This window comes from Azohydromonas lata NBRC 102462 (genome assembly GCF_001571085.1).
GTDB lineage: Bacteria > Pseudomonadota > Gammaproteobacteria > Burkholderiales > Burkholderiaceae_C > Azohydromonas > Azohydromonas lata.
The window spans coordinates 1-55,825 of sequence record NZ_BCTC01000034.1 but is presented as its reverse complement, the minus strand read 5'-3'; the positions used below and the strand labels follow the sequence as shown (position 1 = coordinate 55,825).

Annotated in this window: 50 protein-coding genes (1 of these 50 cut by a window edge); 19 read left to right on the top strand and 31 right to left on the bottom strand. The window is 68.8% G+C overall.

Annotation, left to right across the window (positions count from 1 at the left end):
* Positions 1–839, bottom strand: partial view of a class III extradiol dioxygenase family protein gene (locus ALA01S_RS13880; RefSeq protein WP_066337365.1) — the 5' portion only. The gene continues 1 nt to the left of window position 1, outside the view; 839 of the gene's 840 nt are visible here — the first part of the coding sequence; its start codon is at positions 837–839; only part of the stop codon is in view: it crosses the left edge, with 2 bases visible at positions 1–2.
* A 27-nt stretch (positions 840–866) separates the two neighbouring features.
* Positions 867–1,217 (bottom strand): protocatechuate 4,5-dioxygenase subunit alpha, encoded by a 351-nt coding sequence (locus ALA01S_RS13875; RefSeq protein ID WP_066337361.1) that lies wholly within the window; start codon positions 1,215–1,217, stop codon positions 867–869.
* 120 nt (positions 1,218–1,337) lie between these two features.
* Between ALA01S_RS13875 and ALA01S_RS13870 the strand changes: the two genes are divergently transcribed.
* On the top strand, positions 1,338–2,309 hold the full coding sequence (locus ALA01S_RS13870) for a LysR family transcriptional regulator (RefSeq protein WP_066337360.1): 972 nt from the start codon (positions 1,338–1,340) through the stop codon (positions 2,307–2,309).
* Here the strand turns inward: ALA01S_RS13870 and ALA01S_RS13865 are convergent.
* Genes ALA01S_RS13865 through ALA01S_RS13855 form a run of 3 tightly spaced genes read right to left on the bottom strand, consistent with a single transcriptional unit; the run spans position 2,257 to position 5,183 of the window.
* A complete protein-coding gene (locus ALA01S_RS13865) occupies positions 2,257–2,901 on the bottom strand; it encodes a M23 family metallopeptidase (protein ID WP_066337359.1) in 645 nt (214 codons plus the stop codon). The two genes, ALA01S_RS13870 and ALA01S_RS13865, sit on opposite strands and share 53 nt — an antisense overlap.
* Positions 2,902–2,905: 4 nt before the next feature.
* Positions 2,906–3,955, bottom strand: a complete 1,050-nt coding sequence (locus tag ALA01S_RS13860; RefSeq protein WP_066337357.1) for a L,D-transpeptidase family protein — start codon at positions 3,953–3,955, stop codon at positions 2,906–2,908.
* 49 nt (positions 3,956–4,004) lie between these two features.
* Positions 4,005–5,183: an MFS transporter gene (locus ALA01S_RS13855; protein ID WP_066337356.1), complete on the bottom strand. Its 1,179-nt coding sequence runs from the start codon at positions 5,181–5,183 to the stop codon at positions 4,005–4,007.
* A 218-nt stretch (positions 5,184–5,401) separates the two neighbouring features.
* Here ALA01S_RS13855 and ALA01S_RS13850 point away from each other — a divergent pair, with 218 nt between their 5' ends.
* Positions 5,402–5,962 (top strand): hypothetical protein, encoded by a 561-nt coding sequence (locus tag ALA01S_RS13850; protein ID WP_066337355.1) that lies wholly within the window; start codon positions 5,402–5,404, stop codon positions 5,960–5,962.
* 22 nt (positions 5,963–5,984) lie between these two features.
* On the opposite strand, the gene ALA01S_RS13845 is transcribed toward ALA01S_RS13850, so the two are convergent.
* Positions 5,985–9,209, bottom strand: a complete 3,225-nt coding sequence (locus ALA01S_RS13845; RefSeq protein WP_066337354.1) for a PAS domain S-box protein — start codon at positions 9,207–9,209, stop codon at positions 5,985–5,987.
* 19 nt (positions 9,210–9,228) lie between these two features.
* A complete protein-coding gene (locus ALA01S_RS13840) occupies positions 9,229–11,400 on the bottom strand; it encodes a PAS domain-containing hybrid sensor histidine kinase/response regulator (protein ID WP_169805920.1) in 2,172 nt (723 codons plus the stop codon).
* A 767-nt stretch (positions 11,401–12,167) separates the two neighbouring features.
* Between ALA01S_RS13840 and ALA01S_RS13835 the strand changes: the two genes are divergently transcribed.
* Entirely contained in the window at positions 12,168–13,376 is a 1,209-nt protein-coding gene (locus ALA01S_RS13835) for a hypothetical protein (protein WP_157118997.1), read from the top strand.
* 92 nt (positions 13,377–13,468) lie between these two features.
* On the opposite strand, the gene ALA01S_RS13830 is transcribed toward ALA01S_RS13835, so the two are convergent.
* A complete protein-coding gene (locus ALA01S_RS13830; protein ID WP_066337347.1) occupies positions 13,469–14,290 on the bottom strand; it encodes a DUF2189 domain-containing protein in 822 nt (273 codons plus the stop codon).
* 209 nt (positions 14,291–14,499) lie between these two features.
* On the opposite strand from ALA01S_RS13830, the gene ALA01S_RS13825 reads away from it, so the two are divergent.
* A complete protein-coding gene (locus ALA01S_RS13825; RefSeq protein WP_066337346.1) occupies positions 14,500–15,885 on the top strand; it encodes a formimidoylglutamate deiminase in 1,386 nt (461 codons plus the stop codon).
* 48 nt (positions 15,886–15,933) lie between these two features.
* Here ALA01S_RS13825 and ALA01S_RS13820 read toward each other — a convergent pair whose 3' ends face one another.
* The 10 genes from ALA01S_RS13820 to ALA01S_RS13775 form a co-directional block, all read right to left on the bottom strand.
* Positions 15,934–16,935, bottom strand: a complete 1,002-nt coding sequence (locus ALA01S_RS13820) for an aldo/keto reductase (protein ID WP_066337344.1) — start codon at positions 16,933–16,935, stop codon at positions 15,934–15,936.
* A 25-nt stretch (positions 16,936–16,960) separates the two neighbouring features.
* Positions 16,961–17,926 (bottom strand): Gfo/Idh/MocA family oxidoreductase, encoded by a 966-nt coding sequence (locus ALA01S_RS13815; RefSeq protein ID WP_066337342.1) that lies wholly within the window; start codon positions 17,924–17,926, stop codon positions 16,961–16,963.
* A 1-nt stretch (position 17,927) separates the two neighbouring features.
* Positions 17,928–18,785: a class III extradiol dioxygenase subunit beta gene (locus tag ALA01S_RS13810; RefSeq protein ID WP_066337341.1), complete on the bottom strand. Its 858-nt coding sequence runs from the start codon at positions 18,783–18,785 to the stop codon at positions 17,928–17,930.
* 1 nt (position 18,786) lies between these two features.
* Entirely contained in the window at positions 18,787–19,230 is a 444-nt protein-coding gene (ligA, locus tag ALA01S_RS13805; protein ID WP_066337340.1) for a protocatechuate 4,5-dioxygenase subunit alpha, read from the bottom strand.
* 68 nt (positions 19,231–19,298) lie between these two features.
* Positions 19,299–20,234 carry an amidohydrolase family protein gene (locus ALA01S_RS13800; RefSeq protein ID WP_066337339.1) on the bottom strand — a complete coding sequence of 312 codons (936 nt, stop codon included), beginning with the start codon at positions 20,232–20,234 and terminating at the stop codon, positions 19,299–19,301.
* A gap of 3 nt (positions 20,235–20,237) precedes the next feature.
* Positions 20,238–21,158, bottom strand: a complete 921-nt coding sequence (locus ALA01S_RS13795; RefSeq protein ID WP_066337372.1) for a DUF1932 domain-containing protein — start codon at positions 21,156–21,158, stop codon at positions 20,238–20,240.
* Between the two features lie 14 nt (positions 21,159–21,172).
* The gene (ligK, locus tag ALA01S_RS13790) at positions 21,173–21,856 is read right to left on the bottom strand and encodes a 4-carboxy-4-hydroxy-2-oxoadipate aldolase/oxaloacetate decarboxylase (RefSeq protein WP_066337335.1); all 684 of its coding nucleotides are present in this window, start codon (positions 21,854–21,856) and stop codon (positions 21,173–21,175) included.
* Between the two features lie 55 nt (positions 21,857–21,911).
* Positions 21,912–22,940 carry an amidohydrolase family protein gene (locus tag ALA01S_RS13785; protein ID WP_066337333.1) on the bottom strand — a complete coding sequence of 343 codons (1,029 nt, stop codon included), beginning with the start codon at positions 22,938–22,940 and terminating at the stop codon, positions 21,912–21,914.
* 59 nt (positions 22,941–22,999) lie between these two features.
* Entirely contained in the window at positions 23,000–24,370 is a 1,371-nt protein-coding gene (locus ALA01S_RS13780) for an MFS transporter (RefSeq protein WP_066337330.1), read from the bottom strand.
* A 238-nt stretch (positions 24,371–24,608) separates the two neighbouring features.
* Positions 24,609–25,541, bottom strand: coding sequence for a LysR family transcriptional regulator (locus ALA01S_RS13775; protein ID WP_066337328.1), 933 nt, complete (start codon positions 25,539–25,541; stop codon positions 24,609–24,611).
* Between the two features lie 247 nt (positions 25,542–25,788).
* Here ALA01S_RS13775 and ALA01S_RS33970 point away from each other — a divergent pair, with 247 nt between their 5' ends.
* Together ALA01S_RS33970 and ALA01S_RS13770 are read left to right on the top strand one after the other, a co-directional pair.
* Positions 25,789–25,962: a DUF6726 family protein gene (locus tag ALA01S_RS33970; RefSeq protein ID WP_169805919.1), complete on the top strand. Its 174-nt coding sequence runs from the start codon at positions 25,789–25,791 to the stop codon at positions 25,960–25,962.
* A gap of 36 nt (positions 25,963–25,998) precedes the next feature.
* Entirely contained in the window at positions 25,999–27,303 is a 1,305-nt protein-coding gene (locus tag ALA01S_RS13770) for an FGGY-family carbohydrate kinase (protein WP_066337327.1), read from the top strand.
* A gap of 6 nt (positions 27,304–27,309) precedes the next feature.
* On the opposite strand, the gene ALA01S_RS13765 is transcribed toward ALA01S_RS13770, so the two are convergent.
* Both ALA01S_RS13765 and ALA01S_RS32995 read right to left on the bottom strand, forming a co-directional pair.
* Positions 27,310–28,695 carry a replication initiation protein gene (locus ALA01S_RS13765; RefSeq protein WP_066337325.1) on the bottom strand — a complete coding sequence of 462 codons (1,386 nt, stop codon included), beginning with the start codon at positions 28,693–28,695 and terminating at the stop codon, positions 27,310–27,312.
* 609 nt (positions 28,696–29,304) lie between these two features.
* Positions 29,305–29,526 (bottom strand): hypothetical protein, encoded by a 222-nt coding sequence (locus ALA01S_RS32995; RefSeq protein ID WP_157118996.1) that lies wholly within the window; start codon positions 29,524–29,526, stop codon positions 29,305–29,307.
* Between ALA01S_RS32995 and ALA01S_RS13760 the strand changes: the two genes are divergently transcribed.
* Positions 29,519–30,700: an AAA family ATPase gene (locus ALA01S_RS13760; protein WP_066337323.1), complete on the top strand. Its 1,182-nt coding sequence runs from the start codon at positions 29,519–29,521 to the stop codon at positions 30,698–30,700. The two genes, ALA01S_RS32995 and ALA01S_RS13760, sit on opposite strands and share 8 nt — an antisense overlap.
* A gap of 14 nt (positions 30,701–30,714) precedes the next feature.
* Positions 30,715–31,743: a ParB/RepB/Spo0J family partition protein gene (locus tag ALA01S_RS13755; protein ID WP_066337322.1), complete on the top strand. Its 1,029-nt coding sequence runs from the start codon at positions 30,715–30,717 to the stop codon at positions 31,741–31,743.
* Positions 31,744–31,982: 239 nt separating this feature from the next.
* Here ALA01S_RS13755 and ALA01S_RS13750 read toward each other — a convergent pair whose 3' ends face one another.
* The 3 genes from ALA01S_RS13750 to ALA01S_RS13740 all read right to left on the bottom strand — a co-directional run bounded on the left by ALA01S_RS13750 (position 31,983) and on the right by ALA01S_RS13740 (position 36,280).
* A complete protein-coding gene (locus ALA01S_RS13750) occupies positions 31,983–33,959 on the bottom strand; it encodes a site-specific integrase (RefSeq protein WP_169805918.1) in 1,977 nt (658 codons plus the stop codon).
* A 205-nt stretch (positions 33,960–34,164) separates the two neighbouring features.
* The gene (gene hemN / locus ALA01S_RS13745; RefSeq protein ID WP_218011468.1) at positions 34,165–35,586 is read right to left on the bottom strand and encodes an oxygen-independent coproporphyrinogen III oxidase; all 1,422 of its coding nucleotides are present in this window, start codon (positions 35,584–35,586) and stop codon (positions 34,165–34,167) included.
* 4 nt (positions 35,587–35,590) lie between these two features.
* Entirely contained in the window at positions 35,591–36,280 is a 690-nt protein-coding gene (locus ALA01S_RS13740; RefSeq protein WP_066337318.1) for a Crp/Fnr family transcriptional regulator, read from the bottom strand.
* Between the two features lie 367 nt (positions 36,281–36,647).
* Here ALA01S_RS13740 and ALA01S_RS13735 point away from each other — a divergent pair, with 367 nt between their 5' ends.
* Positions 36,648–37,625, top strand: a complete 978-nt coding sequence (locus ALA01S_RS13735; protein ID WP_066337316.1) for a Bug family tripartite tricarboxylate transporter substrate binding protein — start codon at positions 36,648–36,650, stop codon at positions 37,623–37,625.
* A gap of 564 nt (positions 37,626–38,189) precedes the next feature.
* On the opposite strand, the gene ALA01S_RS13730 is transcribed toward ALA01S_RS13735, so the two are convergent.
* Complete coding sequence (locus ALA01S_RS13730; RefSeq protein ID WP_066337315.1) at positions 38,190–38,672, bottom strand: Lrp/AsnC family transcriptional regulator; 483 nt, start codon at positions 38,670–38,672, stop codon at positions 38,190–38,192.
* 146 nt (positions 38,673–38,818) lie between these two features.
* Here ALA01S_RS13730 and ALA01S_RS13725 point away from each other — a divergent pair, with 146 nt between their 5' ends.
* From ALA01S_RS13725 to ALA01S_RS13710, 4 genes are all read left to right on the top strand, one after another.
* Positions 38,819–39,130, top strand: coding sequence for a 4a-hydroxytetrahydrobiopterin dehydratase (locus tag ALA01S_RS13725; RefSeq protein WP_066337314.1), 312 nt, complete (start codon positions 38,819–38,821; stop codon positions 39,128–39,130).
* Positions 39,131–39,150: 20 nt separating this feature from the next.
* Positions 39,151–40,068: a phenylalanine 4-monooxygenase gene (gene phhA / locus ALA01S_RS13720; protein WP_066337312.1), complete on the top strand. Its 918-nt coding sequence runs from the start codon at positions 39,151–39,153 to the stop codon at positions 40,066–40,068.
* Positions 40,065–40,769, top strand: a complete 705-nt coding sequence (locus ALA01S_RS13715; protein WP_066337309.1) for an SDR family oxidoreductase — start codon at positions 40,065–40,067, stop codon at positions 40,767–40,769. The genes phhA and ALA01S_RS13715 overlap by 4 nt, the downstream gene beginning before the upstream one ends.
* Positions 40,770–40,892: 123 nt before the next feature.
* Entirely contained in the window at positions 40,893–41,489 is a 597-nt protein-coding gene (locus tag ALA01S_RS13710) for a shikimate kinase (protein ID WP_084267538.1), read from the top strand.
* A gap of 115 nt (positions 41,490–41,604) precedes the next feature.
* Here ALA01S_RS13710 and ALA01S_RS33965 read toward each other — a convergent pair whose 3' ends face one another.
* A complete protein-coding gene (locus ALA01S_RS33965) occupies positions 41,605–42,321 on the bottom strand; it encodes a hypothetical protein (RefSeq protein WP_169805917.1) in 717 nt (238 codons plus the stop codon).
* Between the two features lie 10 nt (positions 42,322–42,331).
* Here ALA01S_RS33965 and ALA01S_RS33960 point away from each other — a divergent pair, with 10 nt between their 5' ends.
* Positions 42,332–42,985 carry a PEP-CTERM sorting domain-containing protein gene (locus tag ALA01S_RS33960; RefSeq protein WP_169805916.1) on the top strand — a complete coding sequence of 218 codons (654 nt, stop codon included), beginning with the start codon at positions 42,332–42,334 and terminating at the stop codon, positions 42,983–42,985.
* A 202-nt stretch (positions 42,986–43,187) separates the two neighbouring features.
* Positions 43,188–44,369, top strand: coding sequence for a polyphosphate kinase 2 (gene ppk2, locus ALA01S_RS13695; protein WP_066337304.1), 1,182 nt, complete (start codon positions 43,188–43,190; stop codon positions 44,367–44,369).
* Between the two features lie 19 nt (positions 44,370–44,388).
* Here the strand turns inward: ppk2 and ALA01S_RS34770 are convergent, their stop codons facing one another.
* From ALA01S_RS34770 to ALA01S_RS13675, 4 genes are all read right to left on the bottom strand, one after another.
* Positions 44,389–44,712 (bottom strand): hypothetical protein, encoded by a 324-nt coding sequence (locus tag ALA01S_RS34770; RefSeq protein ID WP_066337302.1) that lies wholly within the window; start codon positions 44,710–44,712, stop codon positions 44,389–44,391.
* Between the two features lie 49 nt (positions 44,713–44,761).
* Complete coding sequence (locus ALA01S_RS13685) at positions 44,762–45,388, bottom strand: class I SAM-dependent methyltransferase (RefSeq protein WP_066337300.1); 627 nt, start codon at positions 45,386–45,388, stop codon at positions 44,762–44,764.
* A gap of 26 nt (positions 45,389–45,414) precedes the next feature.
* Entirely contained in the window at positions 45,415–46,029 is a 615-nt protein-coding gene (locus ALA01S_RS13680; protein WP_238455795.1) for a YitT family protein, read from the bottom strand.
* A 150-nt stretch (positions 46,030–46,179) separates the two neighbouring features.
* Complete coding sequence (locus ALA01S_RS13675; RefSeq protein ID WP_066337296.1) at positions 46,180–46,650, bottom strand: MarR family winged helix-turn-helix transcriptional regulator; 471 nt, start codon at positions 46,648–46,650, stop codon at positions 46,180–46,182.
* A gap of 96 nt (positions 46,651–46,746) precedes the next feature.
* On the opposite strand from ALA01S_RS13675, the gene ALA01S_RS13670 reads away from it, so the two are divergent.
* Positions 46,747–47,412 (top strand): YbhB/YbcL family Raf kinase inhibitor-like protein, encoded by a 666-nt coding sequence (locus ALA01S_RS13670; protein WP_066337294.1) that lies wholly within the window; start codon positions 46,747–46,749, stop codon positions 47,410–47,412.
* Positions 47,413–47,437: 25 nt separating this feature from the next.
* Here the strand turns inward: ALA01S_RS13670 and ALA01S_RS13665 are convergent, their stop codons facing one another.
* The gene (locus ALA01S_RS13665) at positions 47,438–48,583 is read right to left on the bottom strand and encodes a response regulator (protein ID WP_169805915.1); all 1,146 of its coding nucleotides are present in this window, start codon (positions 48,581–48,583) and stop codon (positions 47,438–47,440) included.
* Between the two features lie 175 nt (positions 48,584–48,758).
* On the opposite strand from ALA01S_RS13665, the gene ALA01S_RS32985 reads away from it, so the two are divergent.
* The 3 genes from ALA01S_RS32985 to ALA01S_RS13650 all read left to right on the top strand — a co-directional run bounded on the left by ALA01S_RS32985 (position 48,759) and on the right by ALA01S_RS13650 (position 54,475).
* A complete protein-coding gene (locus tag ALA01S_RS32985) occupies positions 48,759–49,625 on the top strand; it encodes a response regulator (protein ID WP_066337290.1) in 867 nt (288 codons plus the stop codon).
* Between the two features lie 259 nt (positions 49,626–49,884).
* On the top strand, positions 49,885–52,710 hold the full coding sequence (locus ALA01S_RS13655; RefSeq protein ID WP_084267536.1) for an ATP-binding protein: 2,826 nt from the start codon (positions 49,885–49,887) through the stop codon (positions 52,708–52,710).
* 1 nt (position 52,711) lies between these two features.
* Positions 52,712–54,475, top strand: coding sequence for a PAS domain S-box protein (locus tag ALA01S_RS13650; RefSeq protein ID WP_157118994.1), 1,764 nt, complete (start codon positions 52,712–52,714; stop codon positions 54,473–54,475).
* Positions 54,476–54,549: 74 nt separating this feature from the next.
* On the opposite strand, the gene ALA01S_RS34765 is transcribed toward ALA01S_RS13650, so the two are convergent.
* The gene (locus tag ALA01S_RS34765; RefSeq protein ID WP_066337370.1) at positions 54,550–55,005 is read right to left on the bottom strand and encodes a septal ring lytic transglycosylase RlpA family protein; all 456 of its coding nucleotides are present in this window, start codon (positions 55,003–55,005) and stop codon (positions 54,550–54,552) included.
* Positions 55,006–55,825: the final 820 nt, after the last annotated feature.

Sequence of the window (55,825 nt, the reverse complement as noted above, 5' to 3'; positions counted from 1 at the left end):
CAAGCCACCGGCTCCAGCAGCATCAAGCCGGAGGCGGTGTTGGAGATGGGGATGTGGTAGTTGCGGTGCAGCGCCACGGCCTTGTCGCCCAGGGCGGCGCGGGTGGACAGCCACATCAGCAGCTCCACGCCCTGCGTGCCCGCCAGCTCGACCAGCTCGCGCGTCGTGAACTGCGTGGCCCACTGCGGGTCGCTGACCATGCTGTCCATGAAGCGCAGGTCGAATTCCTTGTTGATGAAGCCGGCGCGCTCGCCGTCCAACTGGTGCGACAGCCCGCCCGTGCCCAGGATGAGCACGCGGTCGTCCGTGGACCACTGCGCCACGGCGCGGCCGATGGCCTCGCCCAGCTTCCAGCAGCGCCGCGCGCTGGGCAGCGGGTCCTGCACGGTGTTGATGCACACGGGGATGACGCGCACGGGCCAGTTCTGGTCCGGCCACAGCAGCGCCATGGGCAGCGTGAAGGCGTGGTCCACCTTCATTTCCTGGCAGGTGGTCAGGTCGAACTCCTCGCCCACCAGCGATTCGATGAGCTGCCACGACAGCGCCGGGTCGCCCTTGAAGGGCGGCACGGTGGGGATGCCCCAGCCTTCGTCGGCGTTGCGGTACTCGGAGGCGGCGCCGACGGAGAAGGTCGGCATCTTGTCCAGGAAGAAGTTCAGCCCGTGGTCGTTGTAGAGCAGCACCACGACGTCGGGCCTGGCCTCCTTGAGCCACCGGTGGATGGGCAGGAAGCCGTCGAAGAAGGGCTTCCAGTACGGGTCCTGCTGCAGGCCCTTGGCGATGGCGCGGCCTATGGCCGGGACGTGCGAGGTGGTGATGCCGCCGATGATCTTTGCCATGTGAATCTCTCCAGGGGGTGCGTCGTGTCAGCGGCCGGCGTCCAGCAGCTTCTGCTGGAACTGCGCGCGCGTCATGCCGGTCTGCTGCGCGCCGATGTCCTGCATGTCCAGGCCCAGGATGCCGGCGAACTTCGCCAGGTAGTAGGCGTTGCCGCCGGCGGCGATGAGCGCCAGCACCTGGCGGCTGCGAATGGCTTCGCGCTGCTGCTCATTGAGGCCGTACTTGGCGCAGTAGGCGTCCTCGTCGGCGACGAAGGCGACGCGGTTGGCTTCGTCGTTGAACGAGAAGCACATCTTGTTGAGCGCGTAGCCTTTCATGGCCTGCTCGCCGTCGAAGATGACGGTGCCGGGAATGGGTTTCTTGTCGGGGGCTGGCATGGCCTTGTCTCCTGAAAGCCGGTGGACTTGCTCTGGATCAAGCGAGGCGCTGGTCCGTCGCTGGGCGCGAGTATTGGGCGGGTGATCATTCAGAAAAACCGCTGTTGACTCATTCGACCCATGAGCCGTTTCGATCATTTGGACCTGGATGGCCACCTGCTGGCGCTGCTGCTGGCGGTGTTCGAGGAGGGGTCCGTCACCCGCGCCGCGCAGCGGCTGAACGTGACGCAGTCGGCCGTGAGCCACCTGCTGGACAAGCTGCGCGCCATCGTGGGCGACCCGCTGTTCGTCCGCAGCGGGCGCGGCATCGTCCCGACCGCCCGCGCCGAAGGCCTGGCCGCGCGCGCCCGCGTGCTGCTGGAGGATTTACGGGGCTTCACCACCGCCGGCGGCTTCGACCCCGCGCGGCTGGATGCGACGGTGACCATCGCCGCCAACGACCTGCAGCGCGACTTGCTGCTGCCGCCGCTGCTGCGCCGCCTGCGCGCGCAGGCGCCGAACCTGAAGCTGCGCGTCATCAACTCCGGCGTGCCGACGGCCGAGATGCTGCGCGAGGGGCAGTGCCAGCTGGTGATCTCGCCCCGCCCGCCGGATGCGGCCGACGTGGTGCAGAAGCGGTTGTTCGAGGACCGCTACGCGGTGTTCTACGACCCCGAGGAACGTGAGGCGCCGCGCGACGCCGACGACTACCTGGCGGCCGAGCACGTGACGGTGGTGTACGAGCCGCGGCGCGCGCTGGACTTCGACCGCTGGTTTGCCGAGTTGGCCTGCGCGCCGCGGCGCATCGTGGCCAGCGTGCCCAGCTTCGCGGCGGTGTCGGCCTTCATCCACGGCGGGCCGCTGCTGGCGACGCTGCCGTCCCTCCTGCACGCGCACCAGTTGCGCGGCCTGGCGCGGGCGCCGCTGCCCATGGACTGCCCGCCCATGCCCATGTACCTGATCTGGCACGTCAAGCACCAGGCGGAGCCGGTGCACGCGTGGCTGCGGCAGGAGATCGAGGCGCTGGTGCCGTGGGTGCTGGGCGGCGCGGGCGGGCCGGCTAGGGTTTCCGGGGCACCGGCTGCGCTGGCGACAGCAGCGGGTACGGGTTGACCGCCTCGCCCTTCCACCACTGACGCTCGGCACCCAATCTGAAAATGGCGAAGTGCAGGTGCGGCGCGTCCGCGCTGGCGTTGCCGGTGGTGCCGACGTAGCCGACCACGTCGCCGCGCTGGAGCTGCGCGCCTTCGTGCAGGCCCTGGGCGTAGCGGTCCAGGTGGGCGTAGTAGTAGGCGTAGCGGCTGCCGGGGTCGAACTGGTAGAGGGTCAGCCCACCGGGCACGCTGGTGAAGAGTTTCACCAGGCGCCCGTCGTCCACGGCGAACACGGGCGTGCCGCGCGGGGCGGGAATGTCCAGCGCCTCGTGCGGGCGGGTGCCGGCGTCGCGGCCCTGGTTGAACGTGTCGCGAAGGGCGGCGGGGGCGACGCCCTCCACAGGCAGCAGCAGGCGGCGCTCGGCGAGGTAGGCGAAGTCCTCGCCGGCCTGGGCTGGAGCCTCCTGCCCGGTGGCGGCCTGCGCCAGCCGCGGGGCCGGCGGGTGGCCTGCGGGCAGCAGGCTCACGATCAGGCCCAGCCCGCCGCCCAACACCAGTCCCGACACGGCGGAGCGCAGCGCGCGCCTGAGCCGGGACTCGCCGCGCGGCATGGCGCTACTCCTGCACGTCCACCACGGTGCCGGCCTTGACCACGGAGGCCAGGCGCCGCACGTCCCAGTTGGTCAGGTGCACGCAGCCGTTGGTGGTCTCGCGGCCCAGCTTGGACGGCTCCGGCGTGCCGTGTATGCCCCAGTGCGGCTTGGACAAGCCCAGCCACACCACGCCCACCGGGTTGTTTGGGCCGGCCGGCACCTCGGCCTTGGTGTCGGTGGCCTTGGACTGGCGGATGCGCGCCGGGTCGTACCAGAACGTGGGGTTGTCCACCTCGTTGGCGATCTTCAGCCGCCCGGGCTCCAGCGGGTCGCTGCGGCCGCCCAAGCTGATCGGGAAGGCGGCCACGACCGTGCCGTCCTCGCGTTGGGCGTAGAGCACGCTGTCGGACTTGTCTATGCGCAGCGAGGCGACGGCCGGCGGCGGCGCGGCACCGGCGCCCACGTCCGTCACCACGAGCTGCTCGCCGGCCACGAAGCGGGCCTTGGGGTTGAGCTCGCGCAGCAGCGAGGGGCTCAGGTGGTACTTCTCGGCCAGCGCCTCGCGGGCGGACTGGTAGCCCAGGGCGGGCAACTTGGCCCGCTCCATCATGTCCGCGGGGATGCGGGTGAAGGGGCCGGCGACGTCCTTGTCCGTGAGCGTGATGCTGCCCAGCACGGGCGGCGCGTCGGCGCGCAGGGCGTTCCAGGTGGCGGCGTTGAGTCGGCCATCGGCGGGCTTCAAGCCGCGCGAGCGCTGAAAGGCCGCCACGGCGCGGCGCATGTTGGTGCCGTAGAGGCCGTCGATCTCGCCCACGGGAAACCAGGCGCGGTCCAGCATGACCTGGGCGCGCACCACGGCCACGCCGCGGGCGCCGGGGGCCAGCGACTGCGGGTCGGTGGCGGGGTCGTTGAAGTAGGCCAGCAGCCGCTGCGGCGTGGCGCCGGCGGGCGGGACAACCTTGTTGCCTTGGGCGGCGGCCGCCGGGAGTTGCGGGGCGGCCAGGGCGGCCAGCAGGGCGGCGCAAAGGAAATGGCGTTTGAACATGAAAGCCGGGGCGGAAGCGGGATGCATGCCGCTTCGGCAATTCGCGGGCCGCCTGACCCTCAGCAGGGGATACGCGTCAGATGCGCCGCCCCCGCCCCGCCATCCAACCCGCCCACGCCTGCACGCCCACCAGCACCCACAGCACCACCAGCGGCGCCAGCCAGCCGCCGCTGACGTCGTGCAGCAGGCCGAATCCCACCGGGCCCAGCGCCGCCAGGCTGTAGCCCACGGACTGCGCCATGCCGGAGAGCGAGGCCGTCTGCGACGCGTCGTGCGCGCGCAGGCTGAAGAAGGCCAGCGACAGCGCGAGGCTGGAGCCCGACCCCAGGCCGGCCAGGAGGATCCACGCCATGGAGGGAGAGGTGCCGGCCAGACCCACGAAACCCACCAGCGACAGCAGCGAGGCGGCGAGCGCGTGCCAGCGCTGCTCCTTGGCCCGCGCGGCCAGCAGCGGCGCCAGCAGGCTGCCCGTCAGGCACGCCACCTGGTACAGGAAGGCATAGCTGCCCGCGGCGGCGGCCGAGAGGCCCGCGTCGCGCAGCAGCGTGGGCAGCCAGGCCACGAGCACGTAGAAGGCCAGCGACTGCAGGCCCATGAAAAGCGACACCTGCCACGCCAGCGCCGAGCGCCACAGCGCCCCGGGCCGCGGCGGCGCCTTCACGGCCGCGGGCGGCGCGGGCGTGGGCGACAGGCGCGCCCCAAGCAGCGCCCACCACGCCGCTGCCAGCAGCGCCGGCAGCGCCCACACGGCCAGCGCGGCGCGCCAGCCCAGCAGTGCCTCCAGGGGCACGGCCAGGCCCGCGCCCACCGCCGCCACGCCGGCCAAGGTGGTGACGAAGACCGAGGTCATCACGCCGATGCGCTCGGCGAAGTCGCGCCGAATGAGCGCGGGCACCAGCACGTTGCCCACGGCGATGGCCGCGCCCAACAGCGCCGCGCCGCCGAACAGCGCCGCCGTGCCGGGCAGCGAGCGCAGCGCGATGCCCAGCGCCAGCAGCACCATGGCGCCCAGGAGCACGCGCTCCAGGCCGAAGCGCCGCGCCAGCGGCGCGGCCAGCGGCGAAATGGCGCCAAAGGCGATGACGGGCATGGTGATCAACAGGCCCAGCAGCGACGGCGCCAGGCCCGTGTCGGCCTGCATGTCCTTGAGCACGGGGCCCACGCCCATGAGCGAGGGGCGCAGGTTGGCGGCAATCAGCACCACGCCCACCACGGGCGCGGCCAGGCGGGAGGACAGGGGGACGGCAAGCGACATTGGGAAATTGCGAAAGCGGGCTCAAGCGCGTGGGGACCCCAACGCACCGCCGCGGGCGGAAAAAGGGCGGGATTCTGCCCCTTGGCGACTCCCCATGCCGCACGGCGGCCCAAGCACACGCGCCGCGGGATGCCAAGCCGTGGCACAACGGGCCGCCGCGCACGCCCGCGCCGGCTCGACATGGTCGAACCCCGCCCCGCGCAGGCGCTCCAAGCCCCATGCGCCCTCTTCTGCTGCTGCCCTGCCTGCTCCTGGCCGCCCAGGGCGCCTGTGCGCAGGCGGGCGACGCGCCGTCCGGCGCCGCCTGCGGCCGCGCGCTGCAGGCGCTTCAAGGCGGCGAGGAGGCCGCGGCCCAAGCCCAGCGGGCCGGCGCGTCGGCCCACCGCGCGGCACTGGCACGGCTGCAGCCGCTGCGCGAGCGCGCCGCGCGGGCTTGCCTGCAGGAGCGTGCGGATGCGGTACCGCCCACGCCGGCCATGCCCGCAGCACCCGGCACGCCGGGCGCGGCCCCCGCGCCGCCCCGCCCGGCGCAGCCGCCGCGGGCCGCTCCGCCGGTGAGCGTGCCGCCGCTGGCCTATCCGGTGCCCGGCCTGCCGCCGGTGGCCCCCGCGCTGCCCGCGCCGCCGCCGCGCGTGGCGCCGCCGGCCTCCATCACCGGCTGCGACGCGCTGGGCTGTTGGGCCAGCGACGGCACGCGGCTGCAGCGCGCGGCGCCGGGCGTGCTGCTGGGCCCGCGCGGCTTTTGCAGCGCGCCGGGCGGGCTGCTGCAGTGCCCCTGACGGGTGCGGCGTCGGACTCGGTTCAGGCGTCGGCCACGCCGGCGGCGGACGACGCGTCCAGCCAGCGCAGCAGCACGCCGTAGAGCGACTGCGCCTCCACCGGCTTGGCGATGAAGGCGTTCATGCCGGCGGCCAGGCAGGCCTCGCGGTCCTCGCTGAAGGCGTTGGCGGACAGCGCCAGGATGGGCACGCCGGTCCAGCCCGGCAGCTTGCGCAGCTCGCGCGTGGCCGCCAGGCCGTCCATGCCCGGCATCTGCATGTCCATCAGCACCAGCGCGTAAGTGCCGCGGCGCGCCTTGTCCACGGCCTCCAGGCCGGAGGCCGCGGCGTCCACGGCCAGCCCCGCGCGCTCCAGCAGGCCCACGGCCACCTCGCGGCTGACGAAGTGGTCCTCCGCCAGCAGCACGCGCGCGCCGGCATGGCGCGAGCGCAGCGCGCCCGCGGCGTCCAGCCACGCCAGGGGGGCCTGCGGGCGCTGCGGAGCGCTGCCGCGGCCCACGCGGGCCGTGAACCAGAAGGTGCTGCCCTGGCCGGGCAGGCTGTCCGCGCCCGCGTCGCCACCCATGAGGCGCGCCAGCCGCTGCGTGATGGCCAGGCCCAGCCCGGTGCCGCCATGGGTGCGCGTGGTGGAGGCATCGGCCTGCGTGAAGGCCTGGAACAGCCGCTGCAATTGACCGCGCTCCAGGCCCACGCCGCTGTCCTGCACCTCCAGGCGCAGCAGCAGCCCGGCCTGCGTCTCCTGCTCCACGCGGGCGCGCAGCCGCACGAAGCCCTGCGACGTGAACTTCACGGCGTTGACGGCGTAGTTCAGCAGCGCCTGGCGCAGCCGCGTCGGGTCGCCGCGCAGCCAGGCGGGCACGCCGTCGCTGTCCACTTCCAGCACCAGGCCCTTGTCGGCCGCCGTGGCGGCCACCATGGCGCGCACGTCCTCCAGCACCGGGGACCATTCGAAATCGATGTTTTCCAGTTTCAACTGGCCCGCTTCGATTTTTGACAGATCCAATATGTCATTGAGCGTGGCCAGCAAATGCCGCCCGGCCAGGCCTATTTTTTCCAGGCGCTGCAAATACCGCGGCTCCAGGATTTCCTGGCGCAGCAGCTCCGTCATGCCCAGCATGGCATTGAGCGGCGTGCGAATTTCATGGCTCATGTTGGCCAGGAAGGCGGATTTGGCCTGGCTGGCGACTTCGGCGCGGCGGCGGGCCTCGTCGGCTTCCAGCGTGCGCGCTTCCACCAGGTTTTCAAGGTGGCGCTGGTATTGCGTCAGCTGCCGGGCCATGATGTTTTTCTCGGTCACGTCGCGCACGGTGGCCTGGATGATGAATTGCGGGCCAAAATCCATGCAGGTCATGGAAATGGCCGCCGTAAAACGGCTGCCGTCCAGGCGCCTGTGCTCCCATTCGAATTGGGCACAATTGTCGCGGCAAGCCTGCCGAAAAACTTCCCCGGCCACTGCCAGCGAGGAGCGGCCGTCGGGCTGCACCATGGGCGACACGTCAAAAATGGTGCAGTCCATCAAATTGGGCACGCCAAACAATTCCAGCGCCGCACGGTTGGCGGCGACGAAGGAGCCTTGCATGGGGTCGAGCACGACCTGCGCATCCGTGGAGCGCTCGAACAATTGCCGGTATTTTTCCTCGCTGCTTCGCAAGGCCGACTCCAGGCCTTTGCGCTCGGTGATGTCACGCCAGATGCCGAAGGTGGCCATCAATTGGCCCTTGCCATCGAAAAGCGGGCCGGCCGTGCAGAGAAAATCGCGCAGGCCCAGCGCCGTGGGCAGGGTTTCTTCGGCCGAAACCAGTTCTGCGCGGGCCACGGCGGCGGTGGCCATGTTTTTCAATATGCGCGCCTGCGGCGCGGGCAACAGCTCGGTTTCATCCTTGCCCAAGATGTCCTGGGCCTCACGGCCCAAAATCCGGCAGGCCGTGCGGTTGGCCAGGAGGTAGTGGCCGTCCAGGTCCTGCAGGGTGATGGCTTCGTCGGAGGCGTTGGACAGCGCTTCCAGCAGTTGCAGCTCCTCCAGCCGCTCCTTGAGCGAGCGTGACAGCCCTTCGGCTCGCAGCAGCGCCTGGCGCTGGCGCAACACCACCGACACCACCAGGCAGGCCACGGCCAGCAGCAGGCCCAGCAGCGCCGCGCCGTGGATGCGCGCCGAAGCGTTGTCCCAAATCTCGGATTGGCGCACCACGGCGACCAGCACCCAGTCCGTACCGGGAATTTCACGCGCCACGCCCAGCACGGGCTCGCCCCGGCCATCCAGGCCCGCGGCGAATGCGTCCACGGCAATTTGTCCACTCAAGGCCTTGGCCGCCAGGGAATGCGGGCCGGACAAGGGCTGATCAATGGGCTGCGCACCGGCAAACCGCGGCTTGGCCAGGTATTGGACGGAGGCGCCATCGCGCCTGAGCAGCAGGGCTTCCCCGCTTTCGCTGTGCACGGGCCAGCTTTGCAGCAGGTTTTCCAGCCAACCCGAGACCGGGGTATGGACCACGACGAAGGGGAAATTCTTGCCGGCGCTCAACAACGGCAGCACGAAATCCAGAAATTGCTCGCCGGACGCCGTTGTGTAAGGCGCGGCCTGCTGAATATCCAGGCTGCGGCGGGCGGCCTCCAGCGCGGCCCTCAAACCCTCCGACAACTCATTGGGCGCGGCCTTGCTGACGGCCAGGTATTTCCCATGGTGATCCAGCACGCTCACCAGGGCCTCATTTCGCGGGCCGAACAAATCCTGCAGGCGCTGGATCATCAGTTTTCGGTTTTCTTCGCTGCCCGCCTGCGAGCTCTTGTACAGCGCGGCAAAATACTCGCTGTTTTGAACGAAACGGGCATTGCGGCTGCGCTCCACCAGCCAGTCGGTGAGCAGCCGCGACTTGAAATCCGCAATGGATTGAAGGCGCGACACTTCGGCGTCGCGCTCCATTTTCCATATTTGAAGGCAACTCAGGCCCGTGAATGCCAGCAGCGCCACGGCACCCACTGTCCAGGCCCGCCATCCGCCGTGGGGCAGCGGGTTTTCAGCCGACATTTTCAGCCGCCTGTAGCGCAGCAAGGCGTGAAACAGCAGGGCGCTGAAGGCAATGAATATCCAGAACTTGGGCGCGCCCGTGGCCCAGGGCACGGGCCCGGCCAGCCATTGCAGCAGGGCGTCGATCAGCCAGTGGCCCGCCACGGCGGCGGCGGCATACAGCAGGACGAAGAAAAGGTCGGCGCGCGGCGGCGGAGCCTCGGCTTGGGCGCGGTGGGACATGGCGGCAGCGGTCGCGCGGTCACGTGTTGAGGGAGGCCGGCGGCTGGGCGCCGCCGGTGGCGTCCAGCCAGTGCAGCAACACGCGGTACAGGACGTCCATCTCCACCGGCTTGGAAATGAACCCGTTCATCCCGGCGTCCAGGCAAGCCAGGCGGTCCTCCTGGAAGGCATTGGCCGTCAGCGCCAGGACGGGCACGCTGGCCCAGCCCGGCAGCGCCCGCAAGGCGCGCGTGGCGTCCAGCCCGTCCATCACGGGCATCTGCATGTCCATGAGCACCAGTGCGTAGGCGGCGGCGCGGGCCTTGTCCACGGCCTCGCGGCCGTTGAAGGCGGTGTCCGCCACCAGCCCGACACCCTCCAGCATGGCCAGCGCCACCTGGCAGTTGACGGGATTGTCCTCAGCCACCAGCACGCGCTTGCCGGCATGGCGCTCGCGCAGCGCGCGGGCGGGGTCGGCTTCCTGCAGGGCGTCGGCGCCGTCGTCCAGGGGCGGCGCCACCCGCCCGGGCAGGAAACGCGCCGTCAGCCAGAAGGTGCTGCCCACGCCCGGGGTGCTGACCACGCCCACCTCGCCGCCCATGAGCCGCACCAGGCGCTGCGTGATGGCCAGGCCCAGCCCGGTGCCGCCGAAGGGGCGCGTGGTGGAGCTGTCGGCCTGCTCGAAGGCTTCGAACAGGCGGCTGAGCTGCGGCGCCTCTATGCCTATGCCGCTGTCCTGCACCTCGAAGCGCAGCATCAGCGCGCCCTGCGCCTGGCCCACCAGGCGCGCGCGCAGCACCACGAAACCCTGCTGCGTGAACTTCACCGCGTTGCCCAGGTAGTTCAGCAGGGCCTGGCGCAGGTGGGCCGGGTCGCCGTGCAGCCAGGCGGGCACGCCGGCCGCGTCCAGGCTCAGCGCCAGGCCCTTGGCGCGGGCGGGCTCGTCCATGAGCGAGCACAGCTCCTGCAGCAGCGTGGGCAGGTGGAAGTCCACCCGCTCGCTGCTGACCTTGCCGGACTCGATCTTGGAGAGGTCCAGGATGTCGTTGACGATGCCCAACAGGTGGCGCCCGGCCTGCGTGATGTGCTGCAGGTGAGCCGTCTGCGCGGCCGTGGCGCCGCTGCCGCGCAGCAAGTCGGCCACGCCGATGATGGCGTTGAGCGGCGTGCGTATCTCGTGGCTCATGTTGGCCAGGAAGGCCGTCTTGGCCTCGCTGGCCGCCTGCGCGCGGGCACAGGCCTCGTCGGCCTCGCGGGTGCGCTCGCGCACCAGGCGTTCGAGCTCCTGGCGGTAGCGGCTGAGCTCCAGGCTCATGCGGCGCTCGTCGGTGACGTCCTCCAGCACCAAGACGAAATGCGTGGGCCCGCTGCCGCCCAAGCTGATGGGCGAAATGACGGCGTACTCCACGTACTCGTCGCCGTTCTTGCGAAAGAGCGTGTATTCGCCCTGCCAGGGCAACCCGCTGCGCAGCTTTTCCCAGGCCTGCGCGTGAACGGCGGGATCGGTGGCGCCGGGCGAGAGCACGGCGGCAATTTCGCCCTGCACCTCCTGCGCCGAAAAACCGCTGATGCGGGAAAAGGCGGCGTTGGCATATTCGATGCGCCCGTCCAGGCCGGTGATGACCATGCCGGCGGGCCCCTGCTCCAGCGCCATGGAGAGCTTGTGCAGCCGCGCCTCGTCCAATTTGCTCTCGGTGATGTCGCGCAGGATGGCAAAGCTGCCCAGCAGCGCACCGTCGTCCTCGAACAGCGGGCCGCGCGTGGCATGGAACACCCGCGTGCCCTGGGCGGTCTGCAGCACTTCCTCGCCGCTCATGACGCGGCGTTGGACCAGCACGCGGCGCGTGGCCTGCAGCACGGCCTGCGCCTGCTCAGGCGGAAACAGGGCGGTGTCGTCGCGGCCCAGCACCTGGTCCACCGGCTTGCCCAGCAGCTCGCAGGCGCTGCGGTTGGCCAGCAGCCAGCGGCCCTGCAAGTCCTTGACGGCCACGGCCTCGTCCGAGGCCTCGGTGAGCGCCGCCACCAGGCGCAGCGACTTCACCCGCTCCTGCAGCGACTGCGACTCCACGCGCGCGCGCTCCAGCATGCGGCCCAGGCGCAGCAGCACCAGGACCACGCCGGCGGCCATCAGCACCAGCAGGCCGATGAGCACGAACCACACGGTGTCGGAGACGGCATGGGCCAGCGTCTGCGCCGCCGCGGCCTGTGGCATCAGGGTGCCCGCAAGGCCTGCCGCACCTGCCATGCCCATCCCCCTGCCCTCCAGCCCGCGGCCCGAAATCATCCTGCCTTGTCCTGCTCTCATAGTGGTGCGGATATTTATTTTCCTGCACCATTGAGGCAATATATTTTCGAATTCAAATCCATTTAGTCATTTACCGGTAAATACCATACTTCCGGCAAACATTTTCACGGATTCATACTCAAATGCGCCAAGTGCAGCATCCGAATTAGAATGAAAATAACCTTGTCGACTGTGATCCAATTGTCAACAATGGGCGGGCATTCCCGAACACGCGGGGTAGGACATTTCCCGCCCTGGCGCCGTAGAAATAAAAACTTTTGCCGCACGGCGCAAGTCCGGTGACCGTGAAGCAGCGGGCAGTTGGCTGCGGCCGAATGCAGGGCGACCAACTTGCATCCACTCGTTACTTGATGTGTATGGGACGCAAGGAGTTGCTTTTCAACGATTTTGCGCCGGGACCAAGCACTGTGGAGTCACAAGGTTTCCAGCCCGCGAGAGCTGGATACCGTTCCCGTCCGCCCCTGCGAAGCCTGCTCGAAGCGGCCAGGGACCGTGCAGCAAACCGCCTTGGCCTGACAACGAGCCTGCCCGCCTGGCCTGAGCGCAAGGCTGGTCTCAACATTTCTTACGTCTTGACCCATTCAACACCGTTTCGGTGCGGCAGATATTGATTTGCCTAAAGCGCCGAATATTGCGGCGCCAACGTGGTTTTCAGTATTCGCAAAGAGGCTGCCGTGAAAACCTTGATATCACATTGGACTTTGGTGCTGGGGCTGTTGGCGGCACTGGGCTTGAATGCCTGCGGCGGTGGTGACACCGCAGCGGACACAAGCGCCAGCCTGCCCTTGGAAACATCGACCAGCAAAACAACCAATGAAAAGCCGGCACAAATGCCGACATACTCCACAGGCACTTCAGAGCAGCCGTTTCACACCGGCACACTCCAGCCCGAGGCCGCCGCGGGTACCATGAAATGGAACCCCGGGCATTATGTGACTTTCAGCTCGGACACGACCGACGATGAAATTGATGCCCGGCTGGATGAAATCCGCAAGCTTCCTTTCAAGGGCATCGTGGTGCGGGCCTTCTGGAAACAGCTTGAGCCGCGCAAGGATGCCTACAATTTCAAGCGCATAGACCGCCACCTCAACCTGGCCGCCGCCAACGGCAAGCGCTTTTTCTTGCTGCTGACCACCCGCAACTTTCGCACCGGCGTGGTGGCGCCGGACTACCTGCGCGCGCCGCTTTTCGACGGCGGGGTGTACCAGTACAAGAGCTCCAAGGACACGCTGGGAGAAAATATTGCGCTCTGGGATGACAACGTCCGCAATCGGCTTGCCTTATTGATCAAGGCCCTGGCGCGCCGCTACGACGGCAACCCGTATTTTGAGGGCATCATTCTCAATGAAACCGCATTCGGCCAGCCGGTTTCAGAGGTCAGCGACGAAAATCGGGCCGCCTATTACTCCAACTTGCTGCAAATTGACAGCCTGGCACGCGCCGCATTCACGCGTACCGTGGTGATTCAATTCATCAATTTTCCGCCCCAGCGCACCGGTGCCTTGGTGGACAACATGCTGAACAAGGGAGTCGGGTTTGGATCGCCTGACGTGTTCCTCGCGGATGAGGATCACGAAAAATACGTCTATCCTTACAACGATCTGGTGCAGCGCCGCATTCCCATCGGCATGCAGGTGGAGTCGGACTCTTATATCCACCGCTGCGCTTTCGACCCGCCACCGGTCAAGGCTCTATATACGTTCGCCCGCGACCGGCTGCACAGCAACTACATATTCTGGCAATACGTGCAGGAACCCTGGTACGACGCCTGGACCAAGGTGAAGGCGTTGTTCAGATCCGCGGGTTTTCCAAGCGACCCCGCCGGCGGCCTGGCCACCGCATGCCCCCGCCGCTATGCAGCGTGCGTGTCCAACGGGCATTGAGGCCTGGCGCATTTGCGGCGCAAGCGGCATGGACGTATGGGCAATCGCGGCGGCCCGCGCTTGGCGCCGGCTGCCGCGGGTGCATCAAAGCGTCAGTTGCCCCGCTCCACCATGTCGCGGTAGGCGTGCCAGCTCGCATGCGCCAGCAGCGGGAAGACGAAAATCAGCCCAAGCATGGCCGTGAGGAAGCCCAGCAGCGTCAAACCGGCAATGATCGCGGCCCACGCCAGCATGGGCAGGGCGTTGCGCCGGCAGCAGCGCAGGCTGGTCATGGCGGCCGTGACGACGTCCACCGGGCGGTCCACCAGCAGCGGCGCGCTGACCACGGTGAGCGCGAACACCGCCGCCGCCACCAGTGCGCCGGACGCCAGGAACATCAGCCCAAGCGCCAGGTACTGGCCGGCCATCAGCTCGGACAGCAGTTGCGACAGCTTGATGGCCTGGCCTTGGTAATAGAACGCGAACAGGATGGCCGCCGAGCGCTCCCACAGGATGTAGGCCAGCGCCAGCATCAAGCCCAGCATGGCGATGGAGCCGGCATGGGCCTGCAGGCCCCGCACGCTGGCACGCAGGTCAGGCGGCTGCCCCGCTTCCAGTTGCTGGGCCAGCCCATACAGCGCGATAGCCAGAAAGGGGCCGACGAGCAGGAAGCCGCCCAACAGCGCCGGCGCGAAGTAAGTGGCTTTCCACGCCACCGTGGTCAGCAGCATGCCCACGGCCGCCACGAGAACGCCCAAGCCCAGGCTCGGAGCGGGCGAGCGCATCACGTCGCGCCAGCCCATGCGCAGCCATCGCCAGGGACTGTCCAGGCCTATGGCGCGAACCTCGGGGTCCGCGGCATCGGACACCGCAGCGTCCGTGCGGGGAGTGGGCGCTGCCTGCGCCAGGCTGTGTCTATCGAGCGTGTGGTCCATGGCGAACTCCTACGCGGTGGGAAAGGACAAGCCGGCACGCCGGCCTGGCGTATACGCAAGAGATGCGCGAGAGGCCGGCGGCGTGTTGCCGTGGATGCTAACGACAGCGGACCCGGGAAAACCACTGGCGGCGAAAACATGCGTTGCCGTCGTGGAAAACTGTCGCTCCCGCGCCTTGCGCCGCAGGACGGGCCTTTGGGGAGAAATGGATGCTCGATCAACTGTGGGCGCCGCGCGCCTGGCTGCCCGGCGGCTGGCGCGAGCGGGTGCTGCTGGACATCGGCCGCGACGGGCGCTGGTCCGCCGTCACGCCGGACGTGGACGCGCCGCCCGGCGCTCACGTGGCCGCCGGGCCCTTGCTGCCCTCGCTGGTGGATGCGCACAGCCACGCCTTCCAGCGGGCCTTCGCCGGCCTGGCCGAGGTGCGCGAAGGCACATCGGCGGACGACTTCTGGTCCTGGCGCGAGCGCATGTACGCCGTGGCGCAACGCATCACGCCGGCGCAGTTGCGCGCCGTGGCGGCACAGCTGTGCGTGGAGCTGCTGCGCGGCGGCTACACGCAGGTGTGCGAGTTCCACTACCTGCAGCACGACGCTGACGGCCGGCCCTACGCCGATGACCCCCTGGCCATGGCCTGGACGCTGGCGGACGCGGCATCAGACGCCGGCCTGGGCCTGACGCTGCTGCCGGCGCTCTACGAGCGCGCCGGCTTCAGGCAACCCGCGTTGCGCCCGGAGCAACGCCGCTTCCGGCTGGATGCCGCGGGCGTGTGGGCGGCGGCGCGGCGCATCGAGTCGGCGGGCCGGCCGCTGTTGGGCGCGGGCCTGGCCATCCACTCGCTGCGCGCGGCAGCGCCTGAGTCGCTCGCGGCGCTGCGCGACCTCTCGGAAGGGTTCGAAGGGCCCATCCACATCCACGTTGCCGAGCAGGCGGCGGAAGTGCAGGACTGCAAGGCCGCGTTGGGCGAGCGGCCCATACAGTGGCTGTACGACCAGGGGCTGCTGGATGCGCGCTGGCAGCTCGTCCACGCCACGCACGCCACGCGCAAGGAAATCGCCGCGGTGGAAGCCAGCGAGGCCGGCGTGGTGCTGTGCCCAACGACCGAGGCCAACCTGGGTGACGGCCTGCCGGACTTGGAAGGATGGCTGGCGGCGGGCGTATCGCTGTCGCTGGGGTCGGACAGCCAGGTCTCGCGCGATGCGCTGGAGGAACTGCGCTGGCTGGAATACGGCCAGCGCCTGCACCTGCGCCGGCGCAACGTGGCCGCCGCGCCGGGGCTGCAGCAGCCGTCCACGGCGGCACGGCTGTTCGACGCCATGGTGGCCGGCGGCGCGAGGGCCGCCGGCGAGCCGTCGTGGGGCCTCACGCCGGGCGCGCGGGCGGACGCGCTGGTGGCCGACGGCGATGCCGACGCCTTGGCAGGCGTGCCCCCGGCACGGCTGCTGGACGCACTGGTGTTCGCCAGCCCCGCGCGGCCCTGGCGCGACGTGCTGGTGGCCGGCCGCTGGGCCATCCAGGACGGCCGGCATGCACAGGGCGCCGGCATCGCCGGGCGTTTCCGCAGTGCAATGGAAGCGCTCTGGAACGAGGCCTGAGCCGGGGACGGCGGCGCGGCAGCGTGACCGCGCCGGCCCGCGGCCTCGTCAGAACTCCTCGGTGTCGATTTCCTGCTGCGTGGCGGCGTTGTAGCGGCCGCCCGCGACGGTGCGCGGGTTGATCAGCGCGTCCAGATCGCGCATCACGTCCGCGTCCAGGGAAACGTTCACCGCATCCAGGTCCTCCTCCAGGTGCGCGACGCTGGTGGTGCCGGGGATGGGAACGATGTCCTCGCCCTGCGCCAGCAGCCAGGCCAGCGAAAGCTGCGCCGGCGTGCAGCCGCGGGATTGGGCGATGCGCTGGAGGCCGTCGAAGAGCTGCAGATTGCGCGCGTAGTTCTCCGGCGTGAAGCGCGGCATGGCGCGGCGTATGTCCTTGGCGTCCAGCGTGGACACGTCAGTCAGCCCGCCGGCCAAAAAGCCGCGGCCCACGGGGCTGAAGGCCACAAATGCCACACCCAGCTCGCGGCAGGCCTGCAAAGCGGCGATCTCGGGGTTGCGCGTCCACAGCGAGTACTCGGTCTGCAGCGCGGCAATCGGGTGCACGGCATGCGCGCGGCGCAGCGTGGCGGCCGAGACTTCGGACAGCCCAAGCGTCTTGACCTTGCCCTGGCGCACCAGGTCCGCCATGGCGCCCACGGTCTCCTCTATGGGCACCTGCATGTCCAGCCGGTGCAGGTAGTAGAGGTCTATGACCTCCACGCCCAGGCGCTGCAGGCTGTCCTCGCAATTGCGGCGAATGGTCTCGGGGCGGCCGTCGATGACGCGGCGCGTCACGCCGTCCTGGCCCTTGACGCCGGCCATGCCGCCCTTGCTGGCCAGGGTGAAACGGTCACGGTGCGGTTTCAGGGCACGGCCCACCAGCGTCTCGTTGGCGCCAAAGCCGTAGAGCGCGGCGGTGTCGAACAAGTTGACGCCCAAGTCGAGCGCGCGCAGCAGCAGCCGCTCGCCCTCCTCCACCGGCGGCGGAACGCCATAGGCGTGGCTGAGGTTCATGCATCCCAAACCCAGGGCCGAGACGCTGAAGGGACCGATGCGGCGCTGCTGCATGAGGCTCACTTCCGTTTCACAGGGGTCACAGGTCGGCGTTGAGCTGCTGCTCCAGCGCATGCAGCACTTCGTAGCAGGGCAGGACCTGCGCCACGCTGGAGTTGGGCTCGCGCCCTTCGCGGATGGCGGCGAAGAACTCGCGGTCCTGCAGCTCGATGCCGTTCATGGACACGTCCACCTTGGACACGTCGATCTTCTCTTCCTTGCCGTTGACCAGGTCGTCGTAGCGGGCGATGTAGGTGCCGCTGTCGCCGATGTAGCGGAAGAAGGTGCCCAGAGGGCCGTCGTTGTTGAAGGACAGCGACAGCGTGCAGATGGCGCCGCTCGCGGCCTTGAGCTGGATGCTCATGTCCATGGCGATGCCCAGCGCCGGGTGGATGGGGCCCTGCACCGCATTGGCCTTCACGATGGGGCTGCCGCACTGGTAGGCGAACAGGTCCACGGTGTGCGCGGCGTGGTGCCACAGCAGGTGGTCGGTCCAGCTGCGGGGCTGGCCCAGCGCGTTCATGTTGGTGCGGCGGAAGAAGTAGGTCTGCACATCCATCTGCTGGATGTTGAACTCGCCGGCCTCGACCTTCTTGTGTATCCACTGGTGGCTGGGATTGAAGCGGCGGGTGTGGCCGCACATGGCCACCAGCCCCTTTTCCTTCTGCAGCCGCACGACTTCCTGCGCGTCGGCCAGCTTGTCGGCCAGCGGGATTTCCACTTGCACGTGCTTGCCTGCCTTCAGGCACTCGATGGCCTGCGCGGCGTGCATCTGCGTGGGCGTGCACAGGATGACGGCGTCCACCTCCGGCAGCGCCAGGCTGTCGGCCAGCTCCGTGGTGACGTGCTTGATGCCGTACTTCTCGGCCACCTCGCGGGTCTTTTCCAGGTCGCGGCTGATGAGGGAGACCACCTCCACGCCATCGATGTTGCGAATGCCGTCCAGGTGCTTGATGCCGAAGGCGCCGGCGCCGGCCAGCGCGACCTTGATGGTCTTGTTGCTCATGTCAGTTGTTCTCCAGGATGAGGTGGCCGACGGCCGTGTTCGAAGCGGGTACGTGGTAGAAGCGGTGCTTGACGGTGGGCTTCGCGCTGCCGCCGTTGACGTCGCTCATCGCGCCGCGCGCGATCAGCCACATCACCAGCTCGATGCCCTCACTGCCGGCCTCGCGCACGTAGTCGATGTGCGGGATGCTGGCGGCGGCCTCGGGGTCGCTGATGAGCTTGTCCAGGAAGGCGTTGTCCCATTCCCGGTTGATCAGCCCCGCGCGCGGGCCCTGCAGCTGGTGGCTCATGCCGCCCGTGCCCCAGATCTGCACGTTCAGCGGCTCGTCGTAGCTGGCCACGGCCTTGGCGATGGCCTTGCCCAGGTTGAAGCAGCGCCGGCCGCTGGGCACGGGATACTGCACCACGTTGACGGCAAAGGGAATGACCGGGCAAGGCCACTCGTCCGGCTGGCCGAACATGAGCGACAGCGGCACGGTCAGGCCGTGGTCCACGTCCATCTTGTTGACGATGGTGAGATCGAAGTCGTCCTGGATCACCGACTGCGCAATGTGCGCGGCCAGCTCCGGATGGCCCTTGACCATGGGCACCGGGCGCGGGCCCCAGCCCTCGTCGGCCGGCATGTACTCGGCCGCGGTGCCGATGGCGAAGGTGGGAATGAAATCCAGGCTGAACGCCGTGGCATGGTCGTTGTAGACCAGGAACACGACGTCGGGCTTGTTCTCCTTCTCCCATTGCTTGGAGAAATCGTAGCCCTTGAACACCGGCTGCCAGTAGGGCTCCTGGGTCTTGCCCAGGTCCAGGCTGGCGCCAATGGCCGGAACGTGCGAGGTGTAGACGGATGCGGTGATGCGGGCCATGTCAGTTGCCTTTGCTCTGGCCGGCCGCGCCCTGCGGCTGGCGATGGGTCTGGGCGTCGCCGTCCTCCCCGACGACGCGGTTGCCTTGCGCCGAGCGGCCACCGGCGACCATCATCTGCCGGTACTCGTCTTCCGTCATGCCGGTCATGCTGCCGGCCATCTGCTGGAAGCTGCGGCCGTCGGTGGCGCCAATCTTGGCCAGGAAGTAGATGTTGCCGCCCAGCGCGATGCAGCGGTTGAGGTCGCGCGCCAGCACGGCCTGCTTCTGCTCTTCGCTCATCGCCCACTGGTCGAGGTAGGCGCGCTCGTCGGCCTTGAACTTCTCGCGGTTCTCGGCCTTCATCAGCGACATGCAGAACTGGTTGAGCCAGTACCCTTGGCGCGACATGTCGGCGTCGAAAATGGTCGTGCCGGGCACGTCCTTGTACGGTTTCTGCAGAGCCATGTGCGGTGTCTCCTTGGTTGGGCCGGAGCGCGCCTCACGCGCCGTCCGCCCCGTTGTTGCTCACGCTTTCAGCGGACTTCGTCCGGCCAGTACAGCCGCATGGGGTTGTCCACCAGCAGCTTGTGCTGCAGCTCGGCCGTGGGCGCGATGTGCGGGATGAAGTCCACCAGCAGCCCGTCGTCAGGCATGTGGCCCTTGAGGTTGGGGTGCGGCCAGTCGGTGCCCCACAGCACGCGGTCCGGGAATTCCTCCACCACGCGGCGCGCGAAGGGCACGACGTCGCGGTAGGCGTTGCGCTCGCCGTCCAGCGCCTGCGGCCCGCTCACCGACAGCCGCTCCGGGCAGCTTACCTTGCTCCACACGTTGGCGTGCTCGCGCATGAACTTCAGGAACAGCTCGAACTCCGGGCCGTCAATGGGCTTGGTGACGTCCGGGCGGCCCATGTGGTCCACCACCACCGTCGTGGGCAGCGCGGTGAAGAAGTCCCACAGCTCCGGCAGGTCCACGGCCTCGAAGTAGATGACCACGTGCCAGCCCAGCTTGGCGATGCGGCCGGCAATCTCCATCAGCTCGTCCTTGGGCGTGAAATCGACCAAGCGCTTGACGAAGTTGAAGCGCACGCCGCGCACGCCGGCGTCGTGCAGGGCCTGCAGCTCCTCGTCGCTGACGCTGCGCTTGACGGTGGCCACGCCGCGGGCCTTGCCCTCGCTGTGCAGCAGCGCATCCACCAGGGCACGGTTGTCGGCGCCATGGCAGGTGGCCTGCACGATCACGTTGCGCGAGAAACCCAGGTGGTCGCGCAGCGCAAAGAGCTGGTCCTTGGACGCGTCGCAGGGCGTGTACTTGCGCTCCGGCGCATAGGGGAATTTCTCACCCGGGCCGAACACGTGGCAGTGGGCATCGACGCTGCCGGGCGGCACCTGGAAGGCGGGCTTGGTGGGGCCCTCGTACCAGTCCAGCCAGCCTGCGGTCTTGGTGAAGTCACCGGTGGTGGGTTTGCTCATGGTTCAATCCTTGTTGACTTGGGCCAGGATGCGGTCGGCCTCGGTGCGCCAATCCGGGCTGCGGGCAAATTCCGGCGTGCCCCTGGCGCCGAACACGCCGGCGTCGGCCAGATCGGCCACCCAGGCCTGGCGCTCGGCCGTGCCGCCGGCGCTCCAGGGCGCGAGGCCGGCCTCGCGTACCGTCTCGGCCACTTCGCGCACTTCCTCGCTGCGGCGGCGGCCATGCTCGATGACGCGCTGGAAGAAGTAGGCGGCCTGTTTTTCCCAGTCGATGCCGGGAAAGGTTTCACGCAGCGAGGCGATCACGGCGTCTTCCACGCCGTAGTGGCGTGCAGCGGTGAAGCTTTCGATGACCATGGCTTCCAGGCCCTTGATCATCACGCTGCGGCACATCTTGGTGGCCGAGGCCACGCCCAGCTGGTCGCTGCTGACCTGGGCGTCGAAGCCCAGGGCGTTGACCAGCGGTGCCAGCTCGGCCGCGCTGGGCCCGCCCAACAGCAGCGGCACGCGTATGCGGTAGGGCGGGATGGACGTCATCACCGCGCCCTCGACGTAGCGGCCGCCCGCGGCGTCGATGAGTGCGGCCGCGCGCTGCTTGGCGCCGGGCGAGGCGGAGTTGAAGTCCAGGAAGAAGGCCCCGGCCTTCACGCCCGCCACGCAGGCCTGCGCCACCGGCACGGCCTGGCTGGCGGTCACGGCGCTGACGATGAAGTCGGCACGCGCGGCCAGCTCGGCATGCGAGGCCGCCAGCGCCACGCCATGGGCGCGGGCATGCGCCACCAGCGCCGCGGCCGTTGCCGGCGCATCCAGCTTGAGGTCGTAGGCGGAAACGGTGACGCCTTGCTTGCGCAGGTCCTCGGCCAGGATGCGGCCCACCTCGCCGTAGCCGACGAGGCCGATGTGCCACTGCTTGGGGTCGGCCATGGTCACGCCCCGCTTCAGTCGATGTACTTCAGGCCGGCCTTCTCCAGCGGGCCACGCATGTTGTACATGTCCAGCCCCAGGATGCCGGAGGCCAGCTTGGCGCGCTTCTCGCCTTCGAAGCTCTCGCGCTTGGCGGCGGCTTCGGCCACTTCCACGACCTTGGCCCTGGGCACGCAGCAGATGCCGTCGTCGTCAGCCACGATGGCGTCGCCCGGGTTGACCAGCATGCCGGCGCACACCACGGGGATGTTCACCGAGCCCAGCGTCGCCTTGATGGTGCCCTTGGAGGAGATGGCCTTGCTCCACACCGGGAAGCCCATCTCCTGCAGCACGCGCACGTCGCGCACGCCGGCGTCGATGATCAACGCGCGCGCGCCGCGGGCCTGGAAGCTGGTGGCCAGCAGGTCGCCGAAGTAGCCGTCGGTGCACGGCGCCGTGACGGCCGCCACCACGATGTCGCCGGGCTGAATCTGCTCGGCCGCGACGTGCATCATCCAGTTGTCGCCCGGCTGCAGCAGCACCGTGACGGCCGTGCCGGACACCTGCACGCCGGGATAGATGGGCCGCATGTAGGGCTGCAACAGGCCGACGCGGCCCTGCGCCTCGTGCACGGTGGCCGAGCCCAGCGCGGCCAGGCGGTCCGTGGCTTCGCGGTCGGCACGGGTGATGTTGCGGTAAACGACGCCGAGTTCAAACATGTTGAGGCTTTCCTGATGCGTGGGGGTGCGGGCTGTTGATGCGAAGCTTGGCGGCTTACAGGCCCTTGGCCTTGAGCGCGGCGTCCAGGCGCGGGAAGACGCGGCGGGCGTTGCCTTCGTAGACCATGTGGCGCTCCTCGTCCGTGAGGTTGGCCGTGGCCGCGACGTAGCGCTTGGTGTCGTCGTAGTAGTGGCCGGTCTCGGGGTCGATGCCGCGCACCGCGCCGATCATCTCGGAGGCGAACAGGATGTTCTTCACCGGGATGACCTTGGTGAGCAGGTCGATGCCGGGCTGGTGGTACACGCAGGTGTCAAAGAAGATGTTGTTGAGCAGGTGCTCGCTCAGCAGCGGCTTCTTGAGCTCCTGCGCCAGGCCGCGGAAACGGCCCCAGTGGTAGGGCACCGCGCCGCCGCCATGGGGAATGAGGAACTTCAGCGTCGGGAAGTCCTTGAACAGGTCGCTGGTGAGGCACTGCATGAAGGCGGTGGTGTCCGCGTTCAGGTAGTGCGAGCCCGTGGTGTGGAAGCAGGCGTTGCAGCTGGTGGAGACGTGGATCATCGCCGGGATGTCCAGCTCGACCATCTTCTCGTAGATGGGGTACCAGTGGCGGTCGGACAGCGGCGGGCTGGTCCAGTGGCCGCCGGAGGGGTCCGGGTTCAGGTTGATGCCGACGAAACCGTACTCCTTGACGCACTTCTCCAGCTCGGGGATGCAGGTGGCGGGGTCCACGCCCGGCGACTGCGGCAGCATGGCCGCGCCGATGAAGTGGTCGGAGAAGAGCTCGCTCACGCGGAAGCACAGCTCGTTGCAGATGGCGGCCCAGGTGGAGGAGGTTTCGAAGTCACCGATGTGGTGGGCCATGAAGCTCGCGCGCGGGCTGAAGACGGTGAGGTCGGAGCCGCGCTGCTTCATCAGCTTGAGCTGGTTGGTCTCGATGGACTCGCGCAGCTCGTCGTCGCTGATCTTCAGGCTCTTGGGGTCGGGCTTCTTGCTCGGGTCCTTGAGCGAGGCGATCTGCAGGTCGCGCCAGGCGCCCAGCGCGGCAGGCGCGGTGGTGTAGTGGCCGTGTACGTCGATGATCATCGAGGTCTCCTAGAGGTTTGGCTGATGGTGCAGGCGGCCGTGGCCGGCTCGTCGGGTGATCAGTGGCCCAGCGCTTCGCCGCGGGCGCTGTTGGCACGTCCGGGCTGCTCGGGATGCGCGAGCTGCTTGACCAGCAGCGCGGCGCAGGCGATCAGGCCCGGCACGGCCACCACGGCAAACACCGTGGCGAAGTCCAGTTGGCGGCGCTGCAGCTCGGCCACCAGGAAGGAGCCGGCAATGCCGCCGAAGCGGCCGATGCCCAGCATCCACGACACGCCCGTGGCACGGCCCTGCGTCGGGTAGAACATGGCGGCCAGCGCGGGCATGGACGATTGGGCCGTGTTCATGATGGTGCCGGCAATGAACACCACCGCCATCAGCAGCCCGACGTTGCCCACGGTGGCCTGGCCAATGGCCCAGATGGACACGGCAGTGAGCACGTAACCAACGGCGATGATGCGGTTGGCGTTGTAGCGGTCCATCAGCCAGCCGGCAAAGATGGCGCCCACGCCGCCCAAGGGGAAGAGGGCCGAGATCAGCGTGGCGGTGGCCGGGTCGATGCCGGCGTCGCGGAACAGGATGGGCATCCAGTTGATCAGCGCGTAAAAGATCACCAGGCCCATGAAGTACGCCACCCACAGCGACAGCGAGCCCACGATGAACTGGCGCGACAGCACCACGCCCAGGCCGCTGCGGGCCTGCGTGGCCGGCGCCTTCTCGGCCATGACGAAGCGCGAGGCGCCCTGCGCCATCGCGGCGTTGATGCGCACCAGCACGGCGCGGATGCGCTCGGCGGCGTAGCCCTTGGCCACCATGTAGCGCGCCGACTCCGGCAGCGCCGCCAGCATCACCGCAATCAGCACCAGCGGCGCCACGCCGCCCAGCATCAGCACGCTGCGCCAGCCGAAGTGCGGAATCATCCAGGCCGCCAGGAAGCCGCCAAAGGCCGCACCCAGCGGGAAGCCGCAGAACATGGCGTTGGTCAGCATGGCGCGCTGCCCGTCGGGGCAGTACTCGCTCATCAGCGTGACGGCGTTGGGCATGGCCGCACCCAGGCCCACGCCGGTGACGAAGCGCAGCACCGTCAGTTGCGTGAGGTCGCCGGACCAGGCCGAGGCCAGGCAGCCCAGGCCGAACACCAGGGTGGAGGCGATCAGCACACGCTTGCGGCCCAAGCGGTCGGCCAGCGGACCGGCGCTCAGCGCCCCCGCAGCCAGGCCAAACAGCGCCGCGCTGAGCACCGGCGCCAGCGCCGGCTTGCTCACGCCCCACTCCTTCACCAGCGACGGCGCGATGTAGCCTATGGCCGCCGTGTCAAAGCCGTCCAGCAGGACGACGGTGAAGCACAGAAAAAACACCAGCCATTGGTAGCCTGAGAAGCGGCTGGCATTGAGTAGCGCCTGCACATCGACGCTTTTGCTTTGGTCCACGAAAGTCTCCTGGTGGCCCCCCGGCACATGGGTGGAGTTGGGCGGGCAGTTGGCATGCCGCCCAATCACGGAACGGCCATCTTTTGCGGCGCGATTCTGATCACGCCCCCCTCCCCCACCAAGCCCATTGAGCCCATAGCTGCTATCGCAAAACGGCATGGCTGCGCCGCTTGATGTATCTCAAACAGGAATGGCGGCGACAAGATTCAGTCGCCCGGCCGGAAGCGGGCCAGAAGAATCAGTCGGTACCGACGAGGGCCGTGCCGCCGGTGGGCAGGCCGAGGCTGAGGTCCACGAGCAGTTGCGACGCCTGGCGCATCAGCGGACCCGGCCGCCGCGTGGAGGAGCGGGCCAGGCACAGCACGCTGGTGAGCGTGGGATCGGTGAGCGGGCGGGCACGCAGCTCGTCGGCCCGTGGAGACGCGTTCACGGCGCTGGCGGTGAGCACGGCACAGCCGTGGCCGGCGGCCACCAGCTCGATGATGGAGGCCACGCTGGAGACTTCCCAGGCAATCTGCAGCTTGAGCCCAACCAGCGCCGCCTGCGTCTCCAGCTGGCGCCGTATCACGTGCGCGCGCTCGGGCAGCACCAGCGGCAAGGCGGCCAGCTCGCGCAGCGGCACCAGCGCCTTGCCCGGCGCGCGGTCGGACGGCGCCTCGCGCCGCTCCACCAGGCACAGCGGCTCGTTGAGCAGCGGCATGACCTCCAGCCCCGGCTGCGCCTCGGGGTTGTAGAGCAGGCCGATGTCCACGCGCGAGCTCAGGATCCACTCGACGATGTGCGTGGACAGCCCCTCGACAATGGCCAACTGCGCCCGCGGCAGCCGCTGCTTGAAGGTTTCCACCAGCGGCACGGTGAGCTTGCGCCCCATGGTGGGCGGCACGCCGATGACGACGCGGCCCACCGCCTCGTCGCGCGAGGAGCGCATGTCCTCGCGTGCCTGCGCCACGGCCTGCAGGATGCCGCTGCCGTGCTCCAGCAAACGGCGCCCCGCCTCGGTCAACACCACGCCGCGGCCGTTGCGCAGCAGCAGCGTCTCGCGCAACTCGATTTCCAGCGAGCGCACCTGGCGGCTGAGCGCGGGCTGCGCGATGTCCAGCACGGCCGCAGCCTTGCTGAAGCTGCCCAATTCGGCGACCTGGACGAAGTATTCGAGCTGCTTGAGGTTCACACCGGCAGGACGCGCAGCGGCGCGGCGCGTCATATAGAGAGAAGTGAAGGGGGATGCCGCCGCTGTGGCGGGCGCCGAGGATAGCGCGCCCGCCCCGCCCTGCTTCGCCGCGGCGGGCGCGCGCACGGCTTGAGCTGCGGGCACGGGCGCGGTCCGCCGGCGTGACTTTTCGCCGCGTTTCGTCGTAACAGTTGGATTTGGAAGGCAGCGGCCGTCAACGGGGCCGCCGCGCTGCCGTTGGAGCGGCATGCGAACCGTTGTACTGACTTGCTGCGCCCTCGTCCTGACCTCGCTGCTCGGGGGCTGCGGCGCCGTCGCCTTTCCCTGCCGCGCCGCGTCGGCGGTGATCAAGATCGTCCCGGTGGTGGGCCACGCCGCGGCCTTGCCCACGGACGCCTGCGCGGCCGTCATCGATCCCTGACACCTGTCCAGGGGCGCCGCCCGCAACAATGCGGCCATGGACAGTGTTCCCGCCTCGGACGACGCCCTGCACCTGGGCCTGGACCTGGGCACCTCCGGCGTGCGCGCGGTGGTGGTGGCCGGCCATGGCGACGTGCAGGCCACGGCCCGCGAAGCCCTGCCGCCGTCGCTGCGCGACGGTGCCCGCGTCACGCAGCAAGCTGCCGATTGGTGGGCCGCGGTGCGGCGGGTGCTGCAGGCGGTGCTCACCCAAGTGCGCCGCGAACGCTTGATGTCCATTGCGGTGGACGGGACGTCCGGCACCCTGCTGCTGGCCGACGCCCAAGGCGTGCCGCTCACGCCGGCGCTCATGTATGACGACGTGGCCTCGCTGGCCGAAGCCGCGCAGATTGCCGCCGTGGCGCCACCCGACACCGCCGCGCGCGGACCCGGCTGCGCGCTGGCGCGGCTGCTGCATCTGCAGGCCCAAACGCCGCGGGCCGCCCACGCCCTGCACCAAGCCGACTGGATCGCTGGCCAACTCCTGGGCCGCTTCGGCTGGTCCGACGAACACAACGCATTGAAGCTGGGCTACGACCCGCTGTCGCGGCGCTGGCCAAATTGGCTGCAGGGGCTGCCGCTGCGCATGGAGCTGCTGCCGCAAGTCGCGGTGCCCGGCACGCGGCTTGGGCCGCTGGCGCCCCATATCGCCCGCGAGTTGAGCCTGCCCGCCGACGTGCAGGTGGTGGCCGGAACGACCGACGGTGTCGCGGCCTTCCTGGCCACGGGCGCGTGCGAGGTGGGCGAGGCCGTCACTTCGCTGGGCAGCACGCTGGTGCTCAAAGTGCTGTCGGCGCAGCCGGTGTGGGCGCCGCAGTACGGCATCTACAGCCACCGGCTGGGACGGCGGTGGCTCGCGGGCGGCGCCTCCAACAGCGGTGGGGCCGCGCTGCTGCGGCATTTCACCCGTCAGCGCATGGCCGAGCTGAGCCCCAGGCTGCGCCCCGGCCAATGGACAGGCCTCGACTACTACCCGCTGCCCGCACCCGGAGAACGTTTCCCCATCAACGACCCAGCCCTTGCGCCACGCGACACGCCGCGGCCCGCGGACGACGCCCTGTTCTTCCAGGGCCTGCTCGAAGGCATTGCGAACGTCGAAGCCTTGGGCTTCCGGCGCCTGGCGGCGCTGGGGGCGCCATACCCATCGCGCGTGTGGACCGTGGGCGGCGGCGCGGCCAATGCGCCCTGGCGGCATCTGCGCCAAAGCTGCCTGGGCGTGCCCGTGGCCGTCGCGGCCCACGAGGAAGCGGCCTACGGCGCGGCGCAACTGGCTCGCCGCTCCATGGGCGGCTTTGGGCCGTGACGGGCCTCAGCGCCGAACACCCGGCGGCGTGTCCCAGTCCGCGCCATGCACCGCTTGCGCATACAGGCGCACCAACACCGAGCCCAGCACACCGTGCAGCACGTCGCCCTGCGCGGCGCGGCGCGAGACCACGGCGCTGAGCATCCCGCGCGCGGCCAGATCCTGCAGCGCGCGCTCCACCCAGCCACGGCGCTGCACGGGGTCCAACGCGGCAATCTCGCTTTTCACCTGCGCAATGCGCTCGTTGAGCCAGGCTTCGGCATGGGCCCCGGTGTCGGCCACGGCGGGCGATGCCGGCGCCGGCGAAGGCGCAGCCAGCGCCTGGATGGCGGCCGCGCTCCCCTGCTCCACCACGGCGGCCGGCACCGGCGTGCCGGGCAGCGCCGGGGGCTCCTGGGCATCGCCATGGCGCAGCAATGAGCGCAGATACGCGTAGGCGTGCTCGATGCCGCGCAACTTGCGGTTGACGGCGCGGTGCTCCAGCACGTCCAGTTGCTCGCGCACCCGGGCCTCGCCGAACTCCTTGATCAGGCCGTCCAGCTTGGCTTCGCGTATGCCCAGCGACTCCGCGCGCAGCACCAGGCCTGCATCCACCGGCCCCTCGGCAAGCGCCCGCGCGCGCGGCGTGCCGCGCTTGCGGCGCACGGCGAACTGCACTTCGCTCACGGCGCGGCCGACCTTGTGCTCTATGAGCTCGATCTCGATGTCGGTCTCGCTGTTGATCTCCTCGACCGCCGGCTTCACGCGCTCGTTCTTGAACTTGCGCCACTCGCGCCGCTCGGCGCCGCCGGGTGCGGGGTTGAGCGCATCGGCCCACCACTGCACCGGCTTGCGGCTGGTCACGCCGGAGGGGTTGTCCCGGTAGCGGGCGCAGATTTCATACAGCGCCACGGCAGCGTAGGAGCCCAGCTTGGCCAGGACGTCCAGGTCGATGCGAGCCCAGCGCGCGGGCTCGCGCAGCGCCGACATGATGGTGGGCGGGTAAGACCAGGACACCCAGTTCTCGCCGTTGCGCACCTCTATGGCCACTTCGCTGAGCATGCTGAAGCCGCGCCATTTCAAACCGTCGCCGGGCGCCGTGGATTCCCAGTCCACTTCCAGCCCCCGCATCTCGCGCAGGTAGCGCTTGGCGGCCGTGCGGTCCTCGCCGCTGGAGCCGGTGGTGCGCAGCAGCGCGGGCAAGGGCGCCTCGAACAGGTAGTCCGCGGCCGGCATGGTCTCCATGGCCTGCAGCCGCGACTGCGATACCTGCAGCAGCGCGTTGTACAGCCGCCGCCCAGTGAGCGTGACGCGGCGCGAGCGCGGGACCATCACGATCATCTCGTGCGGCTTGCGCAGCTCCGCGCCTTCTTCCTTGGGCACCGGGACGCGCGGCGGGTCTTTGTCATCCATGGGACAGCATCATATGTCCACGCACCCCTGGACGCTTAGGGACTTTCGATGCCTTCGCGTTTCTTCGAATTTCAAGTGAATCCGCGTCCGATCGCATGACGACAGACCGTGAGCCCTACTTCTCCGGTTAGAAAACGGACACATCGTGCCCTTGCGGGCAGCGTGCTCCTCCATCGAATCGGTTAAAAGCTGGACAGTCCACCGCTGTGCTGCTTGCCTGTGATCGGAGCACAGCGGTTTTTTCCTGGACATTTCCTTTCCGCCCCGACCACAGCGTGAAGAACCGGCAGCCGGTTAAAAGCTGGACAGCTTGCGACGCAGCCTCCAAGCGATCAATAAAGCAGGCCGGTTGAAACCTGGACACCGGGCAGACTCTGCCCCATGTTTTTCTTAAAATTCAGGCGGTTAAGGGCTGGACAGCAGGCACTTCAGGAACGGCTGCCGGCCATCGCATGTGCCCGGCGCGCCAACACGGTGCCTTGTGGACAAGCTGCCACAGTGTCCGGGAAGACGCTGGACACTTGACGGTTGAATCATGGACGGTATCGGTTAAATACTGGACGGTATCGGTTAAAAGCTGGACAGAGTGCATTATTAATATTCAGTAAATCATTGATTTTTATAGATAAAACCGAGTTGTCCACAAGCTTTAATCTCTTTAACTTCTTTAGACTTTTTTAATCCCGCCGAGAAGATAGGAAAGAAATCAAACGGCGCTGCTGATAAGGCCCACGTTGTGCACTGTGCCACCGCACATGCGATTTTTCCGATGTGCCATGCATAATCGTCTGCAATCCCAAAAACGTAACAAGCGGGCACGGACATGGACATCAAACAGGCCATCCGTCGGCAAAGCCTGGCCGACATCGAACATCAAGCGGCACGCGTGGCGGCCATGATGGGGCACATTCGTGCGGCCATGCTGCCGCCGGCGGCCAAGAAGTCGGCGCCGTCCTTGAGCGCCGCTCAACTGGCGCAGCTGTGCCACGTGGACAAATCGAAGATTGCCTACCGGCTCACCCGTGGCGATCTGCCCGCCGGTCAGATGCAGGGCAACCGGCGCGAGTGGTCCATGGCGGATGCGCGCCAGTGGATTCGCGAGTTCCGCGCCCCCCACATGCGTCCCGAAGGCGCCGTGGGCACCACGCTGACGGTGGCCAACTTCAAGGGCGGCGTGGCCAAGACCACGTCGGCCGTGACGCTGGCGCAGGGCTTGTCCATGCGCGGCCACCGGGTGCTGGTCGTGGACCTGGACCCGCAGGGCTCGGCCACCACGCTGTTCGGCGTGCTGCCGGACGCCGAAGTGGAGCAGGAACACACGGCCATGCTGCTGTTCTCCGGCGCCCACGAGGACTTGAGCTACGCCATACGCGGCAGCTACTGGCCAGGCATCGACCTGGTGTGCGCCGCGCCGCTGCTGTTTGGCGCCGAGTTTGCCCTGCCCGCCCGCCAGACGCGCGACCCGGGCTTCGAGTTCTGGCGCGTGCTCGACCGCGGACTGGACCAGGCGCGCATGGACTACGACATCATCATCATCGACACGCCGCCGGCGCTGAGCTACGTCACCATCAATGCACTGATGGCCGCCGACGGGGTCATCATGCCCTTGCCCCCTTCGGCGCTGGACTTCGCCAGCTCGGCCCAGTTCTGGGACTTGTTCAGCGACCTGTGCAACCAGCTCATTCGCAGCCGCGGCCAGGACAAGACCTTTGAGTTCATCGACGTGCTGCTGTCGCGCGTGGAGTCCAACGACGCGGCCAGCACGGTGGTTCGCCAATGGGTGCTGGAAGGCTACGCCGACAAGGTGCTGCCCATCGAGATTCCCAAGACCGCCGTCACCGCCACGGCGTCGGCCGAGTTCGGCACGGTGTACGACCTGCCCCGCGGCGCCATGAACGCCAAGACGTTTGCCCGCGCCCGCGACGCCTACGACCGCATGTGCGAACTGGTCGAGCAGCAGATCCAGGCCGTGTGGGCCACGCAACTGGAACAACTGGCCGTCTGAGCTGAGGAGCCGCCATGAGTCTCAAGAACAAGGCCGCCAAGCTGGATTTCAGCAACCTGCCCGGGCTTGGGCCCGAGAGCGACGCGCCTGCCCGGCCCAAGACGGCCCCGGGCGCGATGATGGCGTTTGCCAACGACGCGCGCTCGGAACTGCTGCGCGAGAACGAGGCCCTGCAGGCCAAGGCCCAGCAGGCACAGGCACTGCAAGGCCAATTGGACGAGGCGCTTGCCGATCTGCGCCAATGGGACGGCGCCAAGGCCACGCGGCTGATAGACACGGCGCTGATACGCCCAAGCCGCTGGGCCAACCGCCATGAGCTCAATTTCAGCTCGCCGCAGTTTGAAAAGCTCAAGGCCGAAGTGGCTGACGCGGGCGGCAACGTCCAGCCCATCAAGGTCCGGCCCGTGGCCGAACCGGCCGACAGTTTCGAAGTGGTGTACGGCCACCGGCGGCTGGAAGCCTGCCGGCAATTGGGCCTGCCTGTGCTGTGCCTGGTGGACAACATCGAGGATCGCGCGCTGTTCATAGAAATGGAGCGCGAAAACCGGGGCCGCAAGGATTTGTCGGCCTGGGAGCAGGGCATGATGTACCGGCGCGCCCTGGACGCCGGCTTGTTCCCTTCGCTGCGGCAACTGGCCTCGTCCATCGGGGCGCAACCCGGCAACGTCAGCACCGCGTTGCAGATCGCGGCCTTGCCGGACGAGGTAGTGCAGGCTTTCCCCTCGCCGCTGGAGCTTCAGTTCCGCTGGGTGGCACCGCTGAAGGCCGCGCTGGAGCACGACGAAGCGGCGGTCCTGGAACGTGCCAAAGGCCTGGCTGCGCAGTCGCCTCGTCCCGCTGCCCGCGACGTGCTGGCTTGCCTGACCGGCCAGGGCGAAAAGGGCCAGCTGACACGGCAGACCCGCTACACCCAGAGCGGCAAGACGGTGGGCTCATGGGACAAGGATGCACGCGGCAACGTCACGCTGCGCTTCAAGGCAGGGGCGCTGACGGCCGACAAGGAAAAGCGCTTGCTGGAGCTGCTGGGCAAGTTCTTCGATTGACGGCCGATAGCCGGTCCAGGCTTGAAAATCCATACCAGGGGCCTGCGGGCCCCTTTTTGTTGGGCGGGTGTTCTACGGTAGAACACCCGCAGCCTTGGCCAGGCGGCCCTGGATGTATGGGTGATACCGACGCGCTTGCTGAGGCATGGCTGCCCGCCCGGTGAGGCGCGGCAGGCGCGAACGGGTGGTGCAGTGGGTACTGGGTGTTCTACGGTAGAACACCCCTGCGTGTGGGGCCGTCAACCCGCCTTGCGGCGCCGGTGCAGCTTCTCCAGCTCCAGCACCATTCGGAACCGCTCCGTGCTCAGGTACACGGTGGTCGTCGACAGGCTGGCGTGCCCCAGCGCCTGCTGGAGAACCTCCACCGGCACTTGCGCCGCGGCGCCCTGGCGCGCAAAGGTATGGCGCAGCCAATGGGTGGAGGCCGCCTGGAAGCGGCCGGCATCGAGCCCGTCGATCAGATGCGCCTCTGCAGCGATGTGCTTGAAAAAGCGCTTGAGCGTGCGGTAGAGCCCGCTGGCGCCCAACGCGCGGCCACCGGCGCCGCGGACCTGCAATTCGGCCCTGCCGCCGACGGTGGCCACCCACCGGGGCGGTGCATCGGCCAAGGTGCACACCAGCGGTGCCGGCGAGGGCAGCGCTCCCATGGACGAGGCGTCGGCATGGTGGCGCGCGACGAGTTGTGCCAAATCATCGGCCAGGGGCACCTCGCGCTGCTTGCCCCCCTTGCCCTCCACGGTCAGCAAGACGGCTTGCCGAGCTTCTTGGCCGATGGCGACGCTGCGCAACGAAGCGGTCGTGGCCCCGGCGATTTCCGACAAGCGCAGGCCCGTGCCGGCGAGCAACTCCAGCACCATGCGCAAGCGGCGTTGTTCCGCCCCCGCCGGCACCTGTCCCCGGCCACGGGCCGCCGCTTCTTCCAGATCGACCTGGGCACATATGAATGCCCATTCCGCATCGGTGAAGGAACGGTCGATGTCCATGCGTGAGGCCGTCAACGCCGCGCGCTTGTTGACCGCGCGCAGCGGGTTGCCGACCAGATAGTTCGCGTCGCGCAAACCGTCAAACAAGGCTTGCACCACGACCAGCGCCTGCCGTTGCGATGCGGGGCTCAAGGGGCCGCGGAAGGGCCGCCAGCCCATGTCGTCGCGCGTGACGACGCCGGCCGCACACCACGATGCCGGCGGCTGCCGGATGAAGTCACGGTAGGCCTGTGCGTCCAGGCTGTCCATGGACGACAGCGGCTTGTCCCGCTCCAGCAGGCACCACAGGTAAAAGCGCTCCACCTCCTTGCGGTAGGCACGCAGCGTGGCGGGCTTGTCCCGGAACTGCGAGAGCCAGGCCTCCACCGCTTGCCGGTCGTCGTGCGCGCCCAGGTGGTTGGGCATGCGCGTGGCAAACAAGCCGGGTGCGGCCGCACCGCCCGCCAGGCGCTGCGGCACCGCCAGCCGCTCCCAAGGTACGAGGGCCCACCGGGGCGGCGTGTCTATTGTGGCCAGGGTGGCGGTGCGCAACGCCGCACGCCGTTGGGGCGGGTGCAGGACGTCCTCCCGCAGTGCCGCATCGCTGTGGGCCACCATGGGTTTGAGCCAGTCCAGCAGCGCCTGCGCCCGCGTGGCCCCCAACCCGCGAACGCGGCGCCACCAGTTCGCGCCATGGACGTTGGCCGTTTGGGCCAAGGCTTGCACGGTGGCAATGCCGGCTTCCCGCAGCCGAGTGGCCAGGACAGGCGACAACCACCAGGACAACGTGTCCGCCGGGGCAGGGCGGCGGGACAGCAGGCCCTCGATCCGAAGCAGGGCACGCAACGGCCCGGTGCTGTTCGATACCGCCGCGGCAGGCGAGGGGAGACCGGTCTCCGTGGGGCCGTCCAGACCGAAGCATTCGCGGTACTCGCGCAACAGGTCCTGCTCGGACCAGCCGTCGCTGTCCAGGCCGTGTACGGCTGCGAAGTCGTCCAGGCTGGGCAAGGCTGTGGCGCCGGGGCCTTGCGGGGCTTGGGCAAGCAAGGCCAACTCCGCCGTGATGCGCTCGTCCTCGGCCAGCGTCAGGTTCAGGGCCTGGGCTTCGCGCAGCACGCGCTGCATGAGCAAGGCCCGCTGGCGCTCGATATGGCGAGAGTGGTTGCTGACCTCGCCAAAGGCCAGATAGCGCTCCCAGGCTTTCCTGACGTCCAGCCCCTGCAGGCATGCCCTGAGGAAAGCGAAGTGATGCACGCCCAAAGGCTGTTGCTCGCGCAATACCTTCGTACGTGCACCCCGTGGCCGGCCCGCAGCGGATTTCCTTGGCGGCTCAATGGTTTGCATCGGCTCCCGGTGCCCGTCATTCCAACGGCACACCGTTTTTGCTATTTAAGTAGCGGCATGATAATGAGAGTTATCAGGACGCAGTCAAAGAGCAAAAATTATCGCGCTGCCTTCCTCAGACCATGCGAGAGAAGCGCGGACGCGACGTGGCGGCCTGCAAATGACGGTCGAAGACGCTGGCGACGGCGCGTATGAGAAACCAGCCCGCCGCCGTGACGCCGATGCGCCGCGCCTGCAGCGTCACCAGCCCCGACTGCGCCAGCGGCAGCAGCGCTTGCAACTCGCGCTGGAAGTAGTCCTCAACGCGGATGCCGTGCTGCTGCTCGACGGCGTCGAAGTCCAGGCCGCCCCGGCACATCAGGGCCATGATCACGTCGCGCCGCAGCCGGTCGTCCGCATCGAGCTCGTAGCCCCGCTCCACGGGCAGCTCCTGGCGCTGCAGGCTTTCGTAGTACGTGGGTAGCGTTTTGGCGTTCTGGTAGTAGGTGCCGCCAATGCGGCCTATGGCCGACACGCCCAGGGCCACGAGGTCGCAGTCCGGCTGCGTGCTGTAGCCCTGGAAGTTGCGGTGCAGGCTTCCCTGGCGCCGGGCCACGGCCAGCGGGTCGGCCGGCAGCGCGAAGTGGTCCATGCCGATGTGCTCGAAACCCTGCGCCAGCAGCCCGTGGATGGCGTCGCCCAGCATGGTGATGCGCTGCGACGGGCTGGGCAGATCCTGCTCGTGGATGCGGCGCTGCGGCTTGAAGCGTTCCGGCAGGTGCGCGTAGGCATACAGCGCGATGCGGTGCGGGCGCAGCTCGCCAATCTGCTGCACGGTGCGCGCAAAGCTCTGCGGCGTCTGCTTGGGCAGGCCGTAGATGAAGTCGGCGTTGATGGAGGCAAAGCCCAGTGCCCGCGCGCCGTCCATGAGCTCACGCACGGCGTCAAAGGATTGCACGCGGTGCACCGCCTGTTGCACGTCGGGATCGAAGTCCTGCACGCCAAAGCTCAGCCGGTTGAAGCCCAGGCCGCGCAGGTGCGCCAGGCGTGCCGTGCTCACCGTGCGCGGATCGACCTCGATGGAAATCTCCGAGTCCGCCGTGAACTGAAAGCGCGCGGCCAGTGCCGACATCAGCCGTTCGAGCTCGGCATCGGACAGGAAGGTCGGCGAGCCGCCGCCGAAATGCAGTTGCGACACCGGCCGTCCCGTGCCCAGCAGGGACGACACCAGCGCCAGCTCCGCCTCGAGCGCATCGAGGTACTCGGCGGCGCGTTCATGGTGGCGGGTGATGATCTTGTTGCAGGCGCAGTAGTAGCAGATGGATTCGCAAAACGGAATGTGCACGTAGAGCGAGAGCGGCGCGTTCGCGCCGGCAGCCGGCAGCGCCGTGAGGGCCTGGGTCGCCTGTGCCGGGCCAAACTGGCCGTGGAAGCGGTCGGCCGTGGGGTAGGAGGTGTAGCGCGGGCCCGGCTTGTCGAAGCCGCGCAGCAGCTCTTCGGTGAGCAGCGTGCGGGCATCCTGCAGCCCTTGGGCGGTGGAAGAGGGCGGGCAGCTCATGGCGTCACTGCAGGCCATGGCGTGCCAGGCGCTGTGCGTCGACGATGCGGATGTCGCGGCGCTGCACCGAGATCATGTGGCCGGCCTCCAGCTCCGCCAGCACCCGGGAGAAGTACTCCGGCGTGATGGACAGCCGCGAGGCGATGGTGGCCTTGCTCACCGGCAGCGACACCAGCGAGCCGCCGTCCTCGCAGGGCCTGCGTTCGCGCAGCAGGTAATTAACGACGCGCTGCGTGCCGCTGTGCAGCGCGTAGGCCTCCACGTCGCTCATGAGGCCGTGCACCTGCTCCGACATGCCCGCCAGCAGCCGCAAGGCCAGCCGCGGGTCCCGGGCCACTTCGGCCAGCAGCGCTTGCTTGCGCAGCGTGAGCACCAGCGTGTCGCCCAGCGCCGTGGCGTTGACCGAGCAGGGCCGCTGGCCGAACACCAGCGTCTCGCCGAAGCTGTAGCCCGCGCCGACCAGCCGGATCACCTTTTCCTGGCCGGAGGCCGAGATGGCGTGCAGCTTGACCTGGCCCGTGACCACGACGTGGAAGGCGTCGCAGGGGTCGCCGCAGCGAAACACCGGCTCGCCGCGCGCGTATCGCGTGAGCTGGCAGTCTTCGGCCAAGTGCTGCAGATCGGCGGGACGGCAGTCGCCGAACAGCGGCAGCACGGAGAGATAGCGCGGGGTGTCGAAACGGCTCAGGTCCATGGGCCGTGACTGTCCGCGTTGCGGGCGCGCGTGCCCATTCTTCGGTCGGACAGGCGGCGTGAGCGAAAAGGAGGATGCGGGCGCCGGCGCGCATCGTTCCAAGGAACTATGGGGGCCGGTGGGGGCCATGGGCGCCGCGAGGCCGTGGCCGCCAGGGCCGGCATCGGGGCAGGCCTTGGCGCCGGCGCAACGCTTTCACTCGGGATAAACCCGGAAACCGTGGGGAAAATCCGCGCAAGGCGCCCCGCGATGGCGGCTTGCGGGCGCCGTGGCGGCCACACTGTCAGGCGCGACCCGCGCCGTCATTCACGAGTGACCAGAAAGCGCGGGCGACCACACCGCTCAGTACCCAACGAGGAGACCCCCCATGAACGCCATGAAACTGCTGGCCGGCGCCACGCTGGCCGCTTTTTCGCTGCTGGGCGCCACGGCGCACGCGCAGGATTTCCCTTCCCGCCCCGTGCGCATCATCACGCCCTTCCCGGCAGGCGCCGGCCCCGAGGCCGTGGTCCGCCTGGTGGCCGAGCGGCTGCAGAAGAAGTGGGGCAAGCCCGTGGTGGTGGAGAACAAGCCCGGCGCCAACGGCTTCATCGCCATCGACACCTTCAAGCGCGGCTCCACCGACGGGCACGATCTGATCCAACTGGACAACGTGCACCTGGTGGCCTATCCGCACCTGTTCAAGAAGCTGCCCTACGACCCGGTCAAGGACTTCGATCCGCTCGTGCCCCTGTTCAAGACCTACTTCTTCGTCGGCGTCTCCAACGACAGCAAGTACAAGACGGTGGGCGACATCCTGGCCGACGCCAAGGCGCGGCCCACGGCGCTGAACTACGGCTCCTGGTCGGTGGGCAACCCGGTGCACCTGGGCTCGGCGCTGCTGGAGTCCATGACCAACACGCAGATGCAGCACGTCATCTACAAGGAGACTTCCCAGCTCTACACGGCCGTGGCCACGGGCGAGCTGAACTTCGCGCTGGGCTCCATGGCCACCGCGGGCCCGCTGCAGCGCTCGGGCAGGCTGAAGTTCATTGCCGTCACGGCGCCGAAGCGCCACCCCGCCTTCCCCGACGTGCCCACGGTGGCCGAGTCCGGCGGCCCGGCCGGCTATGAGGTCACGGGCTGGACCACCATCGCCGCGCCCAAGGGCCTGCCCAAGCCGACAGCCGAGCGCATACAGCGCGACATCGAGGAGGCGCTGGCCGACCCCGAAATCAAGCAGCGCTACGCCACCTTCGGCTACGACCTCTTCCCCGCCACGCGCGAACAGTTCAACAGCTTCATCGCGGCGGAGTCGGCCAAGTACGCCGAGGTCATCAAGCGCGCCAAGGTGTCGTTGGACTGAGCTGAATTTTCACCAAGCCGCTTCCAACCTCCAGCGCCCGGCCATCGCCCGCGTCGGCACAAAAAAAAGCGCCGGTCCAAAACTTCCGGACCGGCGCATCACAGGAGCGCTACTCCGCGCTCACTCCCTCGCTAAAGCACAACCCCCGTTGACCACAGGCTGCGTGAGCCGCGGTTGCGCAGCGCCTGGTGCGCCGCCTGCCGCGTCCGCTGGCCTGTTTTCAAGCGAGACATGCTGTATTTCGGAAAGGCGCGGGGAGGCTGTACGGGACCTGTTTCCGAATGTCATTCCGCTGTCCGCGCCCTGGGGTGACGGCCCGCATGCCATGGGCAAGGCGCCCCACGCAAGCGCCCGGATTTGCCGGCGTGCAACGGGCGTGACGCAGTTCCCGCGAACAGCCCGGCTCAAAGGGCCCGCCAAGCGCTGCCCGGCCGGATGGGTGCCCTGTGACGGGCCCGGCAGCGCCCGGGCTGCGTACCGCAGACGTCCAGTCGATTTATCAAATGGATACGATCGTCACGGCGTGATTCGCCCAAGCGTTGTGGCGGCGGGCGGGTGGGCCCTTCAGACCGGCACGACGGTCGTTTCCTTGACGTGGTCCAGCACGAAGCTGGTTTTGACGTCCTTCACGCTGGGATGGCGCAGCAGCGTGTCCATGACGAAGCGCGAGTAGTGCGCCATGTCGGTGACGACCACGCGCAGCAAATAGTCCATTTCGCCGGTCAGGGACACGCACTCCACCACCTCGGTCCAGCTCTGCACGGCGGCGGTGAAGTCGTCCATGGGGCTGCGCTTGCCGGCGTCGCTGCGCTTTTCCATGTGCACGTTGATGTAGGCCGTGAGGCCCAGCCCCACGCGGGCGGGCGACACCAGCGCGGCGTAGCCGCGTATCACGCCGGCTTCCTCCAGGCGCTTGACGCGGCGCAGCGTGGCCGAGGCGGACAGGCCCACCCGCGCGGCCAGGTCGTCGTAAGTGATGCGGCCGTCGGACTGCAGCGCGGCCAGGATGCGCCGGTCCAGCGCATCGAGCTTGAAAGCGTCTGTCATGGATTCAGTCTTGCAGGAAAACTGCGCTTGGCAGGGATTGGCGCCTGAAGTTTGCAGAAAAACTGCGCCCCACCGTCTCTACAGTCTTTCCCAAGGCGCCGCGACCGAAGACGGCGCATCCCGTTGAAGACACAGGAGACACCTGCATGCGCACACTCGGCCCCGACGCCATCGCGTCGCTTTCCCGCACGCTGCCGGGCTGGCAGTTCGACGCCCGGCGTGGCGGCACGCTCAGCCGCGAATTCGTTTTTGATGATTTCGTGCAGGCTTTCGGCTTCATGGCGCAGGTGGCGCTGGCTGCCGAGCGGCTCAACCACCACCCGGAGTGGAGCAACGTCTACAACCGCGTCGCCGTGACGCTGACCACGCACGACGCGGGCGGCCTCACCGAGCTGGACGTGGAGCTGGCCCGCGCCGCCGAGCGCGCGCTGGCCGCCGTCGCTGCGGTGGCGCGCTGAAGCAGCGAAGGAGTGACGCCATGCAATCGACGCTGAGCCGACCCGACGCCCCGCCCGCCGCCGTGAAGCACGGTTTGGCTGCCGCAGAAGCCTGCAGGCCGCAGCGCCCCGACTGGACCATCGACCAGGGCTGGGAGCGCTACACGGCGCAGGAACATGCCGTGTGGAAGACGCTGTTCGAGCGCCAGATGAAGCTGCTGCCCGGCCGTGCCTGCGACGAGTTCGTGCAGGGCATGCGCGAGCTGCCCATTGGCGCCGACGAGATTCCGGACTTTCGCCGCCTGTCGGACGCGCTCATGCGCCGCACCGGCTGGCAGGTGGTGGCCGTGCCGGGGCTGGTGCCGGACGAGGTGTTCTTCGAGCACCTGGCGCACCGCCGCTTTCCGGCCGGCCATTTCATTCGCAAGCCGCACGAGCTGGACTATCTGGAGGAGCCCGACGTCTTCCACGACGTGTTCGGCCACGTGCCCATGCTGATGAACCCGGTGATCGCCGACTACATCCAGGCTTACGGCGAAGGCGGCCTGCGCGCGCACCGCCTGGGCCAGCTCACCCGGCTGGCGCGGGTGTACTGGTACACGGTGGAGTTCGGCCTGCTGCGCCAAAAGGACGGGCTGCGCATCTACGGCGCGGGCATCGCCTCTTCCAGCACCGAAAGCGTGTTCGCGCTGGACAGCGCCTCGCCCAACCGCATCGGCTTCGAGCTGGAGCGCGTCATGCGCACCCGCTACCGCATAGACGACTTCCAGGAAAGCTACTTTGTCATCGACGACCTGGAGCAGTTGCTGGAGCTGGCGCGCATCGACTTCGCGCCGCTGTATGAAAAGCAGTCCGGCGCGGCCGAGCTTTGCCCCGGCGACGTGCTGGACACCGACCTCGTCATCACCCGCGGCAACGGCAGCTGGCACGCCGGCCGCGCGCAAGGAGCGCTGAAATGAGCCCTGCAGCCCGTGTCGTGCTGATCACCGGCGCCGCCGGCCACTTGGGCCGCGCCGTGGCGCGGCATTTCATGGAGGCCGGCGACCGGTTGGTGCTGGTGGACCTCGATGCGCAGGCGCTGCGCGAGGCTTTCGGCGAGGACGGCGGGCAGCGGCTGCTCGCCGCGGCCGACCTGCTGCGGCCCGGCGCCATGGAAGGCGTGGTGCGGCAGGCGCTGGAGCGCTTCGGCCGCATCGACGTGCTGTGCAACCTGGCCGGCGGCTTTCGCATGGGGCCGGCCGTGCACGAGCTGGCCGAGGCGGACTGGGATGCGCTGCTGGACCTCAACGCCCGCACCGTGCTGCACGCCGTGCGCGCGGTGGTGCCGCACATGCTGGAGCGCGGCAGCGGCAAGGTGGTCAACGTGGGCGCCCACAGCGCGCAGCGCGGCGTGGCGCAGATGGGGGCGTACACGGCGTCCAAGAGCGTGGTGATGCGGCTGACCGAGGCCATGGCCGGCGAGCTGCGCGGGCGCGGCATCAACGTCAACTGCGTGCTGCCCAGCATCATCGACACGCCGGACAACCGCCGCGACATGCCGCAGGCCGACCCGTCGCTGTGGGTGGCGCCGGCGGACCTGGCGCAGGTCATGGGCTTTCTGGCCTCGGACGCCGCGCGCGCCGTGCACGGCGCCTGCGTGCCCGTCACCGGACTGTCCTGAAGCGGCGCACCGGCCCGCGCGGGCCGGCGTGGCGTGCGGGGCAGGCACAATGGCGGGCCGTTTTTTGTTTCAACGCAGGGCGGCCCGCCGTGCCCCCGGGCGCACCGCCTCCATGCCGCAGCCATGACGTCCTTTCTTCTCAGCCTGGTGGGCATGCCCGGCGCCGGCAAGACCACCATAGGCCGCCGCCTGGCGCGCGAGTTGGGCGTGCCCTTCCACGACAGCGATCACGAGATCGAGCGCCGCATCGGCGTACCCATACGCGAGTACTTCAGCCGCCATGGCGAGCAGGCGTTCCGCGACCTGGAGCACGCCGTCATCACGGACCTCACGCAAGGCGTGCGCGGCGTGCTGGCCACCGGCGGCGGCTCGGTGCTGCGCGAGGCCAACCGTGCGGCGCTGCGCGGCGCCGGCACGGTGGTGTACCTGCACGCCACGCCGCAATCGCTGCACGAGCGGCTGCGCCACGACTTGAGCCGCCCGTTGCTGCAGGTGGCCGACCCGCTGCAGCGCCTGCACGAGCTTTTCAGCCAGCGCGACGAGCACTACCGCAGCAGCGCCCACCTCGTTCTGGACACCGGCCACGGGCGCATTGGCCGATCCGTACACGAGTTGCGCTCGCAGTTGCAGCGCCGCTATCCCTTTCTGCGCCCCGCCGTCCCGCAAGAGCTGCCCAAGCCGTTCCATGGCGTTCACCCGCGCAGCGCCCGCGAGCGCTGAAAGGCAGCCGACAGACACGTCAGGCTGCGACACAAAGGCGTAACAGAGTCTTCACAGTCCATCCACGCTTTCCCTAGACCGACCTCGCACCATGGCTGCATGCAGTGCCGGTATTTCACCGGCCAGACAAGAAGTCGGCAGGTGGACCAATGGTGGTGGGCAAGCAGTACAAGTGGACGCAACTGGTGAGCGTGGCCGTGCTGGCCGGTGCCGCCGTGTCGGCCCAAGCCGCCTCGTCCAAGGCCGCAGCCAACTCGCAAGGCTCGGCCAATGCCTCGGCCAACGGCCAGGCCAATGCGTCCAGCTCGTCGGTGCTCAACGGCGGCACGGCCGCGGCAACGAGCAGTTCCACCTCCAACGGCAACGGCAACGGCAACGGCAACGGCAACGGCAATGGGAAGGGCAGCTCGTCTTCTTCGTCCGGGTCCGGCAATTCGTCGAGCAACGCCGGTAGCACGGATTCCTCCAAATCGGCTTCGAACGGCAACAGCGGGTCGTCCTCGTCGGGGTCCGCCAACTCGTCGAGCAACGCCGGCGGCACCGGTTCTTCCGCCTCGGCGTCGAACGGCAACAGCGGATCGTCCGCGTCCGGGTCCGGCAATTCGTCGAGCAACGCCGGCGGCACGGGTTCTTCCGCCTCGGCGTCGAACGGCAACAGCGGGTCGTCCTCGTCGGCGTCCGCCAATTCGTCGAGCAATGCCGGCGGCACGGGTTCGTCCAGCTCCGCATCGAACGGCAACAGCGGGTCGTCTTCGTCCGGGTCTGCCAATTCGTCGAGCAATGCCGGCGGCACGGGTGCTTCCGGCTCCGCCGGTTCGGCCTCAACGTCCACCGGGACGGTGGTGACCTCGGCGGGTACCGCCAGCGGCGCTGCGGCCGCCGCGGCCACGCCCGGCGGCATCACCTACGGCGTGGACGGATTCAACAACCTGGCCGCGGCCAATGCCTTCTACGGGCTGGTCAGCGGCAACGACAACACCGGCATCAACGGCCTGGACACTTCCTGGGGCGGCGGCTGGACGCTGGCGGCCAAGGACAACACCGACAGCGGCGACGACGTGGCCAACCGCGTCCTGGGCATCGCCTTCTCCGTGAACGCCGGTGCCAAGGCCAGTGCGGGGCAATGGACGCTCAACGGCAGCGGCCTGACTTCCGGCTCCCTGCTGCTGGACGTGGTGGCCGTGCTCAAGTCCAGCACGCAGTACGGCCTGTACTACTTCCACGACGTCATTTTTGACGGCGCCGTCGGCGGCGACTGGCTCTCTCCCAGCTTCAACGGCAACGGCGTGCGCCAGGACTTGTCGCACCTGAGCATCTACGTGCGGCCCGGCAGCGAGCAGCCGGTCCTGTCGCAGCCGCAAGGCGGCCTTGCCAACACCGCCGGCGGCAGCGCCGCCGTGCCGCATGCCGTGCCCGAGCCCGGCACGCTGGCGCTGCTGAGCGCGGCGCTGGTGGCCATGACTGCGATACGGCGCAAAGCCCTGCGGCGCGGCTGACACCGTTCGAGCAACGACGCGGCGGCGCTCAGCGGGCTGCCGTGTTGATTGGGCCGGCCCTTGCCGGCCCTCTTTTTTGGGGTACCGCCGGCTGCGAGGGCTGACCCGCAGCCCCCTGCCGGATTGACCCGCCTCAAACAGGGGGGCCTGCGCCGGGTCGAAGATGACGCGGTAACGACAACGACCAGGAAACGTCTTCGCCATGCCACAGGAATCCCGTCACGACGCTGCCAGCTCTTCCCAAGCCAACGGGTCGCGCCGCCGGCGCGCGGGCGCCAAGGTGCGCGCCGTGGAGGCCGGCGACACGGTGCCCGTGCTCACCGACCGCGGGGTCGAGCACGACAGGGTGGCGCGCGGCACCTCCGAGGCCGGCACGGTGCAGACCCTGGTGGTGCAGGACCTGCTGGAGCGCCGCGCCCGCGGCGGGGCGGATGCGCAAGCAGTGCATGAGGAGTTGCGTGCGCTCATAGACGGCGCCTCGCCCGACGAGGTGCATGTGCTGCGGCAGGCGCTGTTCAAGCGCGATCCGGCGCCGCTGGACCAGTCCGACCCCGACACCGAGCTCGCCCCCGGCTGGCGCGAGGGCAAGTACCCCTACAAGAACCTGCTCTCGCGCAAGAGCTACGAGAAGCAGAAGTACAGGCTGCAGGTGGAGCTGCTCAAGCTGCAGGCCTGGGTGAAGGAAACGGGGCAGCGCGTGGTGGTGCTGTTCGAGGGCCGCGACGCCGCGGGCAAGGGCGGCACCATCAAGCGCTTCATGGAGCACCTGAACCCCCGCGGCGCGCGCGTGGTGGCGCTGGAAAAACCCAGCGAGACCGAGCGCGGCCAGTGGTACTTCCAGCGCTACATCCAGCACCTGCCCACGCGCGGCGAGATCGTGATGTTCGACCGCAGCTGGTACAACCGCGCCGGCGTGGAGCGCGTCATGGGCTTTTGCTCCGACCAGGAGTACGAGGAGTTCATGCGCCAGGCGCCGGAGTTCGAGCGCCACCTGGTGCGCTCAGGCGTTCACCTCTTCAAGTTCTGGTTCTCGGTGAGCCGGGCCGAGCAGCGCCGCCGCTTCAAGGAGCGCCAGGCGCATCCGCTCAAGCAGTGGAAGCTCAGCCCCATCGACATGGCCTCGCTGGACAAGTGGGACGACTACACCCGCGCCAAGGAGGCCATGTTCCTGAGCTGCGACACCTCCGACGCGCCGTGGACCGTGATCAAGTCGGACTGCAAGAAGCGCGCGCGGCTGAACGCCATGCGCTACCTGCTGCAGCGCATGCCCTATGCGCAGAAGTCGCTGGAGGCCATAGGCCCGGTGGACCCGCTCATCGTGGGCCGGCCCTCGCTGGTGCCCAGCCGAGGGGACGACCAACTGGCGGCCAGCAACGGCGCTTGACGGGTCAGACCCGGCCGGCTCACGCCGGCGCCTGCAGGGCCTCGAACCAGTCCCGGTAGGGCGTGTTGCGCACCAGGCGCCGGTTGTGGTCCGGCGCGCCGTCGCTCCACCACGGCGGGCCGCGTTCGCCGAGCGCCACCTTGGCGGCGTCCACGCGCTGGCGCGCCGAAGCCAGCGCGGCCGGGTCCGCGTCGCGCAGGGCGCGGCGCACCGCGGAGCGCGCCTGCATCAGTTCCGAGACGAGGCCTTGGCGCCTGGGCTCGTCCAACTGCGGATTGGTGCAGCGCCACAGGCGGCCGCGCACCACGAAATAGCGGCCGTCCGGGGTGACCGGGTAAAGCATGCGTTGCTGCCGGCAAGCGCCGGGCCGGGTGGCGCCGGCTTGGCGCGCGTCAGGCCGCGGTGGCCTGGCCGACGAAGTTGAAGGTCAGCATCTTGGGCCAGGCGACGTAGCCGCTTTCCATGCGTGCCGAGAAGCCGGCCTGCGCCAGCAGCCGGGGCACGTCGCGGGTGAGATGGCAGCCGCCGGCCAGGCGGCGCCAGTAGGGCTCCAGTTGCGCCTGCCGGCGCGCCACGCGTGCGTCCGGCGCCAGGCCGTGCTCCGCGAACAGCAGCCGCCCGCCCGGGCGCAGCACGCGGCGCATCTCGCGCAAGGCCTGCTGCGGGTCCGACACGGAGCACAGCGTGTAGGTGCAGACCACCGTGTCAAAGCTGCCGGACGGCACGGGCAGCGCCTCGGCCGAAAGCTGCAGCAGCTCCACCGGCAAACCCAGGCGGCGGCTGCGCCGGCGCGCCAGGGCGTGCATTTCGCTCGCCGGGTCTATGCCCACCAGTTGCCGCACCTTGCCCGGGTCGTAGAAGCCCAGGTTGAGCCCGGTGCCGATCCCGATCTCCAGCACCCGCCCGGTGGCCAGCGGAACGATCTTGCGCCGCTGCCGCGCGACGGGTGACAGGCCGCAGGCGAAGTCCACCAAGTAGGGCAGGACGTGCCGGTCGTACCAGGAAGGCGTGCCAGTCATGGCCAGAGGCTCCGGTGGTTGCGCCCTCAGGCCGCCATGTAGCGCCCGGGCTTGTGGTTGAGCGCCAGCACCAGGTTGAGCATCACGGCACCCAGCACCGACAGCGCCACGCGCTGCACGTCGGCCACGGCCAGCGCGGCCAGCACGATGCAGGCATCCACCGCCATTTGAAACGTGCCGGCATTGACCTTGCCGCGCTCCTGCAGCACCAACGCCAGGATGCCCAGGCCGCCCACGCTGGCCTGGTGGCGAAACAGCACCAGCATGCCGCAGCCCATGAGCAGCCCGCCCATCACCGCGGCGAACAGCGGCTCCACATGCTCTATGCCTATCCAGCGCGGCAGCCATTCGCTGAGCACCGAAATGGCGCTCACGCACACGAGGGTCTTGAGCGTGAACTCCATGCCCTTGCGACGCCAGGCCAGTACGTAAAAGGGCAGGTTGATGGCGAAGAACCAGGCGCCGAAGGACCAGTCCGAGGCGTAATGGCCCAGGAAGGCCATGCCCGCCGTGCCGCCGGTGAGCAGGCCCACCTTGCGGAACAAGATCAGGCCGAAGGACAGGAAGAGCGAGCCGGTGAGCAGCGCCATCACGTCGTCGCGGTGGCGGTGCATGAGCAGGGCGCGGGAAGGGGAGGTCACGGTAGTCACTGCAGGTAGGGAAAAGCCGGCGCTTGGGGCGCGCCGCATGGCGGCCATGGTGAGCACCGCGGCCGCCGCGCGGTTTGATTCGGCTCAAGCCGAAGCGCTGCGAATGGTAGATCGTATACGCACGTAACGCCGGCCGGCGCTTCAGGCCCGCGCGGCGCGTGCGACTTTTTGCAGCAGCTCGATGAGGATGGCGCGCTCGGCCGCGCTGAGTGCGCTCAGCACCTCGCGCTCCATGTCCATGGACAGGGCGTGCGCCTTGAGCGCGAGCTCGCGGCCCGCGTCGGTGAGCGAGACGATTTGGGCGCGGCGGTCGCTGTCGCTGCGTGCGCGCTCGATGAGGCCGCGCTTTTCCAGCCGGTCCAGCAGCACCGTGACGGCCGGCGCCACCATGGCCAGCGCCTCGGCGAGCTGCTTGGGTGTGGTGGCCGGGTTGAAGGCCAGCAGCACCAGCGAGCTGAACTCCACGGGGCTGAGCTCCAGCGGACGGCCGATGTGCTCGGCAAAGGCGCGGCGCGTGGGCACGTCGGCGCGGGCGATCTGGTAGCCCAGCAGGTGTTGCAGGCAGCTCTGATCCAGGCCGGGGGTCTTTTGCTTGTCTTTGGAAGCAGGCATCGGGGGAGTGTAGCCAGGGGTTACGGCATCGGTCCCGTCACGGCCGGCCCCGGCCCGCTGCTTGCCACAGGGCTGGGCCAACCCGGACTTCCCGCCATGCTTGAAAAACTCCCCGACCTCGTCGGCGCGGCCCTGAGAGGGCAGCGCGCCGGGCTGGACCAGACGGCTTTCGTGCGCGTGCCGCTGCGCGCGGGCCAAGGCGCCATCGAAGTCACCAGCCTCGCCTTCGCCGACCATGCGCCGCTGCCGCCGCGTTTCACCGCCGACGGCGAGGGCCATTCGCCGCCGCTGCAGTGGAGCGGCGTGCCGCCGGGCACGGCCTCGCTGCTGCTCATCGTGGAGGACGCCGACTCGCCCACGCCCCACCCGCTGGTGCATGCCATCGCCTACGACATCCCGGCCGATGAGGCGTACCTGGCCGAGGGCGCCCTCAATGGCGACGCCGCCGACGCCGGTGAGGCCACCGGCGCGGCGCCTCGGCTTGGGCGCAATTCCTATTTGCGCTCGGCCTGGATTCCTCCGGACCCGCCGCCCGCCCACGGCGTGCACCGCTACGCCTTTCAGCTCTTTGCCCTTGGGCCCGGCGTGCAGTGGAGCGGCACGCCCGGACGCGACGCGGTGCTGGAAGCGCTGGCGCAGCACGCCCTGGCCAGCGGCTGCCTGATCGGCACCTACGAGCGCCACGACACCAGCGTGCGGGACGACGACGCGGCCGCCGTCGCCGTGCCGGCACCGGTGCGCCCGGACCTGGGCACGCCCTGATGCAGCAGGCGGGCGCGGCGCCGGCTCAGGCGAGCGGGTACCAGCCGCGCAGCACGGCAATGACTTGCGGGAAGCGCAGCAGGTCCACGGCGCGGTCGAGCTCGTCCAGGGCCGCGTGGCCGTGGCACGCGGCCAGCGCCGGGCGCAGGGCGTGGTACAGGCCAAGGGCGTCCATGTCGCCGGCGGCCAGCGTGCTCAACAGGTCGCGGACCCGGGCCGCATCGATTTCGGCCGGCACCGCGGCTGCCGTGCCGTAGGGCCGGTCCACCTCGGCCGGCAGTGCGGCCAGCAGCTCCTGCAGGGCCATGCCTAGGCCTGCCAGGGCGGGCTCTATGCCGCGGCGGCTGACGCTGTCGCGCAGCGTGTCCTCCAGTTGGCCGGCAAAGGCGGCCACGGTTTCGGCGCACACGTTGCCGGCCAGGCCGCGCAGCCGGTGCAGCCGCGCCGCGGCGGCCGTGAAGTCGCCGCGCGAGAGGTCGTCGCGCGTGCGCTGCGGCACGTCGCCGAAGTCGTCGCGCAGCGAGCGCAGCATGCTCAGGAACAGCATGCGGTTGCCTTGCAGCCGCTGCGCCGCCTGCGTGGTGTCCACGCCGGCGACCATGGGCAGATCGCCTTGCGGTGGGGAGCGTGGCGCGGGTTGCGCTTGAGCCGCCGGTGCTGGGACTGCCTGGGTTTCGGCCCAGCCGCGCCCGGGCAGGTGGCGCAGCAGCGCCTGGACCAGCAGTTCCAGCCTGATGGGCTTGGCAATGAAGTCGTCCATGCCCGCTTCCATGGCGGCCAGGCGCTGGTGCGGCAAGGTGCCGGCGGTCAGGGCGATCACGGGCAGCGCGGCCAGCGCGGGATCGGCGCGGATGTGGCGCGTGGCCTGCAGCCCGTCCATGACGGGCATCTGCACGTCCATGAACACGCCGTCAAAGCCGGTGCCGGCGGCCACCGCGTCGCGCAGCAGCGCCAGTGCCTGCAGCCCGTCTTGCACACCTTCGCATTGGGCGCCTTCGACGGCCAGCAGCCGGCTGGCGATTTCGCAGTTCATCTGGCCGTCGTCCACCACCAGCAGCCGCAGCCCGGCCAGGCGCCGCCCCGACTTGGGCGCTGCCACGGCGGCTCCCTCGCCGCCGGCCAGGATACTGCGCGGCTCGCTCGGGAAAGGCTGGGGAGGGGGTTTGTTCACGGAAAAGTGCGTGAAAGCATCAAAAGCCGGCGCTGCAATACTTCTCGGGAAGATTAAATACTTTTGTGCCTCATTGCCCGCGTTATACTCCCCAAGCAAATCATACAGAGCAGCTGATCCTGGTGGTTGCGATTGCCAGCGAAATTTTTTCTTTTGCCGTATCTCTAATATATACATGACCATGGTCAGCAGTCCGTCCATCCTTCTCATTGACGACGATCCGAAGCAAATACAGTTTCTGGCGGCCATCCTGCGCCGCCACGATTACCGTGTGTTTGCAGCGCTGGACGGCAGGGACGGCTTGGCCAAGGCGGCGGCCAAGCCGCCCGATTTGATCCTGGTGGATCTGTACATGCCCGATATTGACGGACAGGCGACGATACGTCTGTTCAAGGCGCATCCGACGCTGCAGCATATTCCATTGATTTGCCTCACCGTTTCAAACCATATTGATGACAAATTGAGCGCCTTCGAGGCGGGCGCCGTCGATTACATTACCAAGCCGTTTGATCCTGAAGAGGTGTTGGCGCGGGTACGTGTGCATTTGCGGCTGCATCAGGCGGGCGCGCCTCAGCCGGTTTTGCCGCCGCCGCCGGCGCCGTCCGTGGAGGGGTCGCCGCAGCCATGGGAAGAACGCCTGGTGACTCAGGCCCAGTCTGTTTTGCTGCGGGAAATGGGCAATCCTCCTTCGCTGGCGGAGTTGGCCCAGCGTGTGGGCACCACACAGCGGCATTTGAGCCATGAATTCCGGCGCCAGGTCGGTGTGGCGGTATTTGCTTGGTTGCGTGAAGAGCGCCATCGTGAAGCGTGCTTTCGCTTGTTGCATACCAGCCAGCAGCTCAACCAGATCGGCCACCATATTGGCTACCAATCCGCAGCGGCTTTCACCAATGCGTTTCGCGCGCGTTTTGGCATGACGCCCAGCGACTACCGGCGAGCCGCAGGCGTGCGGGTGCCGGAGGCGGACGCCGCTGCGGTGGACGAGGGCGGCCGGGCCCAGGGTGATGAGGATGTGGATGCCGGCGGGTACGCCGCCGGTTGAGCCGGCTGCCGGCGCTGCCGGCCGCGCAGTGTTGGATCGCAGGGCCGCTGGCCGGGCCGAAAGAAATTGCGGACGCTAGGTTGCGCGGGCTCGGGTATTCCTGATAAATGCCACTTATTTCACGAAGCCTCGTGTTTCGTGATGGCGTGGCGTTTCTTTTCGGCATCTGTGGTGCAGAATTTTCGCGGACTTTGCGGATATTCTCTGCCCGCACTCTTTTGAGTTTGTTCCCTTGTCCGTCTCTCGGATTGCCGGTTGAATGAATCCAATGGCCTATCCCGGTGCCGCAGAGGAAGCGGAATCCGCGCTGCCTTCGCCGCGGTACATGGCCATGGCGCTGGTGCTGGGTGCCGCACTGACTTGGTTGTATCCGGTCAACCGGATATGGTTCCATTTTTTGGCCGAATTGCTGCCGTTGATACTGGGCTGCGCGATGTTTATCGTCGCACAGCAGACAGGCAGACTGGCCCGGCATGCTTTCGTGCCCTGCATGGCGGCCGCATTCTTCTGGGCCAGTGTGCTGGGTATATTCCAGTTGGCCGCGGCGGAGCGGCTTGTGAATATTCCAGCCTTGCCCGGCCAAGCGCCCTGGCTGCTAGAGCTTTGCTCGCACACCCTGCTGGCCTTGGGCCTGCTGGCGGCGCCGGGCTGCCGGCCGGGAAGCTTTTTGGAAAAATGGTTTCCAGCCGGCTTGGGCCTTGTTGCCGCACTGCTGGTGGCGATGGTAGGCCTGGATTGTTTTCCAACCCTGTTCGTCGAAAGCGGCCTGTTCTCGCCACTCAAAATCGCATGGAACTGGATGCTGGTCGTGGCCTACGCTGCGGCGGGCTGGCTGTTTTATCAGCAGCGGTCCAAGGCGGAGTTTGGGCTGCACCACGCCATGCTGGCCATCATTTTTCTGCTGGTGCTCTCGGAGCTGAGTTTCTCCACGCAGGAAATTGTTTTCGGCCTTTTCGACATCGTCGGCCACCTGAGCCAGCTTGGGGCCTACTGGCTCATGCTCGCCGTCGTCAACCACCAGTTGCTGCTGCTGCCGCGGCGCATGCTGCGCCGCCAGACGCAACTGCTGCAGGACGTGACTTCGCGCGTGCCCGGGCTGGCCTGGCAACTGCAGCGCGGCGCCGACGGCAGCTATCGCTTCACCTTCGTGAGCGCCGGCGCGGCCGACATCTTTGAGCTCACCGTCGAGGAGCTCCTGGCCGATGCCGCCCTGGGCTTCGCGCGCATCGTGCCGCGGGACCGCGAGCAACTGCTGTCGGCCATGGAGCGCTCCAGCGCCAGCCTCACGCCGTGGAAGCTGGAGTGGCAGGCCGTGCTGCCGCGCCAGGGCCGGCGCTGGCACCGCGGGGAATCGTCCATCCCCGTGATCGAGGCCGACGGCGGTTGCCGTTGGGTGGGCCATGTCCAGGACATCACCGAGGAAAAGCTGGTGGGCCTGGAGCTGGCGCGCCACCGCGACCACCTGGCCGCGCTGGTGCGCGAGCGCACGGAGGAGCTGCAGCAGTCCATGCTGCAGACCGAGCAGGCGGCGCGGGCGCGCACCGAGTTCCTCTCCAACATGAGCCATGAGATCCGCACGCCGCTCAACGCCGTGCTGGGCGTGTCGCAGATTGCCTTGCGCGACCACCGCTCGGCCCCCGCGCGCCACTGGCTGCGGCAGATCCACGAGTCCGGCCACCTGCTGCTCATGCTGGTCAACGACATCCTGGACATGGCCAAGATTGACGCCGGGCGGCTGGAGCTGGAGGCGCGGCCGGTGCGGCTGTCAGCCGTCATCCAGCGCGCCATGCGGCTCACGTCGCACCGCGCGCACCAGCAGCAACTGGAGTTCGGCGTGCAGTGCGCGCCGGATTTGCCCGCGGCCATCCTGGCCGACGAGACGCGGCTCACGCAGGTGCTGGTCAACCTGCTGGGCAACGCCATCAAGTTCACCGAGCGCGGCAGCGTGCACATGACGGTGTCGCGGCTGCCCGCGGGGCAGTGGCTGCTGTTCGCCATCGAGGACACCGGCATCGGCATGAGCCCGCAGCAGTTGCAGCAGCTCTACAAGCCCTTCGTCCAGGCCGACGCCTCCACCACGCGGCGCTTCGGCGGCACGGGGCTTGGGCTGTCCATCGCCAAGCGCATCGTGGACCTGATGCGCGGCAGCATCGACGTCTCCAGCCAAAGCGGCCGCGGCTCGTGCTTCACGCTGCGCATTCCCTTCACCGAGGCCGAGCCGCCGGCGCAGGAGCGCGCCGAGCCCCTGCCCGGCATGCGCCGGCTGCAAGGCCTGCGCATCCTGGTCGCCGAGGACGATGCGGTGAACCAATGGGTGCTGCGCGACCTGCTGGAGCAGGAAGGCGCGGCCTGCCGCATGGCCGGTGACGGCCTGGCGGCGCTGGCACTGCTGGAGTCCGGCGAGCCCTTCGACCTGCTGCTCACCGATGTGCAGATGCCGGGGCTGGACGGCTACGACACGGCGCGGCGCAGCCGCGCGCTGCGCGCGCAACTGCCCATCATCGGCGTCACCGCCTACGCGCTGCCCCAGGAGCGCCAGCGCTGCCTGGACGCCGGCATGGACGAGCACGTCACCAAGCCCGTGGACGTGGACGCGCTGTGCGCCGCCATTGCGCAGGTGCTGGCCCGCCGCGGCGTGGCCTTGCCGCCCATGCCCGCGCCGATGCCGGTGCCGCAGCCCGCCGCGGGCGCGGTGCCGGTGGTGCCGGGCGGCGATGTGCCCGTCCTGGATTGGGCGGCCCTGTGGCGGCGCCTGCGCCGGCCCGCGGCGGTGCAGCGCCTGATGCAGACGCTGCTGGCCGAGCACGGCGCCACGCCGGCGCGGCTGCGGGAGGTGCTGGCGGCCGCCGACGTGGACGAGGCCTCGCGCCTGGCGCACAGGCTCGCCGGCGTCAGCGCCACCGTGTTTGCCGCCCCGGCCCACGCGGCCGCGCGGCGGCTGGAACAAGACATCAAGAGCCGGGGTGTGCTGCAGCCTCAACCGGTGCAGTCGCTGGCCGATGCCCTGCAGTCCCTGCTTGACGCCGCGCGCGCGGGCCTGGACGACCTGGATGCGACCCGAACCTGGAACCGAGAGGTGAGCTGAGATGCGCCATGCCGACGTAGGACTTCAACGCTCCATGCTGTGGGCCGGCGTGGTGCGCCGGCTCTTCGAGGGGGCCCTGGGCTTGTTGCCGGCGCTGGCCATTGCCTACGTCTATGCGTTCCAGGACCCCGCGCTGCGCCTGGAGAGCCACCTTTTCCACCAGGTGGCCATTGCGGTGGCCACGCTGGAAGGCATCTTCATCTCCTACGTGGCCTGGCGCTGCTACCTGCGCTCCGGCGAGGTGATGTTGCGCTGGGTGACGCTGGCGTTCTCCGGATTCACCATCGTTTATTCGCTGCACGGCTTCTTCACGCCGCTGGCGCACCACAACCTGTGGCTGTTCATCCTTTACGGGCCGGCGTCCCGGCTGGTGGCCGGGTGGTGCCTGCTCATGGCGCTGCTGCGCTTCAACAGTCCGCCGGACGCAGCGGCGCGCCGTGCCGATGCCGGCTACTGGCTGCGCTGGGTGGGTGGGTTCCTGGCCGTCAACGTGGCGGTGGGCGTGCTGGCGCATTCGCCCCTGGCCGGAGCGCCGTGGGTGCGCATGTCCATGGAGCTGGGCTCCATCGCGCTGTATGTCGTGGCGCTTGGGCTGCAGGCGGTGCGCGGGCTGCGCTCGCCGCTGATGAAGTACGCCGCGCTGGCCTTCGTGTGGTTTGCCTTTTCATCGGCCAGCTTCCTGCTGGCCAAGCCGTGGAACCACCAGTGGTGGCTGGCGCACGGCATCTTTGCCGTGGGCTTCTCGGTGCTGGGCTACGGCATCCTGCGGGTGTTCCTGGCGGCGCGCTCGTTCGAGCATGCCTTCAGCGTCGAGGAGCTCACCGAGGACCTGGCCCAAACCAACGGGCGGCTGCGCGAGGCCATGGAGCGGCTGGAACACGTCAACCGCGCGCAGGGAGCCCAGATGCGGGCCCTGGAGGTGTCGCGGGCGCAGTTCGAGGCCTTCTTCGACCTGTCACCCGACGGCATCTTCGTGGTGGACGGCAAGGGGCTGGTGCTCAAGGCCAACAGCCGCGCCGAGGGCCTGTTCGGCTATGGCGCGGGCGATCTGGCCGGGATACAGGTGGAGGAGCTCATCCCGGTGGAGATGCGGCTGCACCACCAGCGCGCGCGCAGCCTGCACCAGTACTCGCCGCAGACGCGGGCCATGGGCACCGAAAGCCGCACGCAAACCTGCCTGCGCCGCGACGGCTCGACCTTCAGCGCCACCATCAGCTTGAGCAGCCTGATCTACGAAGGCCGCCAATGCACCGTCACCTTCGTGCGCGACGTGACGCGGCTGCTGCTGCGGTACGAGGAGATTCGCCAGGAAGACCGCGCCTCCATCCGCCAGGGCCATGTCCTGGAGCAGCTCTCGGCGCAGTTGCCTTTCGTCCTGTTCCAGTTCCGCCGTGCCCCGGACGGGCGTTATGACTTTCCTTACATGAGCCCCAAGGTGACGGACATGCTGGGCTGCGAGGCCGATGCGCTGCGCGCCAACATCAACCTGTGGTTTTCGTGCGTGGATCCGGCAGCCCTGGCGCCGCTGATCACCTCCATCGAGCGCTCGGCCGCCGAGCGCAGCCCGTGGACGGCGCAGTGGCAGATGCTGCGGCCGCACGGCGAGGCGCCGTTGCCCTGCGTGCTGAGCTGCTCCGCGCCGGTGCAGCAAACCGACGGCTCGCTGGTGTGGACGGGCTACATGCGCCGCGCCCAGGAGCGGCAGACGGATGCGGCTCCCGGCGGCGTGGGGCTGGCGGCCCAAGCTTCCGAGCCCATGGTCTGAGGCCGCGCCGGCCCTGCGGCCTGGCGGCTGTGCTGGCGCACCCGCGCGCTGCGCGTTGCGCCTGCCTTGCAGGCTCAGTCGTCGTCGCGGGCGCGGGCAAGCTGGGTGCGTGCCATCGGGTCGCGTGCGCCCTCGCCGGGCCGGGTGCTGCCGTCGGGCATGGGCACCGCGATGGGCGTCACTTCCACGGGGGCCACGCCGTCCTTCTCGCTCAATCCCACCGCCCGTGCGGTGGCCGGGGAGAGGTCCACGATGCGCCCCTTCACGAACGGCCCGCGGTCCTGAATCTTGACCACCGCACTGCGGCCGGTCTTCAGGTTGGTGACCTTGGCCACCGTGCCCAGGGGCAGCGTCCGGCTGGCTGCGTTGTGGTGGTTGAGCCGCATGCGCGAGCCGTCGGCCATGCGCCGTCCCTCGAAGCGCCGCGCGTAGTAGGAAGCCTGGCCCACGCGCTTGCGGCCGGAGAAGTCCAGCCGTGCCTGCGCCGGGCGCAGCTTGGCCACATCGCCCGCGCGTTTTTGCTTCGCCACCCGCGCGGCCGAAGCTTTGGTCGGGCCCCCGGGCCTTGCGCCGACGCCCGCGCTGCGCTTGCCGGGCGATTTCGCGGCTGTTGCGCCGGTCCTGTGCGCACCGGTTTTGTAGGCCGTGCCGCCGGCACGCGGTCCCGGCTTGTCGGCGGCTTTCACCGGGCCGCGCTCAGCCGCGCTGGCCTTGGTCGCCGCCGCGGACTTGGCCGCAGCGCTGCCGGACGCCGCACCGGCGTGCAGCGTGCAGGCCAATGGCAGCAGCGCGGCAAGGCAGCGGCAAAGGAGAGGGCGCAAGGATTTCATGGCAGGAGGACCACGCGGGCCCTGGGCTACGCAATGTTTGCGCAGTCTCGGCCGTGCCGCGCTGCGCGTCGGCCAGCCATTTGCGGACAGCTGCGTAGGACATTGCCTCGCCGCCAGTGGAAATTTTTGGAGTTTTGTTCGAAACAGAACACTTGCTGCAAGCGATTGTTGGTTCGTAAACACCCTAAACTCGGTGTTGTTGTCTCCATCTGTTACTGGCTGGCAGGGTGCCTGTGCGTGGGCGATGCCGAAGCGGGTCCGGGCCCGAACCCAGCTTGCCTGAACGGGTCGGTACACACGCCATCGGAATGTCTGCCGTCGAGGCCCGTGGCCGTGCCAGGGTCTCTCATAAGATTTCGGGAGTTTTTCTTGTTTGCCTCTTCCAAGTTCGCCCTGTCGTCGGGGCTCGTGGCGGCGATGCTGCTCTCCGGCTGCGCCTCGCTGGTTCCCCAACCGCTGACGCCGGCTGAAATCACCGCCACTGGTGCTGCGGACCGCGCCGCGATGCAGCGCGACGTCG

Excerpts from the sequence above, each read along its gene's own strand:
- ALA01S_RS13875 (WP_066337361.1), bottom strand. The coding sequence starts at position 1,217 with ATGCCAGCCCCCGACAAGAAACCCATTCCCGGCACCGTCATCTTCGAC.
- ALA01S_RS13870 (WP_066337360.1), top strand. The coding sequence starts at position 1,338 with ATGAGCCGTTTCGATCATTTGGACCTGGATGGCCACCTGCTGGCGCTG.
- ALA01S_RS13865 (WP_066337359.1), bottom strand. The coding sequence starts at position 2,901 with ATGCCGCGCGGCGAGTCCCGGCTCAGGCGCGCGCTGCGCTCCGCCGTG.
- ALA01S_RS13860 (WP_066337357.1), bottom strand. The coding sequence starts at position 3,955 with ATGCATCCCGCTTCCGCCCCGGCTTTCATGTTCAAACGCCATTTCCTT.
- ALA01S_RS13855 (WP_066337356.1), bottom strand. The coding sequence starts at position 5,183 with ATGTCGCTTGCCGTCCCCCTGTCCTCCCGCCTGGCCGCGCCCGTGGTG.
- ALA01S_RS13850 (WP_066337355.1), top strand. The coding sequence starts at position 5,402 with ATGCGCCCTCTTCTGCTGCTGCCCTGCCTGCTCCTGGCCGCCCAGGGC.
- ALA01S_RS13845 (WP_066337354.1), bottom strand. The coding sequence starts at position 9,209 with ATGTCCCACCGCGCCCAAGCCGAGGCTCCGCCGCCGCGCGCCGACCTT.
- ALA01S_RS13840 (WP_169805920.1), bottom strand. The coding sequence starts at position 11,400 with ATGCCACAGGCCGCGGCGGCGCAGACGCTGGCCCATGCCGTCTCCGAC.
- ALA01S_RS13830 (WP_066337347.1), bottom strand. The coding sequence starts at position 14,290 with ATGGACCACACGCTCGATAGACACAGCCTGGCGCAGGCAGCGCCCACT.
- ALA01S_RS13825 (WP_066337346.1), top strand. The coding sequence starts at position 14,500 with ATGCTCGATCAACTGTGGGCGCCGCGCGCCTGGCTGCCCGGCGGCTGG.
- ALA01S_RS13820 (WP_066337344.1), bottom strand. The coding sequence starts at position 16,935 with ATGCAGCAGCGCCGCATCGGTCCCTTCAGCGTCTCGGCCCTGGGTTTG.
- ALA01S_RS13815 (WP_066337342.1), bottom strand. The coding sequence starts at position 17,926 with ATGAGCAACAAGACCATCAAGGTCGCGCTGGCCGGCGCCGGCGCCTTC.
- ALA01S_RS13810 (WP_066337341.1), bottom strand. The coding sequence starts at position 18,785 with ATGGCCCGCATCACCGCATCCGTCTACACCTCGCACGTTCCGGCCATT.
- ligA (WP_066337340.1), bottom strand. The coding sequence starts at position 19,230 with ATGGCTCTGCAGAAACCGTACAAGGACGTGCCCGGCACGACCATTTTC.
- ALA01S_RS13800 (WP_066337339.1), bottom strand. The coding sequence starts at position 20,234 with ATGAGCAAACCCACCACCGGTGACTTCACCAAGACCGCAGGCTGGCTG.
- ALA01S_RS13795 (WP_066337372.1), bottom strand. The coding sequence starts at position 21,158 with ATGGCCGACCCCAAGCAGTGGCACATCGGCCTCGTCGGCTACGGCGAG.
- ligK (WP_066337335.1), bottom strand. The coding sequence starts at position 21,856 with ATGTTTGAACTCGGCGTCGTTTACCGCAACATCACCCGTGCCGACCGC.
- ALA01S_RS13785 (WP_066337333.1), bottom strand. The coding sequence starts at position 22,940 with ATGATCATCGACGTACACGGCCACTACACCACCGCGCCTGCCGCGCTG.
- ALA01S_RS33970 (WP_169805919.1), top strand. The coding sequence starts at position 25,789 with ATGCGAACCGTTGTACTGACTTGCTGCGCCCTCGTCCTGACCTCGCTG.
- ALA01S_RS13770 (WP_066337327.1), top strand. The coding sequence starts at position 25,999 with ATGGACAGTGTTCCCGCCTCGGACGACGCCCTGCACCTGGGCCTGGAC.
- ALA01S_RS13765 (WP_066337325.1), bottom strand. The coding sequence starts at position 28,695 with ATGGATGACAAAGACCCGCCGCGCGTCCCGGTGCCCAAGGAAGAAGGC.
- ALA01S_RS13760 (WP_066337323.1), top strand. The coding sequence starts at position 29,519 with ATGGACATCAAACAGGCCATCCGTCGGCAAAGCCTGGCCGACATCGAA.
- ALA01S_RS32995 (WP_157118996.1), bottom strand. The coding sequence starts at position 29,526 with ATGTCCATGTCCGTGCCCGCTTGTTACGTTTTTGGGATTGCAGACGAT.
- ALA01S_RS13755 (WP_066337322.1), top strand. The coding sequence starts at position 30,715 with ATGAGTCTCAAGAACAAGGCCGCCAAGCTGGATTTCAGCAACCTGCCC.
- hemN (WP_218011468.1), bottom strand. The coding sequence starts at position 35,586 with ATGAGCTGCCCGCCCTCTTCCACCGCCCAAGGGCTGCAGGATGCCCGC.
- ALA01S_RS13740 (WP_066337318.1), bottom strand. The coding sequence starts at position 36,280 with ATGGACCTGAGCCGTTTCGACACCCCGCGCTATCTCTCCGTGCTGCCG.
- ALA01S_RS13735 (WP_066337316.1), top strand. The coding sequence starts at position 36,648 with ATGAACGCCATGAAACTGCTGGCCGGCGCCACGCTGGCCGCTTTTTCG.
- ALA01S_RS13730 (WP_066337315.1), bottom strand. The coding sequence starts at position 38,672 with ATGACAGACGCTTTCAAGCTCGATGCGCTGGACCGGCGCATCCTGGCC.
- ALA01S_RS13725 (WP_066337314.1), top strand. The coding sequence starts at position 38,819 with ATGCGCACACTCGGCCCCGACGCCATCGCGTCGCTTTCCCGCACGCTG.
- phhA (WP_066337312.1), top strand. The coding sequence starts at position 39,151 with ATGCAATCGACGCTGAGCCGACCCGACGCCCCGCCCGCCGCCGTGAAG.
- ALA01S_RS13715 (WP_066337309.1), top strand. The coding sequence starts at position 40,065 with ATGAGCCCTGCAGCCCGTGTCGTGCTGATCACCGGCGCCGCCGGCCAC.
- ALA01S_RS13710 (WP_084267538.1), top strand. The coding sequence starts at position 40,893 with ATGACGTCCTTTCTTCTCAGCCTGGTGGGCATGCCCGGCGCCGGCAAG.
- ppk2 (WP_066337304.1), top strand. The coding sequence starts at position 43,188 with ATGCCACAGGAATCCCGTCACGACGCTGCCAGCTCTTCCCAAGCCAAC.
- ALA01S_RS34770 (WP_066337302.1), bottom strand. The coding sequence starts at position 44,712 with ATGCTTTACCCGGTCACCCCGGACGGCCGCTATTTCGTGGTGCGCGGC.
- ALA01S_RS13685 (WP_066337300.1), bottom strand. The coding sequence starts at position 45,388 with ATGACTGGCACGCCTTCCTGGTACGACCGGCACGTCCTGCCCTACTTG.
- ALA01S_RS13675 (WP_066337296.1), bottom strand. The coding sequence starts at position 46,650 with ATGCCTGCTTCCAAAGACAAGCAAAAGACCCCCGGCCTGGATCAGAGC.
- ALA01S_RS13670 (WP_066337294.1), top strand. The coding sequence starts at position 46,747 with ATGCTTGAAAAACTCCCCGACCTCGTCGGCGCGGCCCTGAGAGGGCAG.
- ALA01S_RS32985 (WP_066337290.1), top strand. The coding sequence starts at position 48,759 with ATGACCATGGTCAGCAGTCCGTCCATCCTTCTCATTGACGACGATCCG.
- ALA01S_RS13655 (WP_084267536.1), top strand. The coding sequence starts at position 49,885 with ATGAATCCAATGGCCTATCCCGGTGCCGCAGAGGAAGCGGAATCCGCG.
- ALA01S_RS13650 (WP_157118994.1), top strand. The coding sequence starts at position 52,712 with ATGCGCCATGCCGACGTAGGACTTCAACGCTCCATGCTGTGGGCCGGC.